The organism is Paenibacillus polymyxa (genome assembly GCF_018614975.1).
Classification (GTDB): domain Bacteria; phylum Bacillota; class Bacilli; order Paenibacillales; family Paenibacillaceae; genus Paenibacillus; species Paenibacillus polymyxa_E.
Genome location: NZ_JAGGNR010000016.1, coordinates 115,344 through 173,014, shown reverse-complemented (window position 1 = coordinate 173,014; position 57,671 = coordinate 115,344). Strand labels below are relative to the sequence as shown.

The window sequence follows — 57,671 nt, the reverse complement described above, 5'->3', positions numbered from 1 at the left end:
AAACATGTGGCTTATATCCATCCTATCTGAATATGTATCAAAGAGAGATGACGACTGCATGATTACATTGCCATCCTGTCCACAAAAACGGTATGATAGTTGGGTAAATATCCAATTATGACTTGGAGAAAATATATAATGCAGAGATGCAAGGAGGAACGTTTTCATGTCTTTACGGTGGAAAAAAACAACCGCAGTATCGCTCGTTCTTGCGATGCTGCTTATCGTCATTAGTGGTTGCGGACGCCCTGCAACCAGTGCCGAGCAAGCGCCGGTCCCGGCCGCACCTGAAGGTCCAAACCCGGTGGCTACCATTGAGATGCAGGATGGTCAAAAGATCGTTATTGAACTCTATCCGGAGATTGCGCCCAACACGGTGTATAATTTCATCTCCCTTGCGAATAAAGGGTTCTATGACGGCCTGATCTTTCACCGGGTCATTCCGGGCTTCATGATTCAAGGTGGTGATCCCGATGGCAACGGTTCAGGCGGCCCAGGTTATACGATCAAAGGGGAATTTACATCCAATGGCCACAAAAATCACCTGAATCATACTCGGGGAATCATTTCGATGGCACGTAAACCGGATAATCTTGATTCAGCTGGTTCCCAATTCTTCATCATGTTAGCTGATGCTGATTATCTGGATAATTCATATGCTACTTTTGGTAAAGTGACCGAAGGTATGGAAGTTGTTGATGGGATTGCAGCTCAGAAAATAAGCAAAATCAAGGACAAACCCGATACCGATCAGGTCATGAAAAAAGTTACGGTAGATACCCATGGTCTGGAGTATCCAGAGCCGGTAAAAATGCCTTAATGAACTTCCTTGCCAAATGGATCATAATCCATGGTTATGACTTGTTAATGAACTCTAACCAAACAAAAGCTCTGTCCTGTGCGAATGTCGCAAGGCCGAGCTTTATTTATTGATTTTAATGATAGCGGTTACATATATGACTTTATATAAAATGACCTCTTCCGGCATCATCCTCAATACATCCATCCCATCAAACGTAACCAGCCGATAATCGCAATCCATAACGGGCAGCTAAAGGCAACGCCCCATGCAAGCCCTTTCAGTAAACCACGGTTTACTTCCACGAACAACGACTCCTTTCTCCAGGGAATAGTCGCAGTATCGGTAATAGTATATGATTTTATACCCGTTTTCATTCGTCACGCAACCCTCGTTTTCCTGCTTTTGTTCCGCAGATTCATGGAATGCTTTACGGGAACCTGATATACTATGACTACTGTACCATAAATGGAACCTGATTCATGTTTGGAAAGGAGATTTTCCTATGGCAAAATCCAAAAAACGTCCCCCTGCTCCCAAAGCAGCAGCACAGGATAAACCCACGACACTGAAGGATCTACTAAGCAGTGATGTGCTGGAGAAGCTGAAAGCTCAGGCGGATGAGGCAAAGGCTGCCGAGGCAGCACTTAAAGAGCAGGAACGTCAGCAAGCAGAAGAAGCTCGCCAAGCGGAGCAGAAGCGCCGGGATAACGACTTCGAATATTTGCTTAATAACAGCGCTATGGACTGGAAGAAACATAAGTAAATCAAGGCATGACCTAAAGGTGTCTCATATCACACATGCCAAATAATATTACAGCAGACATCATGAAGATGATCTGCTCACAGAACAGGGCCGCATCGCGGTCCTGTTCTTTTTGATATAGATACATATGATTCACCAGTCTTGAGCCGGGTATGTTAGAAGTAGAGCATACAACGATATTCTAATCCATGGAGGGATCAGAGATGACTGAACAACGTTTGGAAGGCAAAGTCGCGATTGTAACCGGAGGTGGATCGGGTATTGGTCAGGCTACCGCTATTCGTTTCGCCGAGCATGGAGCCAAAGTATACATGCTGGATCGCACACCCGAAAATGCGGAGGAAACCAAGCAGACGATTGAAAAAGCTGGCGGAGAAGCGTATGTGATCGAATGTGATATCTCCAAACCGGACAATGTGCAGAAGGCGATCAATCAGGCCGCTGCTGAAGCGGGTAAACTGGATATCATATTTGCGAATGCCGGCATTAACGGAACGATGGCCCCAATCGAAACGATGGAAATTGAGGACTGGGACCAGACGATGGAGATCAATATGCGCGGAACCTTCGCAACCGTCAAATATGCGATTCCCCATCTGAAAGAACATGGCGGCAGCATCATTATTACCAGTTCCATCAACGGTAACCGGGTCTTCTCAGGGATCGGTTTCTCTGCATACGCTTCCAGCAAAGCGGGACAAACTGCTTTTACCAAGATGGCTGCACTGGAGCTGGCTCGTTATAAGATTCGCGTCAACGCCGTCTGCCCGGGAGCTATCGATACCAACATTGATGATAACACCTACCCGTCGGATGATCTGAAAGAAGTACAGATTCCTGTTGAATTCCCTGAGGGTCATGAACATCCGCTCAAGGGCGAACCTGGAACGTCGAAGCAAGTGGCTAACCTCGTTCTGTTCCTCGCTTCCGATGAAGCCTCCCATGTTACAGGTACACGAATCTATGTGGATGGTGCGGAATCTCTGCTCCGTGGATAAAAATATAAGTTGGCCCTATTCAGGGACAACGCCCAAACATCCCGCAAGCAATCTGATCCGGTCAGATTACTGCGGGATGTTTTATATATAGTGAAGAGCATTTCGCATAAATCCCGTGAGCGGTAGGATTCGAATTATGCAAAATGCTGAGAATTATAATACGGGCGGACGCATGCAAGGATTACCGCTAAACTGCATTGCTTTTACCTTTTTTCACACGATGCTTCAACCAATCTGGAATGGCAAAAAGCAGAACATACATCAGCGAAAACAAAACCAGCGCCAGGATCTCTTCCCCAAGGATGTACATGGGGTACGGACCTAGCATATCCAGCACCGAAGGTGTACTCGGCTTGTATCTCAAAAACATGTAATTCGCTTCCAGCATGACATCTACAACGTATACGATTAATGCTGCCACATTCACAAATATCATTGAACCTGCTACAGATCTCCAGCTAGGTCGCAGCTGTTCCACCCAGGTCATGTAGAGTAAAGCCAGAATGATGCAGGCATGAGCGACGAAAAATTGAATGAAGCGAAAATGTGCATAACCATAACCCAGATTAGGAGTAAGGATCGCCATAAGGGCTCCAGCAATGCCTGCAAACAGCAGTGCAGCATGTAACAGTCGACTGCGTGTCAGTAGTAACAACGCCGATAACAGCAGAGACAGACTGCATAATTCGAGTGGCAGTGACGTCTGCAGGCTCCATATGTCTCCGTACACATACCAGAGTTGCAGCACGATTTCACAGGTGAACATGATACAGGCCAGTACAATCCGCAGAATACGGCGTGCCCTCTCTGACCATGATCGAAGATGGTGTCGAAGCAAAAACATCATTACAATCCATGCTGTAATTACGCTAATGGAAACGATATGTGAACTGGAGAACAGGATAAACGGCTCTGCATCATAAGGGTCCAGCCATGGTGGGTACGCCATGCATCTCTTCTCTCCTTTGCAAGGATCTCACCAACATTATCTCTCTTTCATGTTAACTTTTTCATTTTGCCATTGAATGAAAGAGCTGTCCAGTTGGAATCTACATAAGCATTGTAATTTAAATATCTTTATGTTAAGATAAATCCAGAACCAAAACAAACAAAAAGTTAGTAACTTTCTTAACCGAAATGATAAAAATACAGCACTCAACAAATGTTCAACTAAACATTTACACTATCCCATTTCATCTAGGAGGAAATATTATGCAAATCAAAGGACTTCACCACGTATCCGCTCTAACCGCACATGCCGATCAGAACTATCGTTTCTACACCAACATCATGGGTCTGCGCCTGATTAAAAAAACGGTCAACCAGGATGACGTGTCCGTCTACCATCTCTTCTATGGCGATGAGAAAGGCAATCCGGGTACCGAACTTACCTTCTTTGAGATTCCGATGGCCGGACAGACTCGTGAAGGGGTGAACAGCATATCCGGAACGTCACTGCGCGTTCCAAGTGATGCGGCACTTACCTACTGGCAGCAGCGCTTTGACGAATTCGAAGTCCCGCATGGAGAGATTGTTGAACGGGGTGGTCGTGCCACGCTCTCGTTCACAGACTTTGAAGGACAACGTCTGATTCTGGTCTCGGATGAAAACAACACAGGTGTAGCTGGTGGTAAACCATGGGATCAGAGCCCTGTGCCTGCTGAGTATGGCATTGTAGGTCTTGGCCCCATCCATCTTACGGTAAAAGATGCTTCCCTTACCGCTCCAGTTCTTACCGAACTGCTTGGTTTCAGAGCCAAAGGAAGTTACCCTGCCTTTACTCCAGGTCAACCTGATGTACTCGTTTTTGAATCCGGTGAAGGTGGCAGCGGCTCAGAGGTACATGTTGAGGAACGGAATGACCTTGCCCAAGAGCGTCCTGGACGTGGCAGCGTACACCATGTTGCGTTCCGTGTGGATAACGAAGAAGAACTGAAACAATGGGTGGAACGCGTTCGTAACTTCCAATTCCCTAACTCCGGTTTTGTAGATCGCTTCTACTTCCGCTCCCTGTACTTCCGTGAAGCAAACGGTATTCTGTTCGAACTTGCAACCGATGGTCCGGGATTTGATACAGACGAAGAATTGGAGCATCTGGGAGAATCACTTGCCTTGCCTCCATTCCTTGAAGGTCGCCGCGCCGAGATTGAAGCTAATCTCAAACCGCTGGATACCGTCATTCGTTAAACATAAAAACGATTATCACAATGTATGTTATGGACATGATCCAGCTACATCATTGTTGATAATCGTTTTTTTATTACGTCTATTTTATTTAACCAAGTAAGATGTGGTAAGAGGCACAAACAGCGATGAACCTGGATCTTCAGATACAATCTCGACATAGACAGCGTCTGTACCTTTAACATCCACATCTAGACTCATCATACCGCTTTCTGGAGTGATATTGAACTTTTTGAGTGTCGCGAGATCCTGATCATAGATATGAATCTCCTGATTTCCTTTCAGCGCGGCAAGTTCCAAGTGCAGAGAAGAATACTTTTTACCAGTATTAATCTGGATATCATCCCCCTGTTTCGTAGGATCATTATGCAGATAAACATCCTTGTAATCCTTGCCTTTATATGTGGTATCCTTAGGATCTTTGGTGTGCCAAGCGGTAGAACCCAGTACGGATGTTCCAAGTGCACTCAGCGTTACTTTTCCGTTGGTTACGGGCGCAGATCCATTCGTTCCACCGATCAGGACGGAAGAAGTTGCACCGTCATAATTGATTTCAGTTCCAAGCAGTGTTCCAACCGCACGAACTGGCAAATACGTTGTTCCGTTATACGTGATCGGCAATACGGTCTTGCCGTTAGCATCCTTCGCTGTCACGGTCTCGCCATTCAGTTTCAACGTAATTTTGCTATTCAAATACGCTTTAATCTGTTCCAACCCTGTTGCTGCAAGTGCACCTGTTCCGATCCCAAGCGTTAATGTGCCTACCATCAAACCCAGTACAACCTTTTTCTTCATCAAAATCCCTCCAGAATGTTAAAATGATTTGTCCTTTATACATTTAAACGACTAAAGTGATAATGTCAATTGTTTACTACGTTTTTAGTACACAGTGCCTATTTCCGGGCAGCACAAAACGAGGCTGTATGTGTCATTTTTTTTCAGCCTCGCCCTGCTTCCCGCTGCACTACGATATCAACAGGATGATATCAATCGAAAGTTTCATAATATTCTTCTTCATACACTTCCATGCTGTACTTCAAATCTACGGCCTTCCACTCGCCATCTTGATACTCATAAGCGAATGTCAGATCACCCGCATATAAAGCCGCACCGTAAGATCCTGCTGCTGTTACGACAAGTTGGCCATCTTCTACACTGTAATAGGTTACTCCACCGAATCCCAACTCTTCGTTATATACGCCGCCACTCGTATCTACCTCGATCCGTAAAGGTTCTGCTTGAACGCCATCAACGGCGACATCAATATCTACGCGGTCTGATCTAACCGTAACTTTCGACTTCACATGCTGTTTCGTAATATCATCCAGAGATTGCATCTTCATCTCTTCCAGCGTTACCGGATTAATAATACGTACTTGTCCCAAATAAATGCCTGTTCCATGACCCTCCGTGTATAAAACAACGATCTCTTTCTCGCCGTCTCCATTCAGATCCAGCTCGTGCACTTCAGGTTTGTAAGACCCGCCTTCTCCCTGCCAATCCCTAAATTCTCGCGCTTTGCCGTTCACTTCCAAAATCATTCCGTTATATATATATCCTGAACCCTCAACTTTCATAGGGTATAATCTGACGTTCTCATTCTCTGGAGCTACCGAAACGTATTCCTCTTTCACGGGGATGGATTCCTGTGTTGCCTTCGCTGTGTCATGCAGTTTATCTATATTGGAAGCCTCGACCACTGCGGTCTGGCTGGATTGATCATCTATATTAAGCTGTTTTTGCGATTCATTCATGGTTCTGGCAGCCGAAGTTGTACTAATCGTAGCTACCGCCAAAATAATCATCAGCAGGATACCTGTCCAAGTTTTCAATATACTGGGCTCCTTTATCTGTTGTGATAATCCTATTATATCTTCATTTATCGCCTGCAAGTTGCGAATTTGTTAATCTTTCATAAAATAATCTTTACAAATTCCCTTTTTCACGAAAGAACGTTCGGCTTTAACCAGAATAAGCAAATTCTCTTGCCAAAACTGTTCTCCAAAAGCAAAAAAAATCCCGAACACAGCTTAAGGCTGCATTCGGAATGCTTTGGTTTTGTCCAATAACCGATCGGTTAATTGTCTCAGTTCTTCAGCCGAGGATGAAATCTCCTCCATGATGGCTGTCTCTTCGTGTGCGGCATCCATAATTCGTCTCGCCTCATCCGAGAACGATCCGGCTTTCGCCTGGATCTTCTTCACATGACCGTGCGTTTGCTCCACTCGACCAGTCTGTTCTGCAATCTTGGAACCGATATCATGCGCACCCTTCATAAATACTTCCACCGTGCCTGTCAATTCATGCAACGTCTGATCCACAGAGATGGTCCGCTCCGATTCATCAACCACGAGACCATGCTGCTCATGAGACAGTTGGGCTGTCTCCCTGATTCGCTGCTGCACACGACTAATCAGCTCATTAATACGGTGTACCGATTCCTTACTCTCATCAGCCAGCTTGCGGATCTGCTGCGCCACCACTGCAAAACCAGAACCTTCTTCGCCAGCTCGTGCAGCCTCAATGGAAGCATTCAGGGCAAGTAACCCTGTTTCCTCAGCAATGTTTTTGACGGACTGGGTAATTACCTCGATATCGGAGGCTTCCTTCTCCAGCAACAGCATAATGTCGCGAGAACGATTGTGCGACTCAGCCAGCTCGTCCATTCCTTTCATTAATGATGAGAAAGTCTGTTTTGTATGATCCACCGATCGTTCCATCTGACCGGACATCTCTGTCATGTCCATGGACTGGCTATGCATACGCTGGAAATCGTTCAGCATCTCATCCGCAGTGATCAGAGATTGATGGGAAGTGACCTTCTGCTCTTCTACGCCTACCGCAATATGATCCACTGCATTCGACATCATCTCGATCTGTTCGGCGGCCTGGGTAATTGCTTCACTCAGAGACTGTGCGTTCTGAGAGGTCGTTCTTGTACTGTCTGCAATATCATTTACAATACTTCGAAGGTTAGAAACCATTGCGCGAAAAGCATCATATAATACGGTAAGTTCATCCTGCGTGCGTCGCTGCGGAATTTCGGTTGTCAGATCCCCCGCTGAAACCTGCTGTGCAGCCCGGGACAGGTGAACGATTGGACGAGTCAGCCAGCGTGAGGCAAACCATCCCAGAATCCCGTTCCAGCATACTCCCATGATCAGGATAATCGATATGTATACCCAATTCGGAATATCTAACGTAATCCAGTCTTTGACAAAAAATATAAAAAAGCCGCTAGTTCCGTAGGTAATAATCGAAATCAGTACCAAGCCTGCGACAGTCTTTGCTCCTAAAGTCCATTTCATGTGCACACCCCGTAGTCCTTTTTTCCTATTTTACCAATCAAGTACCAAATTTCATGTGATATACATCACTGAGAACGTTCTATTTCCCCCATACTTGTCATTTATGCATGACTTCTCTACCATAAAGCGCATAATGTATAAGACAAGCTTGGTCACCCCTCCCTTTCTTAAAAATTGAATAATATTCCATTTATTATCCCTAATTTTATTTATTATCGGCACAAGAGGCCAAATGATTTAGATTGGCATCCATTTTGCTTAAATGATATACTGAGTGCGCTTCAGCAACGCTGGAGCGGAACTATTTTTATTGATGCCACTGGAGGCGAACGAGATGTCTACTATGTCCACACGGACGGAGAAAGATTTTATCGGTGAAAAAGAAATCCCGGCTTATGCTTATTACGGAATTCAGACGGTACGGGCCGTGGAAAACTTCCCGATTACCGGCGTTCCGGTACACCGGGAGCTGATCACGGCTCTGGCTGCGGTGAAGAAGGCAGCAGCGATTACCAACATGGAGTTGAAGATGCTGCCGAGCAAGATTGGCGATGTGATCGTCATGGCGGCTGAAGAAATGATGAAAGGTCATCATCTGGATCATTTTATTGTAGACTCCATTCAGGGCGGTGCAGGCACCTCCATGAATATGAATATGAACGAAATTTTGGCCAACCGCGGACTGGAACTGTTAACCAAAAGTAAGGGAGACTACTTCCATTGCAATCCCAATAATCATGTGAACATGTCCCAGTCCACCAATGATGTGGTACCTACAGCACTGCGCATTGCGGCGTACCGACTGTCGGAGACGTTACTCGCTACCATGAAAAGACTACAGGATGCGTTCCGTAAAAAAGAAGTGGAATTCAACGATGTGGTCAAGGTTGGCCGTACCCATCTTCAGGATGCCGTGCCTATTCGCCTTGGACAAGAATTCGGAGCTTATGCCCGTGTAATTGGACGGGATATTGAGCGTCTTGAATTCGCCAATCGCCGCTTGCTTACCATTAACATGGGTGCAACTGCGGTGGGTACAGGGCTCAATGCCAAACCCGAATATATCGTCAAGGTTACAGAGCACCTGTCTGATGTTACCGGACTTCCACTACAAACAGCTGAGGATCTCGTGGATGCAACGCAGAACACGGATGCCTATCTGGAACTTTCAGCGGCGCTGAAGGTATGTGCGGTTAGCCTTTCCAAAATCTGTAATGATATTCGCATGATGGCTTCAGGTCCGCGTGCAGGATTCAATGAACTGCGCCTGCCACCGCGTCAGCCAGGTTCGTCCATTATGCCGGGCAAAGTCAACCCTGTTATGGCGGAAGTCATTAACCAGGTATCCTTCCAGGTGATGGGGAATGATCATACGATCTGTATGGCGTGTGAAGCCGGTCAATTCGAGCTGAATGTCATGGGCCCAGTTATTGCGTTCAACTTGCTGCAATCACTGAAAATTATGAATAACGGCATCGATGTTTTCACGCGTTATGCAGTTGAAGAGATGGAAGCTAACCGTGAACGCTGCGAATTAATCATGAAGCAAAGTTTCAGTGTGGTTACGGCGTTGAACCCGCACTTAGGTTATAATGTGGCAGCTTCCATCGTGAAGGAAGCACTCAAGACTGGACTTTCCTTGCAAGAGATTATTTTGGAACGTGGACTGCTGACACCGGAAGAACTGGAAGAGATTCTTCATCCGGAACAGATGACTACACCAGGTATTGCTGGAGAACACTTCCTGCGTAATATGGAACGCTTGTAGAGAATCTGGAAATCCGATGCAGGGAATGCAGAAAACGCAATACAAATAACATCCCAAAGAACCCCCGCAGACCGTTCATCCGGTTTGCGGGGGTTCTTGCATTAGGAGATGATAAACGCCTGCTACTCCGTTAAGCCCACCGTTTACGCTCAAGGGAAGGCAGAATCTGAAGTTCCTCCCTGTACTTGGCAACCGTTCTACGGGAGATGACAATCCCCTCCTCGGCGAGCAGTGTAGCCAAATGACTATCCGAGTATGGACGCTGAGCCTGTTCCATGCGAATGATTTCTTTTAATCTGCGTTTCACCGCTGATGCTGATGTTTTATCCCCTGACGTTGTACGGATTCCCGAGGCAAAAAAAGCCCTGAGTTCATATACACCATGTGGGGTCTCAATGTATTTACCGTTCACCGCACGACTTACCGTTGATTCGTGCATGCCAATCTTCTCTGCAATAACAGCCAGATTAAGCGGTTTTAGCGCGGATGGGCCTTTGACCAAAAAGTGCTTTTGCTCTTCCATCACTGCCACCAGCACACGCACTAAAGTCCTGCGCCGCAATTGTACACTCCGAATAATAGCCCTCGCCTCTCCCACGCGGGTAGACCAGATTGCGTCAGGAGCCTCTTCCCTGATCCAGCGGAAGCACGCTTCATTCATCGATACACGAGGGTTACCTGCTGCATGCAGACTATAATGGACCTCACCGTTACGCAACCCCACAGTGGCGTCCGGAATAATGTAATGTGGTCGTTCCGTATATCCGATAGATCGGCAAGGCTTGGGGTCGAGACGTGTAATATAGTCATAGGCAGCCTGGGCTTCACGTGAAGTCATACCTAGTCGACTTCCTGTTCTACCTGGGTGAAAAGGAACCAGTGCTTCCACCCCCGCTTCCACCATGCGTTCAGCGTACAGAACAGCCGATAGATCACGCCTGATCTGGAGCAGCAGGCATTCCTGCAGATTTCGCGCCCCTACACCAGCAGGGTCCAGCGATTGGAGAAGCTCGAGTCCCACTGCAACCTTGCTCATCGGAAGCTCAAGCGCCGCTTGCACCTCTGACAGCTCAACCGTCAGATAACCATCATCATTGACGCACCCTGCCAAATATACTGCTATATTTTCCAATTCGTCTGGAATTATCATCACTCGAATTTGCGCAATCAGCAATTGTTCCAGTGTAGGTTCGGCACCTTTGGCCTGAAGCAGCGGATCGTAGGAATCATACCTGCGCTGATCCATTCGCCGCGGAATCGGGGCGAGGGGCGTAACTTGTTCTTCCAGTTCAAGTACTGGATTCTCCTCCGCCGCATCCAGCAAGTAACGAGTCAGATCCTGGCCAGACAAGGTTAGCAAATGAAAGGATTGTTTCATCTCCGGCGTGATGGACAGCCGAATACGTTGTTCCTGTACCAACTGAACACCTAACATCCGTTTCCCTCCTTATCCGTTGCAGGGATAATAGCATACTATTTAAACGATTGTAAGCAGATTTTAGTCGGATCATGGATCAGCTGTTTAGTATTTCTCCGATACCAGCTTTGCCTGTGTAAACAGCAGCAGATAGTCTCTTCCACCTGCCTTGGAATCCGTGCCTGACATGTTAAATCCGCCAAATGGATGCGTGCCCACCAGTGCTCCGGTGCATTTCCGGTTGAAATACAGATTACCCGCAAAGTACTCGCGTCTTGCCTGCTCCAGATGATCACGATTACGTGAGATCACCGCGCCGGTCAGGCCATAGTCTGTATTATTGGCGATATCCAATGCGTCCTGGAAAGATTCAGCTTTGATGAATGCAAGCACGGGTCCAAAAATTTCATCCTGAGCAATCCGTGCTTTTGGGTCCACATCTGCAATTATGGTTGGTTCAATGAAATAACCTTCAACGTTCCCTGTACCGCCACCGTGCACAAGACGCCCCTCACGCTTGCCGATTTCAATATATTCCGTGATCTTTGCATATGCCTTGTCATCGATAACCGGCCCAACCTGACTGCCAACTTCAAGTGGACTGTCCATCGTCAGTTTCTGTGTCCGTTCAATCACTTTTTGCAATACTTCATCATATACATCCTTATGAATAATGGCACGGGAACACGCCGAACATTTCTGTCCTGAGAAACCAAATGCCGAAGCGGTAATGGACTCTGCCGCGAGTTCCAGGTCACTGTCACTGTCTACTACGATAGAATCCTTGCCGCCCATCTCTGCAATAACCCGCTTGATCCACTTCTGACCTGGAGCTGTACGTGCTGCACGTTCATTAATTCGCAGCCCTACATCCCTGGAACCGGTGAAGCTGATAAATCGGGTGAGCGCATGATCCACAAGATAATCGCCCACCTCACTGCCTGGTCCTGGTAAAAAGTTCACCACGCCATCCGGCAGGCCAACTTCTGCGAGCACCTCCATAAACTTCGCGGCTATCACCGGAGTTGTGCTGGCGGGCTTTAATACCACCGTGTTGCCGGATACCAGTGCAGCAGAGGTCATACCTGCCATAATTGCCAGCGGGAAGTTCCAAGGTGGAATAACAATACCCACGCCCAGCGGTATATAACTCAGTTCGTTATCTTCCCCTGCAATCCGCACAAGGGGCTGCGGTTCACTCAGTCGCTGCATATCCCGTGCATAGAATTCCATAAAATCAATGGCTTCCGCGGTATCCGCATCGGCTTCTGGCCAAGTCTTGCCGGCTTCATAGACCATCCATGCAGAGAACTCATGCTTGCGACGGCGCATAATGGCAGCTGCTTTGTATAGATAACGAGCCCGTTCATTCGGGTCGGTATGTTTCCATGTGTGGAATGTCTCCGCCGCTGTCTGAATGGCCTTTTCGGCCAATTCCCGATCTGCCTGATGGATCGTTCCAACAACTTGATTCTTGGCTGCGGGGTTCACGGAAGTTAACGTGCGGCTGCTTGTTATTTTTTGCCCACCAATAATAATCGGGTATTCCTGCCCAAGTTCAGCTTCTACCTGACGAAGTGCGTCTTCAAATGCTTCCTGGTTCGCCTGGACTGCAAAGGGTGTGAATGGTTCGTTAACAAAAGGGATATTCATCAATGATTCCTCCTTCAGGATGTGGGATTCGCTGGCTGCTCGCCTGAATTATTATGCATGTTACTCATCACCAAATATATGTAGCAAAATCCGTGCCAACTCCGGTTGAAACTGAAATATTTTTCTCGTTAAATTCAACTACTGAAAATTCACACGGGCCACTCCGATGACAGAATAACCTTCCGATCGCTGTTATCCCCAGATTTTTTTGATTCCTTTTTATAGAGGGAAAATCCGGGGATAAAGGCGAGCGCTCCGCTTCTTCAGGTTCTTTCTGTCCTCTCCGTTTTGTGTAAATGTTTAGTTCAATTTAAATAGATAATTTTCATGAAAAATAGTAGACCATCGCCAAATCTGGCACGTTTCTTGCTTGAATTAAGGATGCACAATGCTGAAGGAGGAACAAAAATGAGTGTAGGAACGGAAATATATCGCAAAACCTTATTAACCGTGGCAGGCAACAAAGCTGTAGAGAACCTGTCCATTAGATATGGTAAGAAGCTAGCTGGCAAGTTTATCGCAGGAAACACCTTGGAAGAAGCTCTCGAAGAGATCCGCATACTCAATAATAAAGGCATTATGGCTACGCTTGATCACTTGGGCGAAGGCATCACCCGCCTGAGCGAAGCGGCATTATACAGGGATGAGTACGTACGACTGGTAGAAGGCATTGCACGTGAGAAAACAGACTCCAACGTCTCGCTGAAACCAACCCAGATGGGCCTCGCACTTGATCCGGAAGAGGGTTATCGAAATATCCGTACTGTTGCCGCACAAGCCAAATTGCATGATCTTTTTGTCCGAATTGATATGGAGGATAGTCCATTTACGCAAGCGACGCTGGATATTGTCCGAAGACTGCACTCGGAAGGACTGCATAATACGGGCACAGTATTGCAAGCCTATCTGCATCGTACCGAAGAAGATACACGCGATATGATTCGGGAAGGCATTCGGCTTCGGCTGGTTAAAGGTGCTTACAAAGAACCTGCATCAGTCGCCTATCAAAATACTTCTGAAGTCATTCATCAATTCAAAACGATGATTCGCAATCATCTCGATCAAGGTGTGTACACCGCGGTTGCTTCGCATGACGATCACATCATTAACTGGACCAAACAATACGCCAAGGATCGGGGAATTTCGCAGGATGCCTTTGAATTTCAGATGTTATACGGCCTACGCATGGGTGAACAGGAACGTCTCGCCAAAGAAGGTTATCGCATTCGCTGTTACGTACCTTATGGCACCATGTGGTATCCGTACTATACCCGCCGTTTGGCCGAAAAACCGGCTAATCTCTGGATGGTCGTTAAGAATATGTTCCGATAGTTATTTTCTAGCTGGATCAATATATAAATAAACAAAGACAGAATAAAACCATGTTGCCTCTTTCTTTCTGGGCACATGGTTTTTCTGTACGAACCCTTTACCAGAGCATCCAACTTTCCTTTTCTCCACTTCTTCTCTTGATGTCTAAAAAATTAGCATCCCCAATTTTAAATGTCTATTTTTCTGGACATACCCATTTATTAATCAAAATTACAAGCTCGAAAAGCCTTTTAACTGCTTAATTGTTGAATAAGAATAGAAGCATTAGCATTCGTCTGTGTTCCACCTGCCAGGGTTTGCAGATCAACAGCCGATGCACTGGAATGATTCCGCAATGTCAGCACATCACCGGGAGCAGCCGTAATAATGACCATGCCTGGATTCGGTTGAGTGCCAGCTCCTGAACCATAGATACTGCCACCTACAGGGGCTCCGTTTTGATAAAGGGTGAATTGGTTGGCCTGCACCCCGGCAACGTTGAAAAACACTGCATAATCTCCGGCATTACCAATACTAATTGCAGCGGTATTGGGCGTATGAGTAATGTTGGTAAGATTTGCGTTACTGTCGAAGGTTACCTCTGCTTCAATAGCTACAGTCTGAGTCGAAGTATTGAAGATGTAGGCATATGATGCCAAGCTTGCGGAACCTGTTGCTCCTGTAACTCCAGTGGCGCCGGTCGATCCGGTTACCCCAGTGGCACCTGTCGATCCCGTTACCCCGGTGGCACCTGTCGATCCTGTAACCCCAGTGACACCTGTCGATCCTGTAACCCCAGTGGCACCTGTCGATCCCGTTACTCCGGTGGCACCTGTCGATCCTGTTACCCCAATGGCACCTGTCGATCCTGTAACCCCCGTGGCACCTGTCGATCCCGTTACTCCGGTGGCACCGGTCGATCCTGTTACCCCAGTGACACCTGTCGATCCTGTTACCCCGGTGGCACCTGTCGATCCTGTTCCCCCGGTGGCACCTGTCGATCCTGTAACCCCAGTGGCACCCGTTGCTCCTGTAACTCCCGTGGCACCTGTCGATCCCGTTACTCCGGTGGCGCCGGTCGATCCTGTTCCCCCGATGCTGCCTGTTGCCCCTGTTCCCCCGATGCTGCCTGTTGCCCCTGTTCCCCCGGTGCTCCCGGTCGATCCTGTTCCCCCGGTGCTCCCGGTCGATCCTGTTCCCCCGATGCTGCCGGTCGATCCTGTTCCCCCGGTGCTCCCGGTCGATCCTGTTCCCCCGGTGCTCCCGGTCGATCCTGTTCCCCCGGTGGCACCTGTTGATCCCGTTACTCCCGTGGCACCTGTCGATCCTGTTCCCCCGGTGCTCCCTGTTGATCCCGTTACTCCCGTGGCACCTGTTGCACCCATAATCGCCTGATTCTCGCCCAGCAACTCTTGTGAAACCAATCGGTGAGCAGTTACCAGCTCACCCTCGGAATCCTTGCCCCAAACGGATATTTGCGCTTCCGGAGCAGCCGTGTCTGCGGTTGAGAATACATACTCAAATCCATCAAAATCGCCAACATAATCTTTGGTTATGACCTGATTAGGCAACACATTAAGCAATTCTTCTACATATAACGTCCTTACCCCATTGAGGTAATAGCCCAAAACAAGCACAGTGAACACATCTGCTGCATTTCGGTTATCGATTTTAACTGTAACGAATTGAGTGGGTCGGGTACCCGTTATTCCTGAAATATTATTCTCAATGGGTCCGGTTGATAGAATAGCCATATCTTCACTCTCCTTTGATTATTAGTCCTTCTTATAGCATTATTCAGAAGATTCTCAATGGTGTGGACAAATTGGGTGAAATATGTAAAATTACTCAAACTGCCCAGTAAATGAGATGAGATTAATGAATGTAAGGTTTAATAACTGGTACTGACTTGAAATTCTAATTCCTTACCATTTAGGACCGCACTATATATGCTTCATGTCAAAAAATATATACACGCTTCATTTAGAAAGCTATAATATAGATAACTATCTATCCTCAAAATTTTTCTTTTTACCTATAAATTGTAAGTTGTTTTTGGAACAGGTATAGTTCTGAACGTTATGCTCTAACTGAGGTGATATCGATGAAACATTTACTTCCAGAATTAATGTCTTTATTGCGAACAGATATGGGCACGCTTGATTCAAGTCTTTCCATGCCCACCATCACGTCATCGACATCTCTGGCAGATGCCATCCCCCTGTTCGATACATGTTCTTATCTGTTCATTCAGGATGATGGACCCCTATTGGGATATATCGCCGTATCCGATGTTTTGCATGCCATGATGCATGCGCATCGCCTAATAGAAGCTTATTTTGAGACTACACTGGAGACAGCAGGCTCAGCTCTGACATTAATTAATGAGGACGCCAAGGTGGCCTACTGGACAACTGGCGCGGAGCATGTCTTTTCGATCAGTAAAAAAGACATCATCGGACAACCCGCCGCGGACTTCTTTCCAACCGATCGGCTCCAGTCTCTCAAGACGCTATATACTGGCGAATCAGTCTATCGCAAACAGCATCAGCCCCGGCCCGACCTGTTCGCCCTGATTAATGCTCGTCCTGTCCAGCTGGATGGACATATTATGGGTGCAGTTGCTGCCGAAGTGGATATAACAACCGAAATACGATTACATCAGGAACTATTACATATGACCTCCAAAGTCCAGCATCTGGAGAAAGCCGTTGCTCGGCTACGTCCCGAATTAGATCCATTCGCCAGAATCAAGGGCAGCAGCTTGGTCATCAAGCAATGCATGGAGACCATTCGCAAGATCAGTACCACCTCAGCAACCGTACTTATTCTCGGGGAGAGCGGCACAGGCAAGGAGTTATTCGCCAAAGCCATTCATGATCTTCGTGAATTGCAGACTGCACCGTTCATCGCTATTAACTGTGGGGCAATCCCTGCTTCATTGTTTGAAAGTGAGTTATTCGGCTATGAGAAAGGTGCCTTCTCCGGAGCGGATCCCAAAGGCAAAAAGGGCAAGATTGAGCTTGCCGAAGGGGGGACTCTTTTTCTGGATGAGATCGGTGAGATGCCATTGGAATTGCAAGTGAAGCTGCTTCGGGTGTTGCAGGAGAAGAGTTACTTTCCTGTGGGGGGAACGCGTATGAAACAGGCCGACTGCCGGATTATCGCTGCGACCAATCAGAATCTGCTGCATATGATTGCCCGCAATCAATTCCGGGAAGATCTCTACTATCGGCTGAATGTCATTAACCTTGTCATCCCTCCTCTGCGTATGCGCAAGGAAGATATATATGAATTAACCCAGACGTTCCTCCAAGAATTCTCCTTGCTCTATAACCGTCATATTGAGTTGGTTCCACCTGAAGTGTTCAAGTTGCTGTTCCAATATGATTGGCCAGGCAATGTACGTGAATTACGAAATGTGATCGAACGCCTGACCATTCTGACAACAGATGGTGAGGTGAAGCAGGAATACCTGCCTGATACCCTCACCTCCCTCACCATGCAAGAACAGTCCGAAGTTCAACTGATATCCGGAATTCATTCACATGTCAACAACGAAAATCAGCAACGTCAGGATTCGGCGGGAGCAGAACAAAAACCTCGAACGGTTGCAAATGTGAACGAAATAGATACCTCGGATGATTCCGAACTTGTCTCCGGTGTTACCTACCAGCAAAAATTGGACACCTATGAGGCGCAACTTCTAATTCAATATCTGAAAGCAGCAGGTGGCAACAAACGAACACTCGCCAAGCAACTTGGCATCTCCAGGGCAACGCTCTATAATCGCATGAAGAGGCTTGGTCTATGACCAGCCTCTTCTTGTCGTTATTATCGGTATGATGAACGAATAGAATTCTACAAAATCCGTGCCAAGCGAGTCAGCGCTGTTCTGAGATGGCGATAGAATGTCGCCCGACTCATGGAACACGTCTGAGCTGCGGCAGTTGGATTGCCAGCATGCGTCCAGTAGGCCGCGTATAACAGCATCTGATCCTGTGGAGATAGACCTTGCACTTTGCCTCCCAACACATCCATGACATACAGCTGTAACTGGATTCCATCCTTTACTCCTGTAACCCTGCCAGCATATTCATGCAATTCTCCCGGAGAACGAAGGAATCCCAACATCTTGCGAACATCCTGTTCATTCCAGATTACACCATTCACTTCCGTTGTTTCCGGCGGTATACGATTCTCTGTTGATTCCGGATCAAGCAGAGACATGACCCACTCTCCGAATTGCCCACTACGCAAATCCAAATCAAGGATGTCCGCCCGGTCCTCGAATCTATCACAGACACGGGTGCGGGTTCTTCGCATCTGGAATCCAATACTTTGCAAAAATAGTTTCAGGTGAGGATTCGTTGCAACGAGCATCGCTCGCGCACCATCACCAAGCAGAGACAGCCGGTCCAGTGCCATGTATCCTACCAGTTCTTCTCGTGTATAACCAGGCATATCATCTCTTGCCGCCGCCAGCAAAGCAAAGTGTGTATCACTCTGATCCGGGTCATTTTGGAGCTCTTGTGGTGTGAAGCATTCCTGCATCTCATTCGGAAAATATTTTAATAGCAACTCACTACTCTCCCTATGTACAAGGATGGTAATGAACATGGCAATTGTCTCCCCAAGCTTGTCACGCATTAATACGATTCCTTCGGGATAACGTTGTGCCAATTCATCCAGGAAGGGGCCATAGGATACAGCCTGCCATGGTTCCACGCTGTACTCGCACCATTGCTGTAACAAGCTGTGCAGAGCGGGCAGATCCTCTTTTGTCATCGTTTCAAGAGGCGAGAACAAGGAATCACGAGACACGTCTGCGTACTTGCGGTATTGAAGCATCGATTCCTGACAGAGCAGCAGCATCTTCCTGGCAATTTGGCGACGCACATGAGACCCTGCCTGTTCATGCAGCGGTTTCAGCAACTTCGCAATCCTGATACGCATCGTCTGCAACCGATGTGGCTCACGTTGGCGAAAATCTCGTAGTAGATGTACCCTGGCCATATCATGCAGGGCAAGACCATCCGGGCCCGAACGGATAAACGACATCTGTCTCAGCATGTGGTACTCTTCTTTTGTCACGGTCATATCCAGTACGGATGATAACAACTCCTGATTGGCTGTCTCAAGCAATGTGAGTACCTCCACCATGGGGTGCAGGCGAGGTGTAGTAAGTTCCAATAATAATCGAGCACTGATCATATGCGACAGTTCAGCCCATTCGGACTGCGGAAGATTCCTCCTCTGATCTGCAGCTTCTACAGCAAGGGCCAGACCCAGTGGATGCCCGTCGGTCATTCTCGTAATGGTGCCTGCCATGCCCTGATTCAAAAAACCTGCCACTGTGATGTACTCCGTAATTTCATCGACTGTAAAATGTTGAAGCCGCATCTGTACAAAACGCTGATGCAGTCGGGGATGTGTCCGCCAGGCAGAAGCGAGTTCCGGGCGTGATGCAAGAATGACCAATATCCCTCTCAATGGAAGTTTGGAAACAAAGACTTCCATGAACCAGCTTTCTAACAGAGCGAGCTCTTCATAATTATCCACGGCCAGGACCAATCTCTTCTCAATTGAAGTCTCCTTCAGTAGACTCAGTGGTCGTGGATTCCCTTCACTATCCAGTGTTTCCAGCCCTAATGTAGAGGAGAGATAATCCATAAATACGGATGGTGTTGCACCGCATGATCGGCCATCCATCCATATGGCTGTCGCACCTCGATCCCGAGATACGGATAACATCTCTGATAGCAAGGAAGATTTACCGATGCCCCCCATGCCTGTAATTGAGAATATGGTTAATGGGGCTTCCGGATGATTGAACCACCGCTCCAGTGTCGTCAGTTCCTCGGCTCGACCGACGAAACGTTTCCCATCCTCAACATATTTGTCGCATTGTGCCTCACTACTGCTGTTTCCCATATATGTCCTCCGTACTAGATACTGGTACTTTTAATATACAATATATCCTCTCAAAAATGAGACTATATTGAGACGCGCAATGGCATGAGAAGTGATAGAATCTTGTTAAAAGCCAATTTAATGGAAAAATTTCAAAACAGCGGACATGGAAACGTTTAACAACGTATACATACGCCGTCACACAATTTCTTAAGACAATGGATCATTCCGCCGATCAAGCACAACCAACATGTACAATAGCATTTACCGATCTCGAATTCATGCTTCCCTTTCATACCCTACTACCAGCCCGATATTCCAGGAAAGGCGGATTTGTGTGAGAATAAACCTCGATATCTGTAATCTGAGCGGACAACTTGGAATCAATCCCAAACGACTTAATGAATGGCTGCACCAAAGTGGCATTTCAATGGCGACCAATGAAGTGGAACCGGAACGACGCCCTGACCGGTCTTCACCCCCGTATCGGCTGGCTGCTCCTTCTTCATTATCATTGGCACCATCCTCCGGTCAAACGAAGCTTTATCGGGGCCGACGCTCCACTCCCACCCTGCAACGCCTGCCTGCTTCATTACAACATACCCGGCGGATTAGTAAAAACTGCTAGACTGTGCTCAAGGTTGTGTAAGATCGATGCACAGTCTGTCTTGCATTCCTTTCACCTCATCAAGAGGATTGCCACTATCCATTCTCAATCATCGCGTGTGCGAGCAGCGCCATCTCCAGACAGATTCTTCTCCCTTGATCCATGTAACCTGGCCCCATCAGTTCTTCCAGCTTCTCCAGTCTGTTGTACAACGTTTGCCGATGAATAAATAACTGGGCGGCTGCATCCCGTTTGGAACCAAAGTTCTGCAGGTAAGCATCCAACGTCTCTACCAATCGCAGGTGATGCGTTTGGTCATGTTCTATCAACATACCCAGGTGATCCTGGACAAAGGGTTGCAGGAAGGAGTGGGGTAACGCCTTTAACATTTGATATATACCCATACGTTCGTAAAAGTGAACATGTTCCATCGAATCTACCGATCTCGAAACTTCGATCACCTGATAGGCCTCCTGAAGGCTCTCCGGCAGGCTGGTCAAACGGCTGCGTAACTTGCCAAACCCCACATGAATCATAACCTGCTTCAAGTTACGACTGGCAAACCGTTTCACGTCCTGGGCAATCCCTTCCAGCAATCGCAGCAGTTGATGACGTGCAGCAGCCGTTACCGCTTCCTTCGCACAGCACAGATATACCTGGTTGTTCTTCAGCATAATCAGGCTAGGCAGATTGTTCTTCTTGAGCAGGGAACGCAGCAGGACAAGAACATCCTGATGATTCGCTTCCATTCGCTCCCGACCTGTACCCTTCAATCGATGCTCAATCTCGATGACCCCTCCTGCAAACCAGTACTGTCCCTTCACCAGCAAACGAAGCCCCATTCGAGTCTGAGCCTGTTCCTCCTGATGGATGTTGCCATTCATCAGATCCTGGATCAGTTCATTCTGATTTCGGACCATCTTCTCTTCAAGAAACTGGGAACGAAGCGTGAGCGCTGCCGCCGCCTTCGCCGTATAATCGAGCAGCAGCTTGAGATATTCCACTGGAGCCGCGGGATGCACAATCATGCTTACAGCGGAGAACACCTGGCCGAAACAGACGACCGGTTGACACAGCAGAGCCTTCTCTTCGTCCATGTGGAACCATAATTCGGTATCTGAATCATTCAAATCCAGCTGTTCTACCTCCTGCTCATACCAGGTATAGATGGCCTGTTCCATCTCCGGAACAAGTTCGGGCACAAAACTGCCCGGCTCCATGGACGAAATGTACACCACCGGTTTGGCAGCGTATTCATGCAACAGGTTCAGCACAGCAGACATGTCCGTACTCTGTAATGTACGCTGCTGAAGCTGGCGGGAGTAGGCTTCCAGACTTTTCAGCAGTTGGTGCTGATGATTAATGAGCAGAGAGTGAATATCCTGTGTGATCTCGACAAAACGGACCGGTTGCTCAAATACGATCAGCGGAAACTGGTGTCTATCCGCCAGTTCAATCAGTTCTTCCGGGATTCCGTATATGCTGGTACCAAACTCCACACATAGCCCCGCTGCCTCACTGCCAATGAGCTGAAGCAGATACTCTTCGCGCCCTTCTTCCGATTGAAGCCACAGTCCAGTGGATAAAATAAGATCATGGGGGCTTACAAATGGAGATACATTTGTAATCTCCAATACATGAACCCAGCCAACCTGACGGTTCACTCCATCCTTCCCTGCCGCTAGTCGTGCTCGGCCAAATACCGGACGTGCAAGGATATCTTTGATCGTAAACACACGGTCATTTTGCAATGGCGATCCCTCTTCGTGTTATTTTTTCTTACATTATAATCCATGGACAAATGTCCTGAACAGTCTTTTTCGACAATATGTTGAGTTTAATTCCTAAAGATTAGACATGAAGTAAGGTGCAAAACGATTATCCAAGTCATAAACTTGTAGTATAAGCTAACAACCAATAAATGGACGAGGTGCATGGTGATGAGAATCGGAATTCCCAAAGAAATTAAAAACAATGAGAATCGTGTAGCAATGACTCCGGCCGGGGCTGCTGATTTCATCAGAGCCGGTCACCAGGTGATGATTGAACAAGGCGCAGGGATTGGTAGCGGATTCACGGATCATGAATATCAAGCTGCAGGCGCCGAGATTCGGATTGATGCCAAGTCAGTGTGGACCGAAGCCGATATGATCATCAAGGTGAAAGAACCACTTGCCAGTGAATATGGATATTTTCGTCCGGGAATGATTCTGTTCACCTACCTGCACCTCGCAGCGGAACCGGAGCTTGCCAAAGCCCTTATTAAAAGTCGGGTAACAGCTATTGCGTATGAGACGTTGGAGGTCAACAGTACCCTCCCCCTGCTAACCCCTATGAGTGAAGTTGCAGGCCGCATGGCCTCCCAGATCGGAGCACAGCTACTGGAGAAAACGGAAGGTGGCAAGGGCATTCTGTTGTCCGGTGTACCAGGCGTTAGTCGGGGGAAAGTGGTCATTATTGGTGGTGGAACGGTGGGAACAAATGCAGCCAAAATTGCTATTGGTCTTGGCGCCGATGTGACCATCCTTGATCTGAATCTGAATCGTCTGCGTCAGTTGGATGATATCTTCGGCAATCAGATCCACACGCTGGTATCCAGCCCGTCCAACATCGCAACAGCTGTTGCGGCGGCAGATCTGTTGATCTGTGCGGTGCTGATTCCGGGCGCCAAGGCGCCAACGCTTGTCAGCGAGCAGGTGGTGAAGACCATGGCACCGGGTTCGGTCATTGTGGATGTGGCGATTGATCAGGGCGGGATCGTTGAGACCATTGATCATATCACAACCCACGATGAACCGACCTATGTGAAACATGGCGTCGTGCATTACGCGGTGGCGAATATGCCGGGCGCCGTGCCGCGTACGTCCACGGTGGCGCTAACCAACGCCACCATGCCTTATGCGCTGCAGCTGGCCAACCACGGTGCAGCCGCCGCGATTCGCGGCAGTTCGGCCATTCGGAGCGCGGTTAACGCGCTGAATGGACATATCACGTATGAGGCAGTTGCCCGGGATCTCGGGCATGCCTATGTTCCTGCGGGTCAGGCGCTGGAGAATACCGCCGCTGTCCAGTGATCTTGATATGATCGTTCCACCCGGCGCCTTGTCGCCAAGCCTGTGGAACGTAATAGAAGCGCAAGTCGGGCAAATGACTTTCCCGGCCCTGCGCTTCTTGATTTTTTTCACATAAGAAATAGCTTGTTAGTTGGTATAAGGCCTCTAGGTTCCTCCGGTTTTGGCACTTCAGACTGCTCGCTCACTGCATACTTCGCGGAAGTTGCAATCCCGGCAGGACCGGTGCGATGGCATTGCTGTGAAGTAGGTGACGTCCTTTGGACGGTTATAGTACTCATCCTCCACACAGGATCGCATCTCCTCGATATAACGACCCACGTTCTCCTCCACCTTTCGGATATCCTCTTCTGTGGCTGTAAACTCTCGGTGTTTTCCGGTTAACAGATACTCCACTCGCAGCTCAATCTGCTCCAGGGGAACCCGGTAGTGCTCTCTCACATAGGATGCGTACAGCATTAGCTGATCGGAGAAGTCATCTTCCTTACCCGTCTTCCAGTCCACAATGACAATATTGCCGTTACTGCGCCGATACAGTAAATCCATCTTCACATACACGCGTGTATCGTGCAGCATCATGGTATCCCATTTCTCGATCTCCAGAATGTCCGTACTTGCCCGGGACAAGTCCTCCCACGTAAGCGTCTGGTACAAGTTACTGACACAGGCCGAAGCCCGCTCCTTGATCGTGGCAATCCGGTCATCCAACGTATCATCCCCGTAATAAATCTCAGACAGCATCGTGCGATTCTTGGGGTTCAGCCGCCACTGATCCGCGTCCATGGATTCCACATACGCCTGATTCAGCAGCTTGCGTATCGTCTGTTCCAGAAAGTGTTCACGTGGTTTATCTTTGCCCTCTTCCCTGCTTCGTACCGCCGACTCACACATCCGATGCGCGAGGTCCCCGAAGACAAGATACAGATTGCTGAGCTGCTTCAGACGGTACAGACGAACCTGCATCTCATCAGCAGAGTCTGTCTTCCAGCCGTTATGGGCACCGTAATAATGATAATAATATTTGCGCAGGCACTCATCGAACATACTCGCCCGCGACTGCGAATAAGACCACTGCGGGTATTGTGCCATAAGAACTTCTGCCTTTCTGTGTGCCGGATCTGCATGAGATCCCTTAATGCTCACAGTATAAAGCCCGGGCAACCTTGCCGCAAGCGCGCTTCCGTTATTTTCTTCTGACGCAACCGTTTCCGATTCGATCCGTATCGTTTATATAGTAACATCACCAAAAGATGAAATTGCGGAGCAGAACGCATAATATACTTAATAGAGGGCAGCGAATCCATGATGTTAGTACGGGTCTTACGGGTCCAGCGCTGGCCCGGCGCTAACGAATCACACACACCTTATCACGTGGATCACGAGGTTTTACGGAATCTAACGAACTCCAGACACGCTAATTAGTCTTATTTCGGTTGTAGAACGTGTTTACTGCAAGCAAATGAGTCAATAGCGTGTCTCTGATCCGTTATATTTTCAGATCTGCCGATTTACGTGAAATAAGACTTACTCGGTTCGTTAGAAAATGATTATATGAAAAAAATTGTACAGGCATATCCTAAAAGGAGGCACCACCCATGAATCGACCGGATTGGTTCCAGGCGGAAGAAGCATTACAACAGATCCAAGTCATCGGAAGCGACCGGAATGAGCTCGTAAACATCATCGGCGATGTAGGAGGATTGAATTGCATTGGCACAGGTACGGATGCGGCTGTATTTACGTATGACGGCTTGCCGCAGTATGCCTTCAAGATGTACTCGGATCATGCCTTGGACAAACTCGAAAATGAAAAACAGGTATACGAACAGCTCAAAGGCCTGCCATACTTCCCTACTTATTACGGCAGCGGCCGGAATGTGCTCGTGATCAGTTTTGAACCCGGGGATACGCTGCTGGAATGTTTGGAAAAGGGAATTCCCGTCCCCGAGCAGGTGATGCTCGATGTGGATGCAGCGCGAGAAGCCGTTCGCAGCCGCGGGTTGAACCCTCGTGACATTCATCTAAAAAATGTAATTCTTCAGGATGGACGCGGGAAAGTGATTGACGTATCCGAGTATATTCAGGATGGCAATGACAATCGCTGGGAGCATCTTGTCTGGGCTTATCACAACATCTATCCGCGAATCAAAGGTACGCCCATATCTCCACGCATGCTGCAAACGATCAAATGGGGATACAATCAGTTCGATCATGCCAACGTCAAAATGGACGACCTCGCCAAGAAAGCCAATCGTCTGTTCTCCAGGTTTATGAAATGAACACGTTATACACATAGATGATTGTCTTGATATTATTGAATCAAAACTACCCGGATAAAAGCCTTCAAGAGGCCTTTATCTGGGTTATTCTTTGTATACGGGCGTATCGTATGATTATGGTTACGGTAATCACTGCTGTGTGCTTTGCTTCTGCTCACATTTGTGATTGCGAGTTGCATATGGCTACAACCTTCGTTATGGACATTTTATTTGAGACTACTGTTAAACCGGTCGTGCTCAACCTTCTTTTCTCCCACGTCCCTGCGAGGGGGTCATGCCCTTGTATTGTTTGTATAACTTCGTAAAATAGTTGGCGTTGTCGCAGCCAACTCTGGCTGCGATCTCTGTAATGGTCAGACTACTGCCTTGCAGCAGCTGTTCTGCCTCACTCATCCTGCACCCGTTCACGTATTCCACGAAGGTACGTCCGGTCAGCTTTTTGAACATTTTGCAGAAGTGATACGCATTCAATCCCACATGACTTGCCGCTTCCGTAACAGACATCTTACCTGTGGGGTCCGCTTCAATCTGTGCAATCAACTGTTTGAAACGTTCACGGTTGGGAAAATACGATCCGACCGATTTATCCGGTAGCTGCTGCGGCATAAAGGTTCGCGCAAGCAGGGTGAACAAGGCATGCAGCTTGGATTTCACCACGAGCTGATAAGCCGGGGGCTGTAACGCCATTTCCTCCACAGCTTCATTCAGCAAAGAATAATAGCCTGTGCAGGCTGTGTTTTCCTCTGCCGGTTTGACCGGAAACCTCACCCTTCCTTCTAAGTACGGCGCGACATATTGCTCATGCACAGGATCATGGGTGAAATCATGGAACAGTGCACGGTTCACTACAACGGAATCATAATGCACATCCCCCTCATCCAGGGCATATCCGACATGTAGTGTACCTCCAGGAATGATGATGACCTCACCTGCTCGAACCACATAAGGTTTGCTATCAATATGAAACAGCGCATTTCCCTTGCGCATGATAATCAGTTCAAAATGTTCATGCCAATGCAAATACAGGATACATTCTTCAGCTTTCATATCTGAACACCGATTTTGGAACAGCTGAAATGGATGTGATTTATGGTCAATTCGGGTATTTTCGTGAAGCGCTTTCAGATCCAGCACAACTTCTTCCCCCTCTTCACAAGATCCGACTATTATTACACAAGATTGTTTAGAGCCATCCCGTTAATCCACGGCTATAATGAGTGTGTCACGAAGTACTATAAGCCAATATTGGAGTGAAATACAACCATGAATCAATCATTACGCATCGGTACCCTTGTAGGCGGGCAGGACGCCGTCCGCGTTATCCCGCAGATCATGCAACACGGCTTCGAATCATTTAACCTGACCTTCTGGCAAACAACTGGCGATCTGGACCTGGCAGAGACAGCCAAACGTGTCCGTGAAATCGTGGACGAACAAGGTATTGTCATCTCCGCGGTGAGTGTATTTGGTAATCCGCTCACCGGAGCCGGAGACAACGCCGATACACTGGCAAGCTGGGAGCGAGTGATTGATCACGCACAGCTCTTCGGTGCAGATATCGTCTCCGGGTTCACCGGACGTCTGACCGATCAACCCATTAACGAGTCCATCCCCCGGTTCAAGGAAGTATTTGGTGAACTGGCACGCCGGGCAGCAGACCGGGGTGTACGCATTGCTTTTGAAAACTGTGATATGGGAGGAACTTGGCAGACAGGCGACTGGAACATTGCCCATAATCCGACGGCCTGGGAGATGATGTTTGATGCTGTTCCAGATGACAATGTAGGCCTGGAGTGGGAGCCTTGTCATCAAATGTCCAGCCTGATCGATCCTATTCCACAGCTACGCAAATGGGCTCATAAAGTCTTCCACGTACATGGCAAAGATGCCACGATTGCCTGGGATATTGTCAAGGAATATGGCGTGCATGGCCCACGTGAATTCGTCTGGCACCGCACACCCGGCTTCGGGGATAACAACTGGGCAGACATTATCACCATTCTGCGCCAGAACGGTTATCAGGGCACGATTGATATTGAAGGCTGGCATGATCCCGTCTACAAAGACGAACTCGAAATGACCGGCCAGGTGCATGCATTGCGATATTTGAAACAATGCCGCGGTGGCGATTTTGTGCCAAATCCGGTATAGAAAACCATGCGAGCGGTATAACACAATCCATACGAAGGAGATGGGAACATGACTCATCCTTATCGGGTAATTATCGCCGGCTGCGGTGCCATGGCAAACACGTGGGCAGACTATGCCTTGCAAAGGCCGGACACAGAAATCGTGGGACTGGTCGATCTGTATGAACAGACAGCCCTTGCTTTTGCTACAAGACATGGCCTCACCTGCCCTACGTTCACCGATATCCGTGAGGCCATTCAAGCAACTGGCGCGAATATCGTATTCGATGTCACAATTCCGGCGAGTCATTACGGCATTGCCATGACGGCGCTGAAGGAAGGATGTCACGTATTTGGCGAGAAACCCCTCGCAGAATCCTTCTCCGACTGCACAGATATTGTGCAAACCTCTCGCAGTACAGGACACATTCAAGCCGTGATGCAAAATCGCCGTTTCGATCCGCGTATCCGCGCCTACCAGCACCTCATTTCCGGCGGAGCTATAGGGCAGGTAGGTTACGCAGGAGCCGACTTCTTCCTCGGGCCACACTTCGGCGGATTCCGAGACCTGATGGATAGCCCGCTGCTGCTCGATATGGCAATACATACGTTTGATCAGGCACGATATATTCTCGGAGCCAACCCGGTATCAGTGTACTGCCATGAGTTCAATCCTCCAGGGTCCTGGTATCAGGGCAATGCGATGGCGTTATGTATATTTGAAATGTCTGACGGGTCCGTATTCAACTATCGTGGATCCTGGTGCGCAGAAGGTGTACCCACATCATGGGAAGCAAGCTGGCGCGTAATCGGTGATAAAGGAACCGCCATCTGGGATGGTCATGATGACATCTACGCTGAGGTGGTTACTGCGCAAAGCCTGGATGCTGACGGCAAACCATCCTTTTTCCAGCCAAGTGAGCGGATTGAAGCGGAACTGCCTGTCATGGACAAAACAGGTCATCACGGCTGTCTCGAAGACATGTTCGCCGCACTGGAATCCGGACGACTACCTGAGACCGATTGCAGCGATAACCAATTCAGCATGGCCATGGTCCTTGCATCCCTGGAAAGCGCACGCACAGGCCAGAAAGTATTCATCGCTGATCTGCTGAAAAACACATAACAAAGCGCCTGTGTTTTTCAATTTAAACAAAGCCCAAACTGCAATAGTTTAGCAGTTTGGGCTTTCTTGTTTTTTTTACCCACTCTCCTATTCTAAAAATGATGTCGTTCAAAAACAGTCGCGCTCGATAGTAAAAGTAGTGCAGGGAACGAAATCGATTCTGAAGAAACGAAGTGCTCGCCTTTATCACCGGATTTCGACTTCACAAAAGTCGATCAGGAAATCCGGGGATAACAGCGATCAAAAGAACGATTCGTAACCGGAACGGCCACTTTGCAGGCAGTGAGCAATTATTTTTTTGAACTACATCACTTATAGAATTCCTTTTTTCATTGCCTTATACACCAACTGCGAGAACAGGCTGTTGGACCAGGCAAACCATGGTCTGGTGAACGTGTTGGGATCATCAGCGTGGAAACCCTCATGCATATATCCGGTACCCGCATCCGTGTTCTCCAGCAATTCAATCATGGCCAGCATTTCCTCGTCATTGTCTGCGGTCAGACCCTGCATGGATAGAGCCATGTGCCAAATGTATCCCGGAGGTGTGTGTGGACTGCCAATGCCTTTGGCTACCTTCCCTTCATAGTAGAACGGATTTTCCTTACTCAGAATAAATCGACGTGTGTTCTGATACACCCTGTCTTCAATCGAAGTATACTCCATATACGGTATAGACATCAGTCCAGGTGTGCCCGCATCATCCATCAGACAAAAGTTGCCGTAACCGTCCGTCTCATAGGCATAAATCTGTCCATACTCTGGATGACGGTAAGTACCGTACAGGGCAATACCGTGTCGTATTTCTTCTTCCAAACGAGCCATCCGGCTTACCAGATGTTCATCCCTGAACACCCACTTCGCGATCTCCCCCATCTGACGCAAGGTTACCGCAGCAAACATGTTCGCCGGAATATTATAATGAAAATCACAGGCATCATCACTCGGACGAAATCCGGACCAGATCATCCCCGTGTAATTCACAGGCATACCCAATCCTTCATTACGCAGCGTATCATGGGCTGGACAATTGCGACGCATGAACCGGTAAGATGAACGTTCTGCATGATGCTGTTCTGTCTCCCACAGGTGTACGATATTCCCCATTACTTTCTTGAAGCGCTCGTCAAATATATCCGTAAGTTCAGTCTCCCGCCAATATGTGTAAGCCAGCTTCATGGAGAAACAAAGGGAATCCAGTTCAAACTTCCGTTCCCACACCCAAGGTGACATCTCCGTCTCATCATTGGCATCCCAATGCCATCCATTCGCTGTTTCATTGAAAGTATTGGCATAGATGTCCATCTCAGCGTAGAACGTATGACGTTTGATTAGTCCTCCGATAATACGCTGTAACTTCTCATCATCCTTCGCAAGTGGAACATAATGCATGACCTGCTCTACCGAATCCCTTAACCACATCGCGGGAATATCCCCTGTAATCACAAAGGTGGTCCCATCCTCAAGTAGCTTCGTGGTCGTTTCCAGCGTATTGGGAAAACAATTGCGAAACTGAGCCAGCAATCTCGGTCGATGTTGCAAACGCTCGTCCGCCTCAGTCAGAATATCCTGCACAGCTTGCGGCAATTCCAGTTGTGGCATAGGGATTTTCGGTAATCTGAACTGTTCCATGGATGTCGTCTCCTTCAAATTGAGGTTTAGCAAATTGGTTTAGATTAAGCCTAACACCCTTACACTATTGTTATTTTTGTTATGATAAATTATAATAACATTATTATTTGTAAGTGTACTGTGTCAGACGATGATCGTCAATTCATAAAGGTTATCTCACATACGAAGGAGTAATGATATGTCACGCAAAGTATCCATTCAGACGCTGGCTGACCAGCTCGGATTATCCAAATATGCCGTCTCCCGCGCACTCAGTGGCAAGACGGGTGTCAGTGAAGCGACACGCGCACGGGTACTCGAACTCGCTCGGGCTTTAGGATATCGCCAAAGTACTCCGGGTGCTAGCAATAGTCCTGCTACTGCAAACCATGCAGATCCGTCCGATCCACCGTTTGCTCTCATATGCATGAATCAGCTCAACCGTGGTGAACCTCACTACTGGCAACGTGTTCTGTCAGGCATGATCTCCGCCTGTAATGAGCGTGGTTGGCATCATGCCATTGTATCTCCCTCACTCGGAGTGACGGACGAGAACATCTCTCCCGAAAAAGCTATTGCTCCTCACTTGGACTGGGAACGTTGTGCCGGGATTATTGTCATGGGGGCTTTTCCTCATACAGTTCTGCAACGGCTCTCTCAGACCGGTCGGCCTATTATTTTGGTAGATCATCAGGAACCCCTGCTGAATTGTGATACGATCAGCCATGATAATCTGGAAGCTGGCATCACCGTGGCTAGATATCTAATGTCTATGAATTGCCAACGGATTGGCCTCATCACAGATGATGGTCGTGCTGCCAGCTTTGCGCAGCGGAAGATCGGGATTGAGTTGGCCCTGAACCATTTCCATGTGGACACCAGTCATACGACCAGCTTCAGAGAATGGAACATTCCGTATGAGAACGGCGAATGGGTTAACCAATTGGCTACCACCATTCAAAACATGCCAGATGACAAACGTCCCGATGCCTGGATTGGTGTTAATGATGATATTGCTTTGCAATGGATGCACAAATTACAGGAGATCGGTATCTCTACACCTAAAGATTGCCTTGTCATCGGTATCGACAATGTACATTCCGCAGTTACGTCCTCCCCGCCCCTGACCACAGTTAATCTGTGTAAAGAGGAACTTGGACAGCGCGCGGTCGAGGCTTTACAACGCCGGATCGAACGCCCCGGAACGCCGAAAGAAACGGTTATGTTATCGACTACGTTGATTCCAAGGGAATCGGCATAATTCAGAAAGGTAATCGCTCTTTTCTGAAAATGAATTCGTTAGGTACTTGCTGTCCCATAAGTCTGGTGCATACAAAAGAGGCCCCGCATATTATGCAGGGCCTTTTTCGTATATTAGGCTTATACCTTATATTCCTGTACATTCACACTTAAATCTACTGATCCATCCTTATACATCCATTCGAAGCTTTCATCTGCTTCATGTCTAAGAATTGTACTAATGGTTATTTCAGCCAAGGCAAGCTATTGTACGACGGAAGATCCACTTCCCAATTCACATCGCGATACTCTCTATTGACTACGGTTCTTTTCAAAGTGAATTTTGTACCCTTTTCTTCGTTAAACCCCCGAATTTTTAATTGCAGATCATCTTCAACGTATCCACCGTTATTATTAGGTTGATCCGGATAACCGTTCACTTCAACAGGATACTCTTTTCCATCCGAATCTACTGCAACCCAGCGATCACCCATGAAAGCATTTCGGAACGTCCCACTCCCCTTCAGAACTAGTGAATAGCCTTCCTTTACATCAATCTTCGGAGGATCATATGATTCCATCATTGGCTCGTAATCAAAATCATAGATTAATATTTTATCTCCAAGCTGTTCAAATGCTACAAAAGTATAAAATTTAGTGTCGTCCTTACGCCTCTTCTCCAGATCAACTTCCACTGATTTCTCTTCCTTCACCGGGAGGGTGTAACCATCCAGAACAAAGCGAATGTTCTTCGCATCTACCGTAACAAATGCAGGGTCCCATGTCTCCGACAACTTCAACGGCCCACCATTCCTTAATTCACTCAAATCTTGGAGCCGAAACTTGGCTTGACGGGCATCTGGTCTTATTCCATTGAAAATTCGATATTCATTTGTTTCAGGAATCTCAAGATGGTAGATGATGCTCATATAGTTCGCCCAATCCTCATCACCTTTGGCACGAAGTTCATCATCCAGACTCACATTCAGGTCAAGCCGGGTTCCGTTTGGCGTGCGTACAAGCTGGGTCATATCGAGCTTTAGCCCTTCTGGCGTCGTATATGTGTTATCCATAGAATTTTCAACAGCCAATGATTTGGCTTTGGTCATATCGATATTGAATTGGAAGCTCCAATCCACCGTAACATCTCTATCTTCGTAGGATTTCTTCTCGTAATCATAATATCTGCCCATATTTAAATTACGCAGTTCACCCCGCACGACTACCTGATCCGGAATTTCATCATGAAACTGGAATAACAATCGTTCAGTTACGGAACCCTTAGTTCTAGTATCTCTTGCAAGAGTAGCAACCTGTCGCCCCTCCTCATCCGTAACATGAATTCTCCCCATCTCAGACAGTAAACGTGATAACCCTAATCCATCAGGTGTTGTTTGTTGCATAGTCATTACCATATGAGATCGGTCTACAAGCACGTCTTCAATTTTAAGCGTGTAGCCCTGGTCATTGATATTGATATCCGGATTAACTACAAGTCCAAGAGGTTTAAGACGTTTATAATCATCCGCAAAATAGGAATATTTCAATGCTTCAGGCACAGGTATGTTAGGCAATGGCAGACGATCCACAGCATTTACCGCGGGTTGCGCTGGCTCTGCTGTGTGATCAAAAGCAAACCAGGCCCCTCCCACGAGGATCACAACAGCCGCTGTAACAATTCCAGTCCGCCGCATCCAATGCGCTCTCATGGATTTTTTCACGAATGGATACTGATCTTCTCCACTTTCCATAGACACGCCATCCAGCTTCTGCATGACCTTAAGCGTAAAATCTGCGTCCGGCTCCTCACGATAAAGGTGCTCCTCCCACAACCGATCCTCATCCTTTGAAATAGGCTTCATACGTAGCTAAACCTCCTTTGCGTTCCATTTGCTTCCTCAGCGTTTTTTTCCCGCGATAAAGGGCGTTACGCACTTTGGTTGAACTCATGCCTGTAATGTCTGCAATCTCTTCATAGCTCAACTCGTTTGTGTACTTCAGTAATAACACCAGGCGATACGATTCAGGTAACTGTTCGAGCTGGCGATATATTTCACGTTGCATCTCTTTATGCAGCACACGCTTTTCCGGTGTTTCATTACTGACAGGTTCGATCCCCTGATCGACCGGAGACATGACGGGTTTCTTTTCTCGTATAAAATCCCTCATCCGATTCACCGCAATGGTGTACACCCACGACGAGAAACTGCTTCCCTCCCGCCGCGACGGGAGATAACGATAGATGCGAATAAACGTATCCTGAGCGAGATCCTCTGCATCCGGATGACTCGCGCCCATTCCGCGCATGATGCCGTAGACTTTATTTTTATATCGATCCACAAGCACGGAGAACAACTGCTTATCCCCAGCAACAATGCGCTGAATAAGCTCCTCCTCCGGTATCTGTTGAGTCATGTAATCCCCCTTCTCTACAGCTTCCATGCATGGTTCTGTACTATATAGACGGAAGCCGTTCCCGAAACCTCTCACTTTATCCAAAAAAAAGAATTCGCCCTTATCGGCGAAGCCGACTGGGTGAACTCTGCTTATTTGCCTCTTAATCTTCCCTGTTCTTCTCCGCAACAAAATCAGCAAGCTGTGAATAGATCGCCACAATCTCATCCATCGACATGCGCACGAGTCCACTGGACGACGGAGCGACGAACTCCTGAATTTCCTTGACGACCGGGTCGTCCTGAAATCCCCATTGCACTTTGGTGCGCTTGCTGTACTGGGTGTATACACCTTTTCCGACAAAACAAGCGATGTCCGGTCGGTATTTCTCCAGCTTTTGCCGTAAAATCTGTCGTCCTTCTGCGTACTCTTCCTTCGTAATATCCTCCATACCTCTGGTGGGACGGGCCACAATATTCGTGAATCCATATCCCAGCTTCAGCAACTCTCCATCCTCCTGTGCATCATATAAACGCGGGGTTAATCCCGACCGTTCAAGAATGCGCCAGAACCGGTTTCCTTTGTAAGCATAATGATGACCCGTCTCTCCAGACGTAATGCTCGGATTGAAGCCAATAAACAATATCGATAAACCAGCATCCAGATGATCTGGAATCATGATGCAACCCCTCCTGATCTTTTTTAGCCTATTCCCACGTTCGGTTGTGTATAAAATGATATAATAAGCAAAGCATTTTCGAAATCGGATTGAAATTTTCATGAAAAAGGAAGCTGAACTAATGATTGCAGACATCATGCTTGAAGTCGTCCTGCCCGTCTTTCTCCTGATTGCCGTCGGGTCCTGGATGCAAAAAGTGTTCAAGCTGGACTTGTACACACTCGCCAAAATCAATTTCTATTGTATTACCCCCGCAGCCGTCTTTATGAGCATGTATCACTCGGATATGTCGGGCGAACTGCTTGGGACCGTGACACTCTTTTACGCGATATATGTATTGATTCTCTATATTGTAGGTTCTGTATTTGCGCGCTCGCTTCGGATGAATAAAGGCATGAAGGCTGCCTTCAACAACAGTATTATGCTGGATAACGCAGGCAACTACGGACTGCCAATCAATGCACTGGTATTCCGCGGCGATCCACTCGCCTCTTCCATTCAGGCACTGGTCATGTCTTTGCAAGCATTACTGACATTCACCTATGGCGTGTTGTCCATTCAGGGCGCGAAGCTCAAGGGTAATTACCGGGCAGTAATTATTGGATTTCTTAAAATGCCCGTTCCGTATGCACTCTTGCTGGGGATTCTGTTACACATGTGGAAGGTTCCCTTGCCTACGTTCCTGTCCATGCCGCTGACCTATGCGCAGCAAAGTATGGTTGCCGTGGCGCTTCTGACACTCGGGGCACAGATTGTAAAATATCCAATTCAACTGTATCGCCTTGATGTGTATATTAGCACATTTTTGCGTCTTCTGATTGGCCCGGCTATCGGGATTTCGATTGTGCTTCTGCTTGGGTTGGAAGGCATCGCTGCACAGGCACTTATTATCGCTTCGGGTATGCCGACCGGTGTCAACGCATCCATCCTTGCGGAAGAATACGATAACGAACCCGATTTTGCAGCCCAGACGGTGCTGATCTCAACGTTGCTTAATATCATTACGATTACGGCACTGATCTCTTATGCCAAAACGTTCTGAAACGAAAAATAAGCCCATGACCCATGAGCAGGGTTGTGGACTTATTTTTGCGGTGCTGAAACTATGATTCAAACGTCGTTCGTTCCGGGAACTTGCCGCCTTCCCTGAATAAACATCGTACCAGTCGCTGCGCAGCTCGGTTAAAGAAAAAACTCGGACTTACCCCATCCACCTGAACAGGTTCCAGTTCCCTCACACTTTCCTTAATCTTATTCATCTCTATGAGCCCCATCTTTCGCTCATTCGGTCCGAATCGATAAATAACCTTCTCATCGTCCTCCGTCTGTTTCACCAGCAGAATCAAGGATGCCATACAGGTTACCCCCTATCGTTACGTTATGAGATTCCATTAATCCCTTGCCTACTATCATTATTACCCAGATTCTAGGGGAAGGATATAGGACTTAAGTTAGTTATACCTAAATTAAATATCCTGATATAAAGATTCTCTGAAATGAGTCGTTAGGCTTACACACACCGTGTTCACACTATCCTTATGGATAGTCACTGTCATGAAAGTGCGTACTGCCCAAGCCGTTTTTCTCCGTTTATACTAACCTTATCTTGAATTCCAAAGGAGAGAAACTTATGAATACAGCTCAAATCTATAGCCACGGTGTACCGTGGGAAGAAGCATTTAGCGTTGCTCAGGGATACAGCATTAACGGTACGATCTACATTGCAGGGCAATTTTCGCATGATATGCAGGGGACGTTTATTGGTGTGGATGATATTGAAGCACAGGTTCGCCAGACACTGGATAACTTGGATCGCGTGCTCGCAGGATTCAACGTGACCAAGTCAAACATTGCTGAACTGGAGATTTTCCTGGTTCACCCGCAGGAGCATCTTGAGCCGTGTGTTGCCGTGTATAAAGAGTACATTGGTACTCATCGTCCGGCTGTTACAATGGTTGGCACATCGGGACTGGCCTTCCCTCATCAATTGATTGAGATTCGCGCCGTTGCACATACCAACTGATCTTCCAAACACCTCATACGCCCCAGCTCAAGATACGTTGTGCGATGAGGATCTCCTCCAAATAATGCATTTATAAATACAATAGAAGAAGCAGGTTAGGATTGATCCCAACCTGCTTCTGTATGATTTCTTATTTTTATTCTTTCACTTTCACCGTTAGCGTATTACCGGATGAAGTGAGGGATGCTCCAAGTCCTTCTACCAATACTCTGAGCGGAATATATGTTGTTCCCTTAATTTCTTTAGGCGCTGCCTGTAGGGTGACTTCTTTTCCGTTCACCTTCACCTTTTTACTACCCAAGGTAAAGATTAGCTTGTACTTGTCTTTGGTAACGGTAATGGTTTGAGTCTTACTGTCCCAAGACGTTTTGGCTTGCATTGCTTTGGCCATCTCACGCAGAGGTACGAGATTCGTGTTATTCATGACAATAGGAGATTCAGTGAAAATAACCTTGGACCCATTCACCTTCACCTGAACAGCAGACTTGATATATTCTGGTTTAGGAGCAACTTTCTTTTTGGTTGCCGTTGAAGACTTGTTACTTTTCTTGGTACTTCCTGAACTGGATGAACTTGAAGATGAAGATTTGGAACTGGAAGAGGAACCTCCGTTGTGATAATGATATTCCCCTTGTTTCAGCCCCCATTTTGCACAGTTGGTGCGACAGGTATGCCCTCCACTCGCATCTGTTCTTCCCGGATGGGCAGACGCAACAGTAGCAAAAATCATAAAAATGGCAAGAAAACTGCTTATTACTTTGAACCGCATATGGATAACCCCCAGCAATTAGTTTGGCTAGAGTATCATACCATAATTACCCATACAATATAGGTGGTTAACAAATTTATTTTCATATAACAATTTACAAACGCGGGTCTACTCGCTCTGACTTCAGCGAAAGCGTTACCAGCACACAACTTTCTTCCTCTTACCCCCGTTCGCCCCACACCTCTTGCAATGCAAAACGGAAAATCCGGTCCAATTCTTCAAATTGAATAATCTGCTCATTCTCCATCTGGCCGGCCAGTCGTTCAAAATGCTCGATCTTCTCCGCCAAAAATGTCTGTATCGCTGGCAACTGCGGCTCCAGATCCAGTTCCTCGCCCGCCTTTTTCCGGCGCAGCAATTCATGAATTCCCGTATACAGCGGTGTAGTCGCAGGAACAAGTTCTTGCACCATCTCTTCGAATGCCATCGGTGGCATCGCATCATAACGTTCGATCCAGCCACAAGCGAATAAGGGACGAAGAACATAGAAATACTTTTTAATCCTCACTTGCTCACCTTGTAAATAATCTCGGAAATTGCCCTTCGCCATATTCAGATAATGATACATGCAGGACTTGGGTGAGAAGGTCAATGGCGACAGTGCACGGATATGCTGTGCCACACTATACTGTTCATCATACTGAATGGGGGATTGCAGCCACTCCAGTAGTGGTGGATTTGATTTGCGAAACAGCTTCAAGGCCTTGCGCAGATCCCAACCATTAATGTCGAGCTGATCACTGATCGGGCGTTCAATAACATCCCTTTTATCCTCAATCGACAAGTACCACTCCAGCGGTCTTACATACAGAAAACGAACATCATAATCACTATCCTGTGAAGGAAATCCCCACGCTCGACTGCCCGATTCACAGGCATAGATAATCCGTACCTGCTCCTCCTGTTCAATCTGCTTCAATTGTTGCCTGATCGTATCTTTCATGTCTTCATGAACATAGTTCATGTCCATTACCTCCTTTAGAAACAAATACATTACATTATGTATCACTGATTCCTGTTCCCTTTTCGCATTGTTCACCAGATCGATTAAACGTGTGTCCCAGCCTCGCTCATACCCTCATTATGACCCACGCATGACACATACGAACATGGCAGAAGTATGGCGACGAATCAATTTCATAAATCATTAAATTATCGTTTACCTTCATAAGTTTAAAATGAAACCTGCCACTCATCCTGCTACAATGAAGGGATAACAAGGAGTGAATGTTCATGGCAAGAGAGAGTTTTGACAAAGAAATTCAGTTCTTACGCATGTTATCCCTAACAAGCGGTGCGTATAACCGCAAACAATATGCCGAGCGGCTTGGCATATCCGTACATACCTTTGATAAAACCAATCGCAGATTAAAAGAAATCATGCAGACTGTCACTGACCAACGCTCAGGTGCCGAAGCAAGCCGGGAAATGGCAGATCTCGTCCGCTTCCAATACGGAGAGTCGGCAGAGCCAATGCTGCTCTTCCTCTTCCGCGCCAAGTCGATGAAAGAGACTGAAGTTCAGCGTCTTTCTGTTCTTTTGCATACCTTACAACATAAAACCCTGACCGCGATGGAACTGCTGGACGCCTGCTGTACTGATCTGCCGGAAGATCTGGCGTTACCTGACGAGAAAACCATTCGCTCCGATCTAAAGTATCTGGAGGAGGTCGGCGTCATCCGGAAAGAGCTCGGTGGCAGACCGTATCGCTATGCCTTGCAACAGGATGTGCTTACCGAATTAACGGTGGAGGAACAGCTGGAGTTATATGATTTTGTGGATATGATGGCGAATACTCAAGTTCCTTCCGTACAGGGGTACTTATTGCGGGACAGTTTGAAGAAAGCCATTACAGCAAGTTTCCCGCAAGAAGAAGCTACCGAACCCTATATCTATAAGTATCACTATTATTCTCGTATCCTGGATGAAGCTCATCTCTACACGCTGCTTAGTGCGATTCGCCAGCGCAAACGTGTGCAGTTTCTGTACTTTTCACCGAAAAAACCATCCAGCTACAGTTCACAGAATACGAATCCACGCTTTGAACGGGAAGCAAGTGGTCGATCCAACCGGATTGTGCCCCTTGAAGTGATCTATGACCATCAGTATGGTCGTTGGTATGTCATTGGATATCAGGGTCGCCGCGGCTTTGTGAAATTCCGGATGGAAGGCATAACCCAACTGGAGGAAGAGGATTCAATAGAAGAGCAATACATGCTCGAGTTGAAGCAGCAGTGGACCGACATTAGTCGTTACAGTTGGCTCGTGGATACGGGGAATACCGTGACGGTTCAAGCACGCTTTTTCCACCCGGAGCGTGGTCAGCGCAACTTCATTCTGGACCGGGTTCGTCTGCAAGGTCAATGGGGCAAGATTATACCCGAAACGGATCATACCTTTCTCTACGAAATCCAGGTCAACGGTACCACCGAGATCAAACCGTGGTTACGGAGTTTTGGCTCAAGCTGTGAAATAATCGCACCTCAGAGACTACGCCAGGAGATGATCAAGGAATGGAAGGAGATTGCGGAATATTATGAACCTGTTCGAGAAGATGTTCAACTATCAGATGATGACACGACTGAATGAAACCGGACTATTCACCTGGACCTCACAGGAACGAGCCTGGCTTCGTATGATGTTAAACCACCCTGCCGCAAGAGAAGCCCTGAGCCCTGTAACGTTGGATAAAATGCACAACATGCTGAATAGTGAACAGGACCTGAACCTTCAGGATTACCTGACCGAAAAAGCCAAAAGTGAGGAAAACAGTGTCTCTCATCCACTTCTTAGACAGTTACGGCTAATCATTCTCCATCATCAGGGATTTCGGCTGATCGGTCGCGTCCGCAATGGACGCACAAGCCAGGATGAATTTGGTTTCCCGTATAAACTGGAGTATTCCATGGTCAAAAAAGAATGGTATGTGCTCTGGTACGCGCCTCGCTTCGACAAACTCATGTCAACCAAGCTGCACAGCATCGTTACCGTGGAAGCCCAACCGGTTGATCCGGATACCGCTTCGGGCTACACTGCCCGAATTGCTGCGATAACGCTGAGGCGTAAGACGACCATCACCATCGAGGTACTGCCCGAATTCAATCAGGAGCTGTCCCGAATCCTCTATGCCTTCTCCTGCTTCGAGAAACAGGTCGAGTACATGGAAGCCAAGCAGACATATCGGATCGAGCTGACCATTCCGCGCAATGAGATGGATTACGTCTTATCCAAAATGCGTTTTCTCGGCAAACGGGTTCGAATCGCTGACCACACAGTGCTACGGGAGCGGATGTCCGAAACAGCTGCGAAGGCACTGGCACGTTATGCGGAAAAAGATCCTGATACGCATTCCGAACACTCCAATGAAGTTCAGCACCACCAACGCGAGGAAGGCTCTCTTGCGAAAGCCGATGGTCAATGATTTTGTAAGATTGGGTTAACCATAATTATTGCTCATAAGCCTAATCCATATCCATATCTATATCCATATACAAAAATAAAGGTCTGGATGATCTCATCCAAACCTTTTTTCTATCCATGCCCCTAACTAGGTTCCACCACTGCTGGCAGCCGAGTTCCGTCTTTTATTAATCGCATGCACGCCCATGACTACCGCAATTAATTCATACGTGTCCAGTTGTTCCGACTGGTTATCTAATACAAATGCCCCTGAACTAAACCAGCCCTTGGTGCGACGGAAACTTGCCACGATGCGGCCGCCAGCTCCACTGATATCATATTCCTGCGAAAATGCTGGAGCATAGACCTCATACGTTCCACGTGATCCTGCATCATACTCATACTTCTTGCTGAAGAAACTAAACCTTGCTCGCAACACACCCAGATGTCTCCCATCCGCTGCAGTGATATCCCAACGATTCGTTAACATGCGGAATTTGCCGCTGCAAACCAATCCCGAGTTATCTGATACATCGAGCGAAGAACCAAAAACACTTTTCAAATCCAGATGCCCTGCCTGTTCCTGATTCGGATTCATAATCTCGGTGTAACCCGCGTTAAAAAAGTTATCCCTGAAGTATAGTTCCATTACGCTTCCTCCTTTCCCTTACGGATCCTTTTGTTCTCTTTAACCTAATCTCGCAACAAGCACACAATATATCTATATTTACGTATCATTAATGGGATTCGATTCAAAAAGTGTATCATCACTGGATGTAAAAAACGAGCAACCCTGGTTGCTCGAATCCCGTTCAAGTTGTCCCTGTCATCAGACCTCAACTTTTTTGTTGTTCAGATAAATGGTAGCCCACACCAAGATAACTGCTACGATTACTTCAAATATAGTGCTTCCCCACATGCCGTCCGACCATAATACGCCATTGGCTGTGATTGAGATCCCTGTACTTTCTTCGGTGTAACGGAACATCTCATTTGGACTGAAGCGTCCTGTCATAATGATATTCTCCAACCAGCCAATCAGATTAACGAGGACCAAGAATGCAACGATGCCAATCCATGGCCCAGTTCTCCAACGGAAGCTGCCTGCAATCGAGATCGAAAGGAAGATGATAACGGTCATGAATACCATAACCCATGCGCTAAACAGCAACAAACTAATATAATCCGAAATATGCAGACCCGAAAGATCAATATTGCTAGCCATGTTCATTCTTAGCTTCATTGAAATATAGATGTAGGCATGAGTCGCAAAAATAATGACTAATCCCAACCCGCAAAGAGCTCCAAAGATCAAAGGAGACAACACATGGGATAGGCCCGTTACGGGTAAAAGACGGCGGTTATACGAGCGGATATTGGACGTGTATGTTTTGATCATTTTCACATAAATAGCCACACCTACTCCAACATAACCCATAATGCCAAGCACAACCCCTGCGACCTCAGACATGAAAAGGGAAAGCGCCACTTGCGCAATAATCAAAATAACCAGCCCAGCCAGCAGTGTATTCCAGTTCCTTCTAAAGTCATACTTCAATAATGTCATCATTCCGCATAGACCTCCTTGAACATCTCATCCACACTTTTGCCATATTTCAGACGGAGTGTTTCCACTTCTTCCCGCATCACCAGCTCGCCCTCGCGAATAAAGACAACTTCATCAAAAATTCGTTCGATATCATTCACAAGATGCGTGGAGATAATGAGACTGCTGTCTTCATCATAGAATTTGACGATCGCATCCAGAATCTTGCCTCGCGCAACCGGATCTACTCCGCCAATCGGTTCATCCAGCAAATACAGACGAGCCTTACGAGAAAGTGCCAGTGTTAGTTGTAGTCGTTCATTCATACCTTTCGACAGATGCCGTACCCGGTCACTCTCGACAAGGTTCATGAAGTCCAGCATCTCCCGCGCCTTCTCCTCATCAAAATCAGCATAGAAATCGCGATAGTAAGCAATCGCATCCCGTACTCTCATCCAATTCTCGGTTAATGGGCGATCCGGCATAAATGAAACCAGCGCTTTCGTCTCCAGCCCAACAGGCTTACCTGTGACTTGAATCGTTCCGCTGCTCGGATGCAACAAACCGGCAACCAGCTTCATGAGCGTACTTTTGCCACTGCCGTTGCTACCCAGTAGACCAACGATTCGCCCTGGTGCAATATCCAATGTGATATTACTGAGCGCTTTCTTATTGCCATATGTTTTATTGATCTGGTTTAGTTCAAGGATGTTACTCATGCGTTGTTCCTCCCTTTCCTTCCGCAACGGCATCAGCTACGATGGATAAGATATCCTGCTCTTCGATCCCCAGCTCCTGCATTCCGGTCAGAAAGCGTTCCAGCAATTCACCGGCCATCTCTTTTTTGATCGTCATAATCTTCCGCTCCTCACTGGTCACATATCTGCCCAAGCCCCGTTTGGTTTCAACCACTTCTTCCCGCTCAAGCTCCTGAAATGTCCGTTGTACTGTATTTGGATTGATCTGTAGTTCAGCCGCCAGTTCACGAACCGAAGGAATTTTGTCACCTGCCTGAAGGGTCCCGGTTACAATCTGTCTTTTGATGTACTGCATGATCTGCAGATAGATTGGTGAATTGTTATCAAATTCCATAGTCACAAAGCTCTCGCTCCTCTCTGTACTGGTGTGTTAGTTACATAGTACACTAGTGAAATAGTGTTGTAAAGCCCATTTGTTAAATTATCTATTCGCTCAGTTGATGAGTAAGCTTTGGTTATCGAAATACATACAAAAAAAAGAGCAGATCGTGAAGATCTGCTCTGCATAACTTATTAGTCGTATGTCATCTACTTTACACGATATCTAGAGGTACTTTGCCTTTAGGTGCAGGGAATGCCTCATCCAAACGGGCGAGCTCCTCTTGTGTCAAAACGATATTCACTGCTGCTGCATTGTCTGCCACATGATTCAGCTGTACCGCCTTGGGAATCGCCAGCACATCTCCGTCCTTGATCACCCAGGCTAATGCGATCTGCGAAGTCGTAACTCCTCGATCCTGTGCAATCTCCTGAATGACTGGATGCTCCAACAATTCACTTCGAAGTCTGCCACCCTGTGCCAGTGGACAATACGCCATTACAGGAACGCTCCGTTCCCGCATCCAGGGAAGCAGATCATGTTCAATACCACGCGAAGCTGCATGGTAGAGCACCTGATTCACCATGCACTGAGCACCCTCCGGCAAACTCCATAACTCCTGCATATCCCTTGTATCCAGATTCGATACACCCCAGCGAAGAATTTTACCGGATTGCTTTAATTGTTCCAATGCCTCAACCGTCTCTTCGAGTGGTACTCCTCCGCGCCAGTGAAGCAAATACAGTTCCAGACGATCTGTGCCAAGACGCGTGAGACTACGCTCACAAGCCGTAATCATCTGCTTGCGATCTGCATGATGGGGATATACTTTGGATACGAGAAAAACTTCATCACGATGGCCCGAGATGGCCTTTCCCGTAACAACTTCTGCCCCACCTTCTGCATACATCTCCGCCGTATCAATCACGGTCATTCCCTGTTCAATACCAGAACGCAGTGCATGCACTTCTTCTTGCTGGCTGGATTGCTTCTCTCCCATGTTCCATGTACCTTGTCCTATCGCAGGCAGGGCAGTTCCATCCGGAAGCAGAATCGTGCGTGTTTGATTACCATGCATCATCTATATTCCTCCAATCTGAAGACTTATGGACATTGCGACCTCTCTAACGACGATTATACGAATCATAAATCATGTTATCACTCACATGTCTCCAGTGGCCCATCATCATGGTATACACCTGATCCAGTGGCATGGTGAGGCTACTCTGGGCAACGCTGATGGTCGCATCGACCATATTGCTGTTAACCGTCATCCATTTGCGTTTCATCCCGTTCTGGCGATCCAGGAAACCTTTCTCATCTCGCAATTTAACCCCAATCATTTTCTGTCCCATCAATTCATACATAAAAATATTCTCAACGTCTCTCCAGGCCACTGCTCCTCCTGCGGTATAAGAAGATGCATCCACAAACCCATCCTCATCGATTACAAAAGAAGGTTCCTTCTTAATCATCTTTACCAGACTGTAGCAGAAACATAGCCCAAAAAACAAAATGGACAGAAGTCCAATGACACCTGAGAGAATGGAATGATTCGCACCTGAAGAACGATCAAAAATCAAAAAAAATCCGGCTGCCACAAAAAGTGCTGCCCCTGCTGTGAGCCACGCCATTCGTTTCCGGTTTGGATATTCCACATGCTGCTCATAGGATGTGCTCAACGTGACGTTCCTCCTTCATTACGACTGAATCATAAAAGTTTTATATAAACGAATAGCTATGAACCAAATACCTGAATGTAGACCAGGAATTGCATTGTACATTAAACCAAATTCACCAATGTTAAACATTAAATTAAGACCATTTTTCGTCATTTCTGCGCTTATTCAACATTAGGATTCGTCATCCTTCGAGCAAATCCTTTTAACACACCTATATGAATTGAACGAAAGAATATTTACCCGGGTCACTTCGATGACAGAACAACCTTCTGATCGCTGTTATCCCCCCCCTCCCATCCTTAGTCGTATTGTCCTATCCGTCGCTTTCCGTTAATATAAATGGAAAGGTTAGGAAATTAACCAATTCGAATTCATGGTGGGAGGACAAGCAATGATGAGTCAGCGCGGCATAACATCGGAAGATCTTTATCAGATTACATGGGTTAATGATCCAACTCCGTCCCCTCAAGGCGGACAACTGGTATATGTAAGCCGGAAAACGAATGAAGCACGTGACGGTTATTGTTCTCACCTGAGACTGCTGCATCTAGGGAGTCAGAAGGACAGGCCCTTTACCTCTGGTGAGAAGGATCATTCCCCTGCCTGGTCGCCGGATGGGTCCCAGCTTGCCTTTCAACGAGAAGTTGATGGAAAGTCCCAAGTGTGGATTATCGCATCAGATGGCGGAGAAGCACAGCAAATCAGTCACCTGAAACATGGCGTCAGTTCCTTTCTCTGGTCACCAGATGGTCATACTTTACTTGTGAAATCATCCGTGGATATGAGCGGAGAAGAGGAATCAGAACATACAGATCACATAGACGATAAACCCAAACTGCTGCAAGAACATGTTGTAGACCGGATCCGCATGAAGTCAGATGCCAGTGGATTATGGAACGGTCGACGTTCCCACCTCTTCACTCTCGCACCGATCGATGCGGAAGCAATTCCTGTAACTAGAGGTCATTATGACGTTGGAGACTACGCCTGGTCCCCGGATGGAACATCCATCGCTTGGATCACGCAAATGCCTGAAGAAGGCGAGGATCATAACGATTACACCCTGACCAATCATGTGTACCTTGCCAAGGCAGACGGATCAGATGTGCAGCAGTTGACCCCGGAAGGATATACGTTCAGCCGACTGGCCTTTGCACCGGATGGACAATCCATTGCACTGCTCGCCAGTGACCGTTCCTATGGAAATGCCACACTTGTGAAGTTGTACACCCTTCAGTTATCAGGTGGTGAACTCGTATGTCTGAGCACGGATTGGGACGTGCAACTGAATCACAGCATTGTTGGTGATATGCGATCACATCTGACAACCACGGGGCCTGTATTCAGTCGGGATGGTTCATCCATTCTCTCTCTAGCGACCATTCATGGTAGTGTACGCATTGCCAAATTCGCGATAGACGGCAGCAGTGCCGAGTATATATTGCCTGATGAACAGGAGATTTATCAATTTGCCGAATTGGAAAACGGACAGATCGTTGCCGCTGTTGCCAATACGCGCAATCCCGGTGACCTCTACATGTATGAACAACCGGAAGATCCCGGGGTAGAACCGATTCAGCTTACCCGCAGCAATCCACAGCTTGAGGATGAGATCCATCTCAGTACACCCGAGACCTTCTGGTTCAACTCCTCGGATGGCCTGCGGCTGCAAGGGTGGATCATGAAACCTCGTGGCATGGTCGACGGGGTCAAAATCCCGACCATTCTGGAGATTCATGGCGGCCCGCACATGATGTATGGTTTTACATTCATGCACGAGTTCCAGATTCTTGCCGCACAAGGCTATGCTGTTGTGTACATCAATCCACGCGGAGGGCTTGGATACGGGCAACAGTTTGTAGATGCCTGTCGTGGCGATTATGGCGGTGGCGACTATCGCGATCTTATGGAGAGCGTAGATTATGCCCTGTCCCAATATGAGTTTATCGATAAATCCAGACTGGGCGTAACCGGAGGCAGTTATGGTGGCTTCATGACCAACTGGATCGTTGGACACACCGATCGCTTTAAGGCCGCTGTTACCCAGCGTTCCATCTCCAACTGGCTATCGTTCTACGGTGTAAGTGACATTGGATATTTCTTCACGGAAGACCAGATTGGCGGTAACGCGTGGGATGACACGGAAAAGCTGTGGAAACATTCCCCGCTCGCTTATGTCGGCAACGTGAGTACTCCGCTGCTCATTTTGCATGGCGAACAGGATCTGCGGTGTCCGATTGAACAGGCAGAGCAATTATACATTGCGTTGAAACGGCGTAAGCAGACCACAAGGCTTGTTCGTTTCCCAGGTGCCAACCACGAGTTATCTCGCGGAGGTCATCCTCACTTAAGGGTACGCCGTCTGGAGCATATTGCCGGATGGTTTAACGAGTATCTGTAACGGACTAATAATTAGACTATTAATTAGACTATTAATTCATAGTATAGAACCAGATATGGATTCAACCCTCAGAGCCGCCCGTTGAAATCGGTTATGATTTCAACGGGCGGCTCTGGCTGTTCACCTTTTATAGAAGGGAAGATTACTCTTCGCCCCATACCACGGTAATTTCATTCAGATCCTTGTTGGTTGCAGACACAGAACCCTTGATCGTTACGGCATATTTTGGTCTGGTAATAGTCTTTGTACGATGTTCCAACGGTTAGCAATTATACACGCTCAACAGTTGCGAAATTAACCAATGTATTAGATAATGATTTGTCGATTTGTGGTCGAAGGAACGGAACTCAAGGGGGATTAAATACGATGAATAACAATAACAGTACATTTGACCAGTCTATTAACCGGATCTCTACCGGATCAGAAAAATGGGATGCGCTTGAGGATATCTTCGGTGCTGCTGATGCGCTTCCGATGTGGGTGGCCGATATGGATTTCGCTGCTCCACCATCCGTCATTCAGGCCCTGCAAACACGGATGGAACACGGGATTTTTGGTTATACAGTACGGACTGAGGCATATCATGCAGCTGTTGCAGGGTGGATGGAACGGCGCCACAACTGGAAAATTAACGATGACTGGATCGTATTCACTCCAGGTATTGTGCCCGCACTCAGCATCGCTGTACAACGATTCACTGATCCGGGAGATGCTGTGGTTATCCAAACTCCGGTGTATGCGCCCTTCTATGAAGTAGTACGTGGTCAGGGCCGTGAACTGATCACCAATCCTTTGGTAGAGAATAATGGTCATTACACGATGGATCTGGAACAACTGGAATCCAGCTTGCAGACCGGTCGGGTCAAAATGCTGATTCTGTGCAGTCCTCATAATCCGGTTGGACGGGTATGGACTCGTGAGGAGCTTGAAGGGCTTACGTCACTGTGTCTGCAATACAACGTACTGATGGTTTCAGATGAAATCCATGCCGATCTTGTTCATCAGCGCGGAACTCATACACCTCTGACCCTGATCTCGGACGCCGTCTCTGATCTAAGTATCATCTGTACGGCTCCAAGCAAAACGTTCAACATTCCTGGCCTCTGCACATCCAACATCATTATCCCCAATGCCAAGTTACGGGAATCGTTCGCGCAGGGTGTGAAAACGATGGGACTTGCCAATATCAGCACACTGGGGGCTGTTGCAACCGAAGCTGCATACAACGGAGCCGAGGAATGGCTAGATGATTGTCTTGCCTATATCCGTGGAAATATGGAGTATGTACAGCAATATGTTGCGGAACATATGCCTCGGATTACACTGCATCTGCCCGAAGCAACCTATCTGTTATGGATGGATTTCCGGGAGCTGAATATCCCACATGCACAACTATGCAATATGCTGCTTCATGAAGCAGGGCTTGCTTTCAATGACGGGAGCTTCTTTGGAACGGAGGGTACAGGGTTCATGCGTATTAATGTAGCCTGTCCACGTTCCACGGTTGAAGAGGCGATGCGCAGGTTATCTGTGTTGTTAAGCAATGTGTCGGGCAAATAAGCTGTCAATTACATCTATGTGCGTTGCGAACAAAACGTGTACTGTTCGTTAAATGGTGAATATTTGTCAAAATAGAAAAAGGGGTGCCCCGTAGTCAAGTCCATGACTCACATTCATGGTCAATGACTGCACAAGGGGAACTCCTTTTGTATTCGATCATTTTATTTAATTGAACATAATTAAAATTACAGTGACATCGATATCGGCATCGGTGTAATTCTGTCGCACAACCTGTTCAGCAAATCCCGATCATGACTTATGATCAGTAATCCCAGATCACGCTGGCGAGCCACTTCCATCACGGTATGCCAGATCTGTGCCTGAGTGATCGCATCCAGCATCGTTGTCATCTCATCTGCGATCACATAACGTGTCGATGTACCAAGTGCTCGCGCCACACAGAAACGCTGCAGTTCTCCACCGGATAATTCACTCGGCCTACGGTCCAACCAGGTCTGCTGAATACCCAAAGCTTCGAGCAAATGCTCATCCTGCACAGACGCCTCCTGAAGTACACGACGCATCCGCCAGCGTGGATTCACGGCTTTCTCCGGGTGCTGGAACACCAGCTGAACCGGGCATACTCCTGTACGAGGAAGTGGTTTCCTATCCAGAAGTACTTGTCCTGCTGCGGGTTCGGCATATCCTGCAAGAATGCGACCAAGGCTTGTTTTCCCACAGCCACTCGGTCCCCACAAGCCAACGACTTTGCCTTGTTGCACCTGCATATTCATCTGCTGAAACACCCACGATTTCTGATCGTAGCGGTAACTTACATTCCGTGCTTCAAGTGACATGGAAACACCTCACTTCTCCGCCTCGTATCTGACGAAGCTCTGGACGTTCACTGATACATACAGCGGTTGCTGCATTACATCGGGGAGCCAATGAACAGCCTGTGGTGATCTCTTGACCTGCCAACGGCTGGGAACCTGGGAGTGGCTGAAATCCGTTCTGCGGCAACGCATTCCAGAGCGCTTTCGTATAGGGATGACGCAGACGTTCTCCATTTCCCTTAAAATCATCAACCAGCGCCGTCTCTACATTGGTCCCCGCGTAAAATACAGCGATGCGATCGGCTGCCGTCAGGGCAGTCGTGATATCATGAGTGATCCATAGAATGCCTACACCTTGATCTGCGAGTACACGAAATTGTTTCATTGTCTCGGCCAACACTTCGGGATGAATGCCTGGTGTCGGCTCATCGGCAATGATTAGCTTGGGCTGACCCGTGGTCGCTGTCGCCATCAACACCCGCCTTGCCATACCTCCGGACAACTCAAACGGGTATTTCCCGGCTGTTCTCTGAGGAAGATGATAACGATCCATCAGCTCCTGCTCCGTCTTTTTCACATGGGATCGAGTCATGAAGCGGCGCTCTCGACCCGAATCTCGGGTTACCGGCTGAACTTGTCTCCCCACCTTCATCAGCGGGTCCAAATAACTGACGGATTGCGGGATTAACACCAGTTCATCACCACGTAGTTGAAGCTGTCTCTCCATGGTCAAAGGTTTCTCCGCATAGCTAATGCTGCCTTCCATCTTGGCACTAGCAGGCAGAATGCCCATAATGGCTTGCGCCAGCACACTTTTCCCCGATCCACTTGCACCTACAACAGCCACGATCTCGCCCTCGTTTATGGTAAGATCCAGATTCTGAATGACGTAAGTCTGTTCGTGCCCAAACCAGCCGCGAGCGCGCCGAAATGACACCGACACTCCCTCAATTTCAAGCAGAGCCATATTTACCTCACCTCCCTTGAACTACCTGTACCCGTCAATGTCTTCAGACTGTTGCCCAATACATCAAACGCACGAACAACCAGCAACAGCGCGAGTCCCGGGAAAAATGCAAGCCACCACATGCCAGCAGATAAATATCTCATCGACTCTGACAAAATAATTCCAATTGCCGGTTGTTGCGGGGACAACCCCAGCCCCAGAAACGTAATGGCTGCCTCATGCAGAATCGCATGGGGAAAGATTAGCAGTACGCCCACGAACAGTTGCGGGACCAGATGTGGCAGCATATGCTGCACCGCAATCTGTAACCGCGATTGACCCAACTTGTGTGAAATCTGAATGTATTCTGCGGATTTCAGTTGAATCATCTCCGCTCGTACAATCCGGGCCAGATTCGGCCAGTGAGTCAGCGCAATCGCTGCCGCCACACCTGCCAAACCTCCACCGAATACAAAGGCCAGCATAACCAGCGATACCAGATGAGGTACACTCAGGAACAGGTCGATAATCCACGAGATCACCCGGTCAGCAGCCTTGCTTGAAGCGGCAGCCAAACCCAATATCATTGCGATCAATCCGCCACCACATGCAGCAAGTAATCCCACTTGAATGCTGGTTGCCAATCCTTTTAACGTACGCATGAACATATCTCTTCCGAGCCAATCTGTGCCAAATGGATGCGCCCAGGTTGGAGCCAGATTCCGATCCATTAATGAGGTTAGGGTAGAACCAGCAGGAAGAAGCCTGCCCGTCAACCACACAGCGGCAATCCAGATCACCGCAAGGCTTCCCCAGATCACTGCTCTTTGGCGAGGATTGCGGAAATTTTGGTCTCTGGCACCCGTATAACCTTTTCTCGTTTGGCGTGTTGTTCCTGTTCCTTTTCCAGTCTCAGCTTGCAGTAACCCCGGATTCATGTTGAAGCTTACCTCTTGAGTCGCAGTTTTCACTTTTTGTACTTGGGCTGTTTCTGCCGCCTGCTCAGAGGAGTGTTCTACCGTCTGCTTCATGACATCAGCTCCTCCTTCATCCGTGGATCGATCATACGATACAGAATGTCGGCAACCATATTACCTGTGAAAACAAAAATCGCACTGCACATCACAAGTCCAAGCAGCAGTGGAACATCTCCACGCAACCCAGCCTGAACTGTTGCCTGACCCAGCCCAGGGTACGAGAATACCTGTTCCGCAAGTACGGCTCCCCCGAACAGTTCACTGAACGAAGCAAACTGCAGTGTGATCGCCGGCAAAACAACATGTCTGAACCCATGTCGACGGAACAGCTGAAACCCTCGCTCACCTCGTGCTCTCGCAAACAGAATATAATCTGACTCCAGCACATCCGTAAGCTTCTGCCGGGTATGCAAAGCGATGGAAGCTACCCCGGTCAAGCTGAGCGTCAACGCTGGCAGAATCATATGAATAGCCCGATCTCCCCATGTGACCTGATCAGCTGACATTCCTGCGGGTACCCCAAGACCAACTGGAAGCCATCCGAGCCACACCCCAAATACCATCAGCAGCAACAGCGCAATCCAGAATACCGGCGTGGAGGCCAGCGTATAACAATACCAGCAGATCAGGCGGTCCAACTTCGAATCCCGTCTCATGGCAGCAACTACACCAAGAGTGAAACCAATGATGCCGGATAATATCCAAGCTACAGCCATAAGCGCGACAGAATTCATGAACCGTTCCTGGATAATATCCGCTACAGGCTGTCTGTAGATCATTGATGTTCCCAGATCTCCCTGCATCAGCGCTTGTCCCCAGGTTAGCAATCGTTCCATGGGAGATTCATTCAATCCCCAACGTTCTTCGATTAAACTGCGCTGTTCCGCGCTTACCCTGATCATATCCCCACCAATGTAGGCTTCGATCGGATCAACAGGAGAGAATTGCATTAATATAAAAGACAACACACTGACTCCAACCAATAGAGAAACAAGTCGCAACACTTTAAAACCAACAAATCTGGCCCATCCATTCCTGCCCGTCATCCAATCTCTCCCCAATTCAGGCTAAAGCTACCGCTATGCTTCTTATTTCGCGCTGTTATCCCAGGACCATTCCTCCAGATTGGTTGTCACCGGCCAGCCGTGACCATGGGGATGGATCTGTTGCTGGCCAATGTTCAAGCCGTTCTTAACCAGATACAGATGATCTATATTTACGAGCCACGCCCAAGGTGCATCCCCCTGATAACTGAAACCTGTTGTTCCATCCCATTCCGCTTTCTGCCAGAAGGGCAATGCCTCTTCCTCACTGGTTGCCTTAAGGGCCTTCTCCATCCATGAATCCACGACAGGATTACTGTACAGTCCCACATTGTAATATCCTTCTCCCTTGTGAGTACTGCTATAGAGGTTATACGTCTCCAGTGGATCATGACTGCCCCAACCAAATAATACAGCGTTGGAGTAAGCCATTTTTTTCGTCTCTTCACGGCTTTTGCCTTCAACATTGATTTTGATTCCCGCCTGGGCTACCATATCCGCAGCAGCCAGTGCCAGAGATTGTCTTGTTAAATCACCTGCAAAATAAAGCAGATTGAACTCGGCCTTAACGCCGTTTTTCTCGACGATACCATCACCATCCGAATCCACCCAGCCGCCAGCCGCCAAAATGCGCTTCGCTTCTTCGAGATTTGCATCCGCAAATACAGCTTCCACATTACTCCAAGGCAGATCATCACTGACGGAATAAGCTGGACGACCGTACCCTTCCAGTACACCCTCAACCAAAGCCTTGCGATCAATCACAACGTTCACCGCTTGGCGAATCGCCAGATCGGATGTCACATCATTCCCTGCGGGAAGCCCATCGCCCGACTTGGCACCAGCAGGTTGCATGGGGAACATGATGCCACGGTTATCTACCGTTTTCACGGCCTCTAATGTCATGCCATTCACCTCTTGCTTGCTAAACGCTGCCGGGATCGCAGCAATATCCACCGTACCTGCCTGCGCAGCAGCGTAGGCTGCATCTTCATCCAGATAGAGGAAGGTGAGTTTGTGGAATACAGACTTGTTACCGTAATATTCTTCATTGGCTTCAACGATAGCCTGTTGTCCTTTGTCCCACTGTACCAGCTTGTACGGTCCTGATCCGACGGGTTGTTCTGCATAATCAGCGCCATAGGCGTGTTCAGGCACAATGCCAAGTGTCGTCAGCAGACTGATGAATGTAGACTGCGGCGAGTTCAGTGTAAACACGACCGTGCTATCGTCAGGTGCCTGCACATCAGCCATATTGGTCAAATCAATCACAGACCCACTCTGGGCAGCCGTATCAAACGTAAATTTTACATCCTCAGCCGTAAGCGGCTCCCCATCAGAAAATTTCACATCATCTCGAAGTGTAACCGTCCAGGTCAGCCCATCTTCACTAACTGAGTATGCCGTAGCCAGATCGTTAACCAGTTGTAGCTTGGCATCCCTCTTCAGCAAGGTACTCTGGAAAAGTGGCGAACCATATTGCCCCCATCCGGTTGTTGGATCAAACCCGCCTTCCGGCTCAGTGCCCACAGCCAGCACCAATTCGTTTTTGGTTAAGGTTGTACCTGATTGTCCATCCTCTGCTGATGAAGCTGTTGGCGCTGTGCCCTGTGCACAACCAGATAAACCAATGGAACATACAAGCAAGATGCCTAATCCTGTTCTAACTGTTCGTTCTCTCCATCTCCATGAAAATCTACCCATTCTGGTCGTTCCCCCTCTGAATATGTGCTGCACTCACTTGTTTCGTGTTACTTTTTAGAGAAATTGTAGCACAAAAACCAAATCATATGTCAACAAAGTTCACTTCACAATCCATATTTTTTCATATTTCAGAATTAATCATTAAAAAGTTATATGAACGAGCAATTGAATCGCCCTATAAAGTTAGGTATTGTAACAAACATCAAAAAAACAGACGCATTTGGCTTCTAACCAATGGTCTGTTTTTTCAGGTTCGCTTTATTTTTAATTACACCCGTATTTGTCTTACTCCGCAGAGCGATGATGATGGCTGTGACCATGCTGACCCGCACTTTGATTGTGATCCAGACTTTGATCCGGATTGCCATCCTGACCGCTACTCTGAGCATGAGCCAGTTTGTTGAGTTCATCTACATAAGTCACAGACAGCTCCGCATACAAAACACCTTTTTGCACCTGGATCTGTTGATGCAGATGACGCAATCGTCCCAGATTCCCTCGTACGGCAATAACCTCCAGGCATTGGTCATGGTTCAGGTGCACGTGCATATTGGAAATGATGTCATGATGCGCCTCGTGCTGCAGCTCCATCAAACGAATGGGAAGATCACTGATATGGTGATCATAGACCATCACAATGGTGCCTGCCACATCCTGGTCGGATTGTAATGCAGAAGGTTGAAGTAATGTTTTGCGAACAAGATCACGGAAAGCCTCAGATCGGTTTTTGTATCCCTGTTCCTCAATATACTGGTCAAACTGTTCAATCAGAGCTGTAGGAAACGCCACTCCGAACCGAGTCAAATCTTCTTTATCTGCCATACTTCTCCTCCTGCGCCCTCATTTGCTTCGAGTGTACCACAGACTTGTCTGCTCATCGACTATACTGTTGCATGAATCGTACCGCCGAATGTATCGCCTGTTGTCCAGCGTCACTCTCCAGATCAAATTGATAATCATGTCCCAGCTTCTCCGAAGAGGTCGAGAAAAACAAGGTTTCCGTATCAACATCAAGGCGCTTCAAGACTTGTGCCAGTTCAATCGATTGACTGGTCAACGGGTCATCATTGCCTGAGGTAATAAATGCAGGCGGGTACGCTGCTGTGGCCTGAAGCACGGTCGACATTTCATGCAGACGTGGATAGTCTTCGAATGTTTTGACTCCCGTATATGACCAGAGAAATGTCCGTATGAGTGGAAAGCCTGTATTGGCTACCGTGCTTAGATTGTATGGACCACAGAATAGCAGAACCCCACGCAACTCTTCCGGTTGGGCGGCTGGTGTTATGTTCATCAGTTTGGCGAGGGAAGGATTGGTCACCACGGCCGCAGTCTGACTTGCAATCTGGGCACCTGCTGAATTGCCTGCGAGAAATATGTTTTCCGGGTCACCGTGATACTCACTGACATGGTTCTTCACGTAAGTCAAAGCCTGATTCGTCTGGATCACGGGAATGGGATATTTCGTATCCGGTGCGAGCGCATAATTCATACTGACCACAACGTAGCCCTGCTTAGCTAATTGTACGGCATAATCTGCGATATCCTTTTTGTCACCCAAGACCCACCCACCACCATGAACCCACAACACAACAGGCAAAGGTTCCGATGTTACGGAAGGATAATAGATATCCAGCGTACTGTCATTACGCCCTTCGTCTGCATAGGGTACATCCACAACACGAGTTATCCCATCCGAGAGCAAAGTGTCCTTGCTATTTGTGTCTGGATTAGCAGTTTCAATTAATGATTTTAATAAAAATACCGTTATTTTGGGTGTCCAATGTGTACCAATCCCAATAAAACCTATGATCAAAATTAGTACAACGCTGGGAATCCAATAGCGTTTACGTTTAAACCCTCTTGCCCCCGTACGTTTCATTTCCAACTTGGTCTGCAATAGTTCCACCTCGTTCCATCATCTCATCGAAGCGTCTTTACATCTAAAGTTGTGTACGTTGCGGAGAGGACCGGGTTTCCTCTTATTTGGGTCTCTTAGCAATTTCCTGTCTGACTTTCACATACGTAGTGGATACTTTTTGCTCCAGTGTATGAATATTTTGTTTTGTGCCTGTCCACTTCTCTGCTGCAGAAGCCAAAGTGTTCAATGAGCTGAGTACACGTGACGTTTGGCCTTGCTTTGTACTCTGTTTGAACTGTTGTAGAGCGTTGGAATATCGTTCTTTTGCCAGACTTGCCTGTTTTTTAGCCGTTTGAATCTGTTTCTTCGCGGAGTCAGCCCCTGCTAGCATAACTCGTAAACGTTTTATTTCAGCGCTCTTCCGTTTACGTGCTTCGGCAAGTTCCTTTTTCTTGATCCGGATGTCTTCTCTGGCAAGCTTCACAACGGGTCTCAACGTCTCGGCCTGCGTGCGGATTGCTGCACTCCATTCCTTATTTTTGATAGCTTTGGCTGCATCCAGCTGTCTATTGACTGAACTGTAGAGAGCAAATAGGGGTTCATATCGGGCTTGGGTCTGCTTTACCTTTTCAGCTATAGCTGCGACCTTCGCATC

General features: G+C 47.6%; 51 protein-coding genes (1 of these 51 only partly in view). 19 read left to right on the top strand and 32 right to left on the bottom strand.

The window, feature by feature from the left end; genetic code table 11:
* Positions 1 to 166 precede the first annotated feature (166 nt).
* The 3 genes from J7E78_RS16505 (at position 167) to J7E78_RS16495 (ending at position 2,563) form a co-directional block, all read left to right on the top strand.
* Positions 167 to 820: a peptidylprolyl isomerase gene (locus tag J7E78_RS16505; RefSeq protein ID WP_215077316.1), complete on the top strand. Its 654-nt coding sequence runs from the start codon at positions 167 to 169 to the stop codon at positions 818 to 820.
* Positions 821 to 1,304: 484 nt separating this feature from the next.
* On the top strand, positions 1,305 to 1,565 hold the full coding sequence (locus J7E78_RS16500) for a YqkE family protein (RefSeq protein WP_215077315.1): 261 nt from the start codon (positions 1,305 to 1,307) through the stop codon (positions 1,563 to 1,565).
* Positions 1,566 to 1,768: 203 nt separating this feature from the next.
* Entirely contained in the window at positions 1,769 to 2,563 is a 795-nt protein-coding gene (locus J7E78_RS16495; protein WP_036612094.1) for an SDR family oxidoreductase, read from the top strand.
* A gap of 187 nt (positions 2,564 to 2,750) precedes the next feature.
* Here J7E78_RS16495 and J7E78_RS16490 read toward each other — a convergent pair whose 3' ends face one another.
* Positions 2,751 to 3,512 carry a YwaF family protein gene (locus tag J7E78_RS16490; protein WP_215077314.1) on the bottom strand — a complete coding sequence of 254 codons (762 nt, stop codon included), beginning with the start codon at positions 3,510 to 3,512 and terminating at the stop codon, positions 2,751 to 2,753.
* Between the two features lie 263 nt (positions 3,513 to 3,775).
* Here J7E78_RS16490 and J7E78_RS16485 point away from each other — a divergent pair, with 263 nt between their 5' ends.
* The gene (locus tag J7E78_RS16485) at positions 3,776 to 4,750 is read left to right on the top strand and encodes a ring-cleaving dioxygenase (protein WP_076251315.1); all 975 of its coding nucleotides are present in this window, start codon (positions 3,776 to 3,778) and stop codon (positions 4,748 to 4,750) included.
* Positions 4,751 to 4,834: 84 nt separating this feature from the next.
* Here the strand turns inward: J7E78_RS16485 and J7E78_RS16480 are convergent, their stop codons facing one another.
* The 3 genes from J7E78_RS16480 to J7E78_RS16470 form a co-directional block, all read right to left on the bottom strand.
* Positions 4,835 to 5,542, bottom strand: a complete 708-nt coding sequence (locus J7E78_RS16480) for a stalk domain-containing protein (RefSeq protein ID WP_105600810.1) — start codon at positions 5,540 to 5,542, stop codon at positions 4,835 to 4,837.
* A 191-nt stretch (positions 5,543 to 5,733) separates the two neighbouring features.
* Positions 5,734 to 6,579 carry a hypothetical protein gene (locus tag J7E78_RS16475; protein WP_215077313.1) on the bottom strand — a complete coding sequence of 282 codons (846 nt, stop codon included), beginning with the start codon at positions 6,577 to 6,579 and terminating at the stop codon, positions 5,734 to 5,736.
* A 198-nt stretch (positions 6,580 to 6,777) separates the two neighbouring features.
* Complete coding sequence (locus J7E78_RS16470; protein ID WP_215077312.1) at positions 6,778 to 8,055, bottom strand: methyl-accepting chemotaxis protein; 1,278 nt, start codon at positions 8,053 to 8,055, stop codon at positions 6,778 to 6,780.
* Between the two features lie 334 nt (positions 8,056 to 8,389).
* Between J7E78_RS16470 and J7E78_RS16465 the strand changes: the two genes are divergently transcribed.
* Positions 8,390 to 9,823 carry an aspartate ammonia-lyase gene (locus J7E78_RS16465; protein WP_017690253.1) on the top strand — a complete coding sequence of 478 codons (1,434 nt, stop codon included), beginning with the start codon at positions 8,390 to 8,392 and terminating at the stop codon, positions 9,821 to 9,823.
* 130 nt (positions 9,824 to 9,953) lie between these two features.
* Here J7E78_RS16465 and rpoN read toward each other — a convergent pair whose 3' ends face one another.
* Positions 9,954 to 11,258 (bottom strand): RNA polymerase factor sigma-54, encoded by a 1,305-nt coding sequence (gene rpoN, locus J7E78_RS16460; protein WP_215077311.1) that lies wholly within the window; start codon positions 11,256 to 11,258, stop codon positions 9,954 to 9,956.
* Positions 11,259 to 11,345: 87 nt separating this feature from the next.
* Positions 11,346 to 12,893: an L-glutamate gamma-semialdehyde dehydrogenase gene (gene pruA / locus J7E78_RS16455; protein ID WP_215077310.1), complete on the bottom strand. Its 1,548-nt coding sequence runs from the start codon at positions 12,891 to 12,893 to the stop codon at positions 11,346 to 11,348.
* A 408-nt stretch (positions 12,894 to 13,301) separates the two neighbouring features.
* Between pruA and J7E78_RS16450 the strand changes: the two genes are divergently transcribed.
* A complete protein-coding gene (locus J7E78_RS16450) occupies positions 13,302 to 14,225 on the top strand; it encodes a proline dehydrogenase family protein (RefSeq protein WP_215077309.1) in 924 nt (307 codons plus the stop codon).
* Between the two features lie 230 nt (positions 14,226 to 14,455).
* Here the strand turns inward: J7E78_RS16450 and J7E78_RS30190 are convergent, their stop codons facing one another.
* Positions 14,456 to 15,958, bottom strand: a complete 1,503-nt coding sequence (locus J7E78_RS30190; protein ID WP_215077308.1) for a collagen-like protein — start codon at positions 15,956 to 15,958, stop codon at positions 14,456 to 14,458.
* A gap of 350 nt (positions 15,959 to 16,308) precedes the next feature.
* Between J7E78_RS30190 and J7E78_RS16440 the strand changes: the two genes are divergently transcribed.
* Positions 16,309 to 18,018 carry a sigma-54 interaction domain-containing protein gene (locus J7E78_RS16440; protein WP_215077307.1) on the top strand — a complete coding sequence of 570 codons (1,710 nt, stop codon included), beginning with the start codon at positions 16,309 to 16,311 and terminating at the stop codon, positions 18,016 to 18,018.
* A 47-nt stretch (positions 18,019 to 18,065) separates the two neighbouring features.
* Here J7E78_RS16440 and J7E78_RS16435 read toward each other — a convergent pair whose 3' ends face one another.
* A complete protein-coding gene (locus tag J7E78_RS16435) occupies positions 18,066 to 20,138 on the bottom strand; it encodes an nSTAND1 domain-containing NTPase (protein WP_215077306.1) in 2,073 nt (690 codons plus the stop codon).
* Between the two features lie 316 nt (positions 20,139 to 20,454).
* Between J7E78_RS16435 and J7E78_RS16430 the strand changes: the two genes are divergently transcribed.
* The gene (locus J7E78_RS16430; RefSeq protein WP_215077305.1) at positions 20,455 to 20,745 is read left to right on the top strand and encodes a hypothetical protein; all 291 of its coding nucleotides are present in this window, start codon (positions 20,455 to 20,457) and stop codon (positions 20,743 to 20,745) included.
* Between the two features lie 74 nt (positions 20,746 to 20,819).
* Here J7E78_RS16430 and J7E78_RS16425 read toward each other — a convergent pair whose 3' ends face one another.
* A complete protein-coding gene (locus J7E78_RS16425; protein ID WP_215077304.1) occupies positions 20,820 to 22,475 on the bottom strand; it encodes a PucR family transcriptional regulator in 1,656 nt (551 codons plus the stop codon).
* 189 nt (positions 22,476 to 22,664) lie between these two features.
* On the opposite strand from J7E78_RS16425, the gene ald reads away from it, so the two are divergent.
* A complete protein-coding gene (ald, locus tag J7E78_RS16420) occupies positions 22,665 to 23,798 on the top strand; it encodes an alanine dehydrogenase (protein ID WP_215077303.1) in 1,134 nt (377 codons plus the stop codon).
* A 168-nt stretch (positions 23,799 to 23,966) separates the two neighbouring features.
* Here the strand turns inward: ald and J7E78_RS16415 are convergent, their stop codons facing one another.
* Complete coding sequence (locus J7E78_RS16415; RefSeq protein ID WP_215077302.1) at positions 23,967 to 24,884, bottom strand: PD-(D/E)XK nuclease family protein; 918 nt, start codon at positions 24,882 to 24,884, stop codon at positions 23,967 to 23,969.
* A gap of 506 nt (positions 24,885 to 25,390) precedes the next feature.
* On the opposite strand from J7E78_RS16415, the gene J7E78_RS16410 reads away from it, so the two are divergent.
* On the top strand, positions 25,391 to 26,074 hold the full coding sequence (locus J7E78_RS16410) for a serine/threonine protein kinase (RefSeq protein WP_215077301.1): 684 nt from the start codon (positions 25,391 to 25,393) through the stop codon (positions 26,072 to 26,074).
* 237 nt (positions 26,075 to 26,311) lie between these two features.
* Here the strand turns inward: J7E78_RS16410 and J7E78_RS16405 are convergent, their stop codons facing one another.
* Positions 26,312 to 27,208 (bottom strand): helix-turn-helix transcriptional regulator, encoded by an 897-nt coding sequence (locus J7E78_RS16405; protein ID WP_215077300.1) that lies wholly within the window; start codon positions 27,206 to 27,208, stop codon positions 26,312 to 26,314.
* 129 nt (positions 27,209 to 27,337) lie between these two features.
* Here J7E78_RS16405 and J7E78_RS16400 point away from each other — a divergent pair, with 129 nt between their 5' ends.
* Entirely contained in the window at positions 27,338 to 28,225 is an 888-nt protein-coding gene (locus J7E78_RS16400) for a sugar phosphate isomerase/epimerase family protein (RefSeq protein WP_215077299.1), read from the top strand.
* 48 nt (positions 28,226 to 28,273) lie between these two features.
* On the top strand, positions 28,274 to 29,329 hold the full coding sequence (locus tag J7E78_RS16395) for a Gfo/Idh/MocA family protein (RefSeq protein ID WP_215077298.1): 1,056 nt from the start codon (positions 28,274 to 28,276) through the stop codon (positions 29,327 to 29,329).
* Between the two features lie 312 nt (positions 29,330 to 29,641).
* On the opposite strand, the gene J7E78_RS16390 is transcribed toward J7E78_RS16395, so the two are convergent.
* On the bottom strand, positions 29,642 to 30,961 hold the full coding sequence (locus J7E78_RS16390) for a glycoside hydrolase family 125 protein (RefSeq protein WP_215077297.1): 1,320 nt from the start codon (positions 30,959 to 30,961) through the stop codon (positions 29,642 to 29,644).
* Positions 30,962 to 31,139: 178 nt separating this feature from the next.
* On the opposite strand from J7E78_RS16390, the gene J7E78_RS16385 reads away from it, so the two are divergent.
* On the top strand, positions 31,140 to 32,201 hold the full coding sequence (locus J7E78_RS16385; protein WP_215077296.1) for a LacI family DNA-binding transcriptional regulator: 1,062 nt from the start codon (positions 31,140 to 31,142) through the stop codon (positions 32,199 to 32,201).
* 223 nt (positions 32,202 to 32,424) lie between these two features.
* Here J7E78_RS16385 and J7E78_RS16380 read toward each other — a convergent pair whose 3' ends face one another.
* From J7E78_RS16380 to J7E78_RS16370, 3 genes are all read right to left on the bottom strand, one after another.
* On the bottom strand, positions 32,425 to 34,041 hold the full coding sequence (locus tag J7E78_RS16380; protein WP_215077295.1) for a hypothetical protein: 1,617 nt from the start codon (positions 34,039 to 34,041) through the stop codon (positions 32,425 to 32,427).
* The gene (locus J7E78_RS16375) at positions 34,019 to 34,594 is read right to left on the bottom strand and encodes an RNA polymerase sigma factor (protein WP_215077294.1); all 576 of its coding nucleotides are present in this window, start codon (positions 34,592 to 34,594) and stop codon (positions 34,019 to 34,021) included. Before J7E78_RS16375 ends, J7E78_RS16380 begins: the two co-directional genes overlap by 23 nt.
* Positions 34,595 to 34,736: 142 nt before the next feature.
* A complete protein-coding gene (locus J7E78_RS16370; RefSeq protein ID WP_215077293.1) occupies positions 34,737 to 35,252 on the bottom strand; it encodes a mismatch-specific DNA-glycosylase in 516 nt (171 codons plus the stop codon).
* Between the two features lie 121 nt (positions 35,253 to 35,373).
* On the opposite strand from J7E78_RS16370, the gene J7E78_RS16365 reads away from it, so the two are divergent.
* Positions 35,374 to 36,294, top strand: a complete 921-nt coding sequence (locus tag J7E78_RS16365) for an AEC family transporter (RefSeq protein ID WP_017690279.1) — start codon at positions 35,374 to 35,376, stop codon at positions 36,292 to 36,294.
* A 61-nt stretch (positions 36,295 to 36,355) separates the two neighbouring features.
* Here the strand turns inward: J7E78_RS16365 and J7E78_RS16360 are convergent, their stop codons facing one another.
* Positions 36,356 to 36,607 carry an RNA-binding protein gene (locus J7E78_RS16360; protein ID WP_105408427.1) on the bottom strand — a complete coding sequence of 84 codons (252 nt, stop codon included), beginning with the start codon at positions 36,605 to 36,607 and terminating at the stop codon, positions 36,356 to 36,358.
* A 275-nt stretch (positions 36,608 to 36,882) separates the two neighbouring features.
* Here J7E78_RS16360 and J7E78_RS16355 point away from each other — a divergent pair, with 275 nt between their 5' ends.
* Positions 36,883 to 37,275 (top strand): RidA family protein, encoded by a 393-nt coding sequence (locus tag J7E78_RS16355; RefSeq protein WP_215077292.1) that lies wholly within the window; start codon positions 36,883 to 36,885, stop codon positions 37,273 to 37,275.
* Between the two features lie 136 nt (positions 37,276 to 37,411).
* Here J7E78_RS16355 and J7E78_RS16350 read toward each other — a convergent pair whose 3' ends face one another.
* Positions 37,412 to 38,044, bottom strand: a complete 633-nt coding sequence (locus tag J7E78_RS16350) for a copper amine oxidase N-terminal domain-containing protein (protein ID WP_215077291.1) — start codon at positions 38,042 to 38,044, stop codon at positions 37,412 to 37,414.
* A gap of 160 nt (positions 38,045 to 38,204) precedes the next feature.
* Complete coding sequence (locus J7E78_RS16345; protein ID WP_215077290.1) at positions 38,205 to 39,008, bottom strand: nucleotidyltransferase domain-containing protein; 804 nt, start codon at positions 39,006 to 39,008, stop codon at positions 38,205 to 38,207.
* Between the two features lie 269 nt (positions 39,009 to 39,277).
* Between J7E78_RS16345 and J7E78_RS16340 the strand changes: the two genes are divergently transcribed.
* Both J7E78_RS16340 and J7E78_RS16335 read left to right on the top strand, forming a co-directional pair.
* Positions 39,278 to 40,633, top strand: a complete 1,356-nt coding sequence (locus J7E78_RS16340) for a helix-turn-helix transcriptional regulator (RefSeq protein ID WP_215077289.1) — start codon at positions 39,278 to 39,280, stop codon at positions 40,631 to 40,633.
* A complete protein-coding gene (locus J7E78_RS16335) occupies positions 40,581 to 41,465 on the top strand; it encodes a WYL domain-containing protein (RefSeq protein WP_215077288.1) in 885 nt (294 codons plus the stop codon). The genes J7E78_RS16340 and J7E78_RS16335 overlap by 53 nt, the downstream gene beginning before the upstream one ends.
* Before the next feature lie 126 nt (positions 41,466 to 41,591).
* Here J7E78_RS16335 and J7E78_RS16330 read toward each other — a convergent pair whose 3' ends face one another.
* The 6 genes from J7E78_RS16330 to J7E78_RS16305 form a co-directional block, all read right to left on the bottom strand.
* On the bottom strand, positions 41,592 to 42,092 hold the full coding sequence (locus J7E78_RS16330; protein ID WP_215077287.1) for an LURP-one-related/scramblase family protein: 501 nt from the start codon (positions 42,090 to 42,092) through the stop codon (positions 41,592 to 41,594).
* 180 nt (positions 42,093 to 42,272) lie between these two features.
* Positions 42,273 to 43,013, bottom strand: a complete 741-nt coding sequence (locus J7E78_RS16325) for a hypothetical protein (protein WP_215077286.1) — start codon at positions 43,011 to 43,013, stop codon at positions 42,273 to 42,275.
* Positions 43,010 to 43,708, bottom strand: coding sequence for an ABC transporter ATP-binding protein (locus J7E78_RS16320; RefSeq protein ID WP_215077285.1), 699 nt, complete (start codon positions 43,706 to 43,708; stop codon positions 43,010 to 43,012). Before J7E78_RS16320 ends, J7E78_RS16325 begins: the two co-directional genes overlap by 4 nt.
* Complete coding sequence (locus J7E78_RS16315) at positions 43,701 to 44,087, bottom strand: GntR family transcriptional regulator (protein WP_215077284.1); 387 nt, start codon at positions 44,085 to 44,087, stop codon at positions 43,701 to 43,703. The genes J7E78_RS16320 and J7E78_RS16315 overlap by 8 nt, the downstream gene beginning before the upstream one ends.
* A gap of 193 nt (positions 44,088 to 44,280) precedes the next feature.
* Complete coding sequence (locus J7E78_RS16310; RefSeq protein WP_397330585.1) at positions 44,281 to 45,144, bottom strand: aldo/keto reductase; 864 nt, start codon at positions 45,142 to 45,144, stop codon at positions 44,281 to 44,283.
* A gap of 46 nt (positions 45,145 to 45,190) precedes the next feature.
* Positions 45,191 to 45,748, bottom strand: a complete 558-nt coding sequence (locus J7E78_RS16305) for an STM3941 family protein (RefSeq protein ID WP_215077282.1) — start codon at positions 45,746 to 45,748, stop codon at positions 45,191 to 45,193.
* A gap of 391 nt (positions 45,749 to 46,139) precedes the next feature.
* Here J7E78_RS16305 and J7E78_RS16300 point away from each other — a divergent pair, with 391 nt between their 5' ends.
* Positions 46,140 to 48,149, top strand: coding sequence for a S9 family peptidase (locus tag J7E78_RS16300; RefSeq protein WP_215077281.1), 2,010 nt, complete (start codon positions 46,140 to 46,142; stop codon positions 48,147 to 48,149).
* Between the two features lie 366 nt (positions 48,150 to 48,515).
* Complete coding sequence (locus J7E78_RS16295; RefSeq protein WP_215077280.1) at positions 48,516 to 49,709, top strand: MalY/PatB family protein; 1,194 nt, start codon at positions 48,516 to 48,518, stop codon at positions 49,707 to 49,709.
* Between the two features lie 185 nt (positions 49,710 to 49,894).
* Here J7E78_RS16295 and J7E78_RS16290 read toward each other — a convergent pair whose 3' ends face one another.
* The 8 genes from J7E78_RS16290 to J7E78_RS16255 all read right to left on the bottom strand — a co-directional run.
* Positions 49,895 to 50,506: an ABC transporter ATP-binding protein gene (locus tag J7E78_RS16290; protein WP_215077279.1), complete on the bottom strand. Its 612-nt coding sequence runs from the start codon at positions 50,504 to 50,506 to the stop codon at positions 49,895 to 49,897.
* A complete protein-coding gene (locus J7E78_RS16285) occupies positions 50,496 to 51,452 on the bottom strand; it encodes an ABC transporter ATP-binding protein (protein WP_215077278.1) in 957 nt (318 codons plus the stop codon). The genes J7E78_RS16290 and J7E78_RS16285 overlap by 11 nt, the downstream gene beginning before the upstream one ends.
* Before the next feature lie 2 nt (positions 51,453 to 51,454).
* On the bottom strand, positions 51,455 to 52,462 hold the full coding sequence (locus tag J7E78_RS16280) for an ABC transporter permease (protein ID WP_215077277.1): 1,008 nt from the start codon (positions 52,460 to 52,462) through the stop codon (positions 51,455 to 51,457).
* The gene (locus J7E78_RS16275) at positions 52,459 to 53,454 is read right to left on the bottom strand and encodes an ABC transporter permease (RefSeq protein ID WP_215077276.1); all 996 of its coding nucleotides are present in this window, start codon (positions 53,452 to 53,454) and stop codon (positions 52,459 to 52,461) included. Before J7E78_RS16275 ends, J7E78_RS16280 begins: the two co-directional genes overlap by 4 nt.
* Before the next feature lie 42 nt (positions 53,455 to 53,496).
* Positions 53,497 to 55,155, bottom strand: a complete 1,659-nt coding sequence (locus J7E78_RS16270) for an ABC transporter substrate-binding protein (RefSeq protein WP_215077275.1) — start codon at positions 55,153 to 55,155, stop codon at positions 53,497 to 53,499.
* 285 nt (positions 55,156 to 55,440) lie between these two features.
* Positions 55,441 to 55,977, bottom strand: a complete 537-nt coding sequence (gene nikR, locus J7E78_RS16265) for a nickel-responsive transcriptional regulator NikR (RefSeq protein ID WP_215077274.1) — start codon at positions 55,975 to 55,977, stop codon at positions 55,441 to 55,443.
* A 52-nt stretch (positions 55,978 to 56,029) separates the two neighbouring features.
* A complete protein-coding gene (locus J7E78_RS16260; protein ID WP_215077273.1) occupies positions 56,030 to 57,055 on the bottom strand; it encodes an alpha/beta hydrolase in 1,026 nt (341 codons plus the stop codon).
* A gap of 82 nt (positions 57,056 to 57,137) precedes the next feature.
* On the bottom strand, positions 57,138 to 57,671 hold the 3' portion of the coding sequence (locus J7E78_RS16255) for a hypothetical protein (protein ID WP_215077272.1). The gene runs 462 nt beyond the window's last position; only the last 534 of its 996 coding nucleotides appear in the window; its start codon lies off the right edge, out of view; its stop codon occupies positions 57,138 to 57,140.

Excerpts from the sequence above, each read along its gene's own strand:
- J7E78_RS16505 (WP_215077316.1), top strand. The coding sequence starts at position 167 with ATGTCTTTACGGTGGAAAAAAACAACCGCAGTATCGCTCGTTCTTGCG.
- J7E78_RS16500 (WP_215077315.1), top strand. The coding sequence starts at position 1,305 with ATGGCAAAATCCAAAAAACGTCCCCCTGCTCCCAAAGCAGCAGCACAG.
- J7E78_RS16495 (WP_036612094.1), top strand. The coding sequence starts at position 1,769 with ATGACTGAACAACGTTTGGAAGGCAAAGTCGCGATTGTAACCGGAGGT.
- J7E78_RS16490 (WP_215077314.1), bottom strand. The coding sequence starts at position 3,512 with ATGGCGTACCCACCATGGCTGGACCCTTATGATGCAGAGCCGTTTATC.
- J7E78_RS16485 (WP_076251315.1), top strand. The coding sequence starts at position 3,776 with ATGCAAATCAAAGGACTTCACCACGTATCCGCTCTAACCGCACATGCC.
- J7E78_RS16480 (WP_105600810.1), bottom strand. The coding sequence starts at position 5,542 with ATGAAGAAAAAGGTTGTACTGGGTTTGATGGTAGGCACATTAACGCTT.
- J7E78_RS16470 (WP_215077312.1), bottom strand. The coding sequence starts at position 8,055 with ATGAAATGGACTTTAGGAGCAAAGACTGTCGCAGGCTTGGTACTGATT.
- J7E78_RS16465 (WP_017690253.1), top strand. The coding sequence starts at position 8,390 with ATGTCTACTATGTCCACACGGACGGAGAAAGATTTTATCGGTGAAAAA.
- rpoN (WP_215077311.1), bottom strand. The coding sequence starts at position 11,258 with ATGTTAGGTGTTCAGTTGGTACAGGAACAACGTATTCGGCTGTCCATC.
- pruA (WP_215077310.1), bottom strand. The coding sequence starts at position 12,893 with ATGAATATCCCTTTTGTTAACGAACCATTCACACCCTTTGCAGTCCAG.
- J7E78_RS16450 (WP_215077309.1), top strand. The coding sequence starts at position 13,302 with ATGAGTGTAGGAACGGAAATATATCGCAAAACCTTATTAACCGTGGCA.
- J7E78_RS30190 (WP_215077308.1), bottom strand. The coding sequence starts at position 15,958 with ATGGCTATTCTATCAACCGGACCCATTGAGAATAATATTTCAGGAATA.
- J7E78_RS16440 (WP_215077307.1), top strand. The coding sequence starts at position 16,309 with ATGAAACATTTACTTCCAGAATTAATGTCTTTATTGCGAACAGATATG.
- J7E78_RS16435 (WP_215077306.1), bottom strand. The coding sequence starts at position 20,138 with ATGGGAAACAGCAGTAGTGAGGCACAATGCGACAAATATGTTGAGGAT.
- ald (WP_215077303.1), top strand. The coding sequence starts at position 22,665 with ATGAGAATCGGAATTCCCAAAGAAATTAAAAACAATGAGAATCGTGTA.
- J7E78_RS16415 (WP_215077302.1), bottom strand. The coding sequence starts at position 24,884 with ATGGCACAATACCCGCAGTGGTCTTATTCGCAGTCGCGGGCGAGTATG.
- J7E78_RS16410 (WP_215077301.1), top strand. The coding sequence starts at position 25,391 with ATGAATCGACCGGATTGGTTCCAGGCGGAAGAAGCATTACAACAGATC.
- J7E78_RS16400 (WP_215077299.1), top strand. The coding sequence starts at position 27,338 with ATGAATCAATCATTACGCATCGGTACCCTTGTAGGCGGGCAGGACGCC.
- J7E78_RS16395 (WP_215077298.1), top strand. The coding sequence starts at position 28,274 with ATGACTCATCCTTATCGGGTAATTATCGCCGGCTGCGGTGCCATGGCA.
- J7E78_RS16390 (WP_215077297.1), bottom strand. The coding sequence starts at position 30,961 with ATGGAACAGTTCAGATTACCGAAAATCCCTATGCCACAACTGGAATTG.
- J7E78_RS16385 (WP_215077296.1), top strand. The coding sequence starts at position 31,140 with ATGTCACGCAAAGTATCCATTCAGACGCTGGCTGACCAGCTCGGATTA.
- J7E78_RS16380 (WP_215077295.1), bottom strand. The coding sequence starts at position 34,041 with ATGAAGCCTATTTCAAAGGATGAGGATCGGTTGTGGGAGGAGCACCTT.
- J7E78_RS16375 (WP_215077294.1), bottom strand. The coding sequence starts at position 34,594 with ATGACTCAACAGATACCGGAGGAGGAGCTTATTCAGCGCATTGTTGCT.
- J7E78_RS16370 (WP_215077293.1), bottom strand. The coding sequence starts at position 35,252 with ATGATTCCAGATCATCTGGATGCTGGTTTATCGATATTGTTTATTGGC.
- J7E78_RS16365 (WP_017690279.1), top strand. The coding sequence starts at position 35,374 with ATGATTGCAGACATCATGCTTGAAGTCGTCCTGCCCGTCTTTCTCCTG.
- J7E78_RS16360 (WP_105408427.1), bottom strand. The coding sequence starts at position 36,607 with ATGGCATCCTTGATTCTGCTGGTGAAACAGACGGAGGACGATGAGAAG.
- J7E78_RS16355 (WP_215077292.1), top strand. The coding sequence starts at position 36,883 with ATGAATACAGCTCAAATCTATAGCCACGGTGTACCGTGGGAAGAAGCA.
- J7E78_RS16350 (WP_215077291.1), bottom strand. The coding sequence starts at position 38,044 with ATGCGGTTCAAAGTAATAAGCAGTTTTCTTGCCATTTTTATGATTTTT.
- J7E78_RS16345 (WP_215077290.1), bottom strand. The coding sequence starts at position 39,008 with ATGAACTATGTTCATGAAGACATGAAAGATACGATCAGGCAACAATTG.
- J7E78_RS16340 (WP_215077289.1), top strand. The coding sequence starts at position 39,278 with ATGGCAAGAGAGAGTTTTGACAAAGAAATTCAGTTCTTACGCATGTTA.
- J7E78_RS16335 (WP_215077288.1), top strand. The coding sequence starts at position 40,581 with ATGAACCTGTTCGAGAAGATGTTCAACTATCAGATGATGACACGACTG.
- J7E78_RS16330 (WP_215077287.1), bottom strand. The coding sequence starts at position 42,092 with ATGGAACTATACTTCAGGGATAACTTTTTTAACGCGGGTTACACCGAG.
- J7E78_RS16325 (WP_215077286.1), bottom strand. The coding sequence starts at position 43,013 with ATGATGACATTATTGAAGTATGACTTTAGAAGGAACTGGAATACACTG.
- J7E78_RS16320 (WP_215077285.1), bottom strand. The coding sequence starts at position 43,708 with ATGAGTAACATCCTTGAACTAAACCAGATCAATAAAACATATGGCAAT.
- J7E78_RS16310 (WP_397330585.1), bottom strand. The coding sequence starts at position 45,144 with ATGCATGGTAATCAAACACGCACGATTCTGCTTCCGGATGGAACTGCC.
- J7E78_RS16300 (WP_215077281.1), top strand. The coding sequence starts at position 46,140 with ATGATGAGTCAGCGCGGCATAACATCGGAAGATCTTTATCAGATTACA.
- J7E78_RS16295 (WP_215077280.1), top strand. The coding sequence starts at position 48,516 with ATGAATAACAATAACAGTACATTTGACCAGTCTATTAACCGGATCTCT.
- J7E78_RS16290 (WP_215077279.1), bottom strand. The coding sequence starts at position 50,506 with ATGTCACTTGAAGCACGGAATGTAAGTTACCGCTACGATCAGAAATCG.
- J7E78_RS16285 (WP_215077278.1), bottom strand. The coding sequence starts at position 51,452 with ATGGCTCTGCTTGAAATTGAGGGAGTGTCGGTGTCATTTCGGCGCGCT.
- J7E78_RS16280 (WP_215077277.1), bottom strand. The coding sequence starts at position 52,462 with ATGAAGCAGACGGTAGAACACTCCTCTGAGCAGGCGGCAGAAACAGCC.
- J7E78_RS16275 (WP_215077276.1), bottom strand. The coding sequence starts at position 53,454 with ATGACGGGCAGGAATGGATGGGCCAGATTTGTTGGTTTTAAAGTGTTG.
- J7E78_RS16270 (WP_215077275.1), bottom strand. The coding sequence starts at position 55,155 with ATGGGTAGATTTTCATGGAGATGGAGAGAACGAACAGTTAGAACAGGA.
- nikR (WP_215077274.1), bottom strand. The coding sequence starts at position 55,977 with ATGGCAGATAAAGAAGATTTGACTCGGTTCGGAGTGGCGTTTCCTACA.